Here is a 52,463-nt window from a genome sequence, read left to right as displayed (position 1 = left end):
GCCCGACCCCGCCCGCCCCCGGCTTCCCGTCCGTACCTCCGACCCCCGCTCCGGAGCCGCCTCGCGAGAGGAGGGCCCGCCCCCCGGCGGGCGGCCCCGCCCGCCCGACCCCGCTGAACGCTCGCAACGATATCCGCACCGACCCCCAGTACCGACCCCGAGGAGGGCACCCGCGTGGCCCAGATTGTTAACGCTCACAACACCGGTCCGGACGCCGTGGTCGTCGGGGTGGACTTCGGCACCCTCTCCGGCCGCGCCGTCGTCGTCCGCGTGGCCGACGGGGCCGAACTGGGCACCGCCGTCCACGAGTACGAGCACGGCGTCATCTCCAGCACCCTGCCCGGCGGCACCGAGGCCCTCGCGCCCGAGACCGCGCTCCAGTCGCCCGAGGACTACCGGCAGGTCCTGCGCACCGCCGTCCCCGAGGCCATCGCCGCCGCCGGCGTCGACCCGGCCGACATCATCGGCATCGGCACCGACTTCACCGCCTGCACCGTCATGCCCGTCACCCGCGAGGGCACCCCGCTCAACGAACTCCCCGGACTCGCCGACCGCCCGCACGCCTGGCCCAAGCTCTGGAAGCACCACGCGGCCCAGCGCGAGGCCGACGACATCAACGCCCTGGCCGCCTCCCGCGGCGAGGCGTGGCTGCCCCGCTACGGCGGAAAGATCTCCTCCGAGTGGCAGTTCGCCAAGGGCCTGCAGGTCCTGCGTGAGGACCCCGAGACCTACCACCGCGCCGACCGGTGGATCGAGGCCGCCGACTGGATCGTGTGGGAGCTGTGCGGACAGGAGACCCGCAACGTCTGCACCGCGGGGTACAAGGGCATCCACCAGGACGGCGCCTGGCCGAGCCCGGACTTCCTGGGCGCCCTCGACCCCGCCTTCGCCTCCTTCGCCCAGGACAAGCTCGACCACCCCCTCTCCCAGCTCGGCGAGCGCGCCGGCCGCGTCACCGCCCGCGCCGCCGCCTGGACCGGCGTCCCCGAGGGCGTGCCGGTGGCCGTCGGCAACGTCGACGCCCACGTCACCGCCGCCACCGCCCAGACCACCGGGACCGGCCGGATGCTCGCCATCATGGGCACCAGCACCTGCCACGTCATGAACTCCGACGTCCTGGCCGAGGTGCCCGGCATGTGCGGGCTCGCCCTCGGCGGCATCGCCCCCGGCATGTGGGGCTACGAGGCCGGGCAGAGCGGCGTCGGCGACATCTTCGCCTGGTTCGCCGACTCCTACGTCCCCCCGGAATACCACGACCGCGCCCGCGAACGCGGCCTGTCCGTCCACGACCTGCTCTCGGACATGGCCGCCGAGGCGCCCGTCGGCTCCCACGGCCTGGTCGCCCTGGACTGGCACAGCGGCAACCGGTCGGTCCTGGTCGACCACGACCTGTCCGGCGTCCTGGTCGGCCTCACCCTGGCCACCCGGCCCGAGGAGGTCTACCGCGCCCTGGTCGAGGCCACCGCCTTCGGCACCCGCACCATCGTCGAGGCCTTCGAGGCCGCCGGAGTCCCCGTCCACGACTTCACCGTCGGCGGCGGCATGGTCCGCAACCCCTTCGTCCTGCAGGTCTACGCCGACGTGCTCGACCGGCCGATCCGGCTCGTGGCCTCCGAACAGAGCTGTGCCGTGGGCGCCGCCATCCACGCGGCGGTCGCGGCCGGGGCCCACCCCGACATCCACGCCGCCTCCGCGGCCATGGGCGGCGTCCGCGAGGACACCGTCGACCCCGACCCCGCGCGCGCCGCCGCCTACGACGACCTCTTCGCCCTCTACACCGAACTGCACGACCACTTCGGCCGCGGGGGGAGCGCGAGCCTGCACCGGCTGCGCGCCCTCCGCAACGCCGCCCGGAAGGGAACACGATGACCACCGACGCCCTGCGCGAGCAGGTGTGCGCCCTGCACGCCGAACTCCTGCGCTGGAACCTGGTGACCTGGACCAGCGGCAACATCTCCGCCCGCGTCCCCGACGCGGACCTGATGGTGATCAAGCCCAGCGGTGTGTCCTACGAGGACCTCACCCCCGAGGACATGGTGGTGTGCGACCTCGACGGCACGGTCGTCGAGGGCCGCCACAAGCCCTCCAGCGACACCGCCGCGCACGCCTACGTCTACCGGGCGCGCCCCGACGTGGGAGGTGTGGTGCACACGCACAGCCCCTACGCCACCGCCTGGGCGGCCCGCGGCGAACCCGTCCCGTGCGCCATCACCGCGATGGCCGACGAGTTCGGCGGCGACATCCCGGTCGGCCCGTTCGCCCTCATCGGCGGCGACGACATCGGCAAGGGCCTGGTCGCCACCCTCGACGGCCAGCGCTCCCCGGCCGTGCTCATGCGCGGCCACGGCGTGTTCACCATCGGCGACACGGCCCGCGCCGCCGTCAAGGCCGCCGTGATGTGCGAGGACGTCGCCCGCACCGTGCACATCGCCCGTGCGAACGGCCCCGTCGAGCGCCTGCCCCAGGAACACATCGACGCCCTCTACGACCGCTACCAGAACGTCTACGGCCAGTAAGGACACCTCCGTGCCCCACCCGTCACCCGCCAACGCCCCGGAGCCGCCCCGCGAGGAGGAGGGCTCCCGCCTCCGCCCGGAGGACTCCGGCCGCGGCCCCTCCTTCCCGACCTCCCCGGCCCACGAGCCCATCAGGAACCGGCGGCCCCGCATCGGCCTGCTCGGCATCATGCAGCCCCTCTACGACGACATGATCCCCGGCATCACCGAGCGCCAGGCCGACTACGCCGCCCGGGTCGCCGCCTCGCTGTCGGAGACCGCCGAGTGGACGGTCAGCCCGCCCGTGCGCGGCCGCGCCGACGCCGAGCGGGCCGTGCGCGAGTTCGAGGCCGCCGGCCTCGACGGCGTCATGGTCGTCATGCTCACCTACGGGCCCTCCCTGCGCGTCACCCGGCTGTTCAGCCAGATGCGGCTGCCGGTCGCGCTGGCCAACATCCAGCCCGACCCCGCGGTCAGTCCCTCCTGGGACATGGCCGACATGACCTACAACCAGGGCATCCACGGCGCCCAGGACACCGCCAACGCCATGGTGCGCGCGGGCCTGCCCTTCGAGGTCATCACGGGGGAGTGGCAGAGCGCCGAGTTCACCGCCCGCGTCGACCGCTGGGCGCGCGCCGCACGCGCCGTCACCGCCCTGCGCTCGCTCAGGGTCGGCGTGTTCGGCTACCCCATGAACGGCATGGGCGACGCGCGCGTGGACGAGACCGCGTTCCTGCGCAAGCTCGGACCCGAGATCGAGATCATCGCCCCGGGCGCCCTGCACCGCACCATGGCCGAGCTGCCCGCCGAGGCCGTCGCCGAGCTCATGGAGTGGGAGGACGGGGCCTTCGAGGTGGACGAGCGCCTGTCCAAGGAGGAGCGCGAGGACCACGCGCGCATGCAGCTGGGCATCGAGCGGCTGCTGGAGGCAACCGGCTGCGGTGCCTACTCCACGCACTTCGACGCCATCGGCGAGGACGGCCGCTTCGCCCGCCTGCCCATGGCCGCCGCCTCCACCCTCATGGCCAAGGGCTACGGGTTCGCGGGCGAGGGCGACGTGCTGGCCGCCTCGATCGTCTACGCCGGGCACCAGCTCGCCGGGGACGGCCACTTCACCGAGATGTACGCGATGGACTTCCCCACCGACTCCATCCTCATGAGCCACATGGGGGAGGGCAACTGGAGGGTGGCCCGCGACGACGAACCGATCCGCCTGATCAAGCGCCCGCTGGGCATCGGCGGCCTGGACGACCCGCCCACGATCGTCTTCCGGTACCGGCCGGGCCCGGCCACGCTGGCGTCGCTGGTGGCGCTCGGCGGCGAGCGCTTCCGCCTGGTCGTGGCCGAGGGCGAGGTGGTCGACACCCCCGCGCTGCCCGACCTGGAGATGCCCTACGGTCAGTTCCAGCCGGCCACGGGCGTCCGGACCTGCATGGACGCCTGGCTGCGGGCCGGCGGCACCCACCACATGGTCATGAACACCGGTGCCCGGGCCGAGGACTGGCGCGTCCTGTGCGAACTCGCCGGCATCGAGTACGTCCAGGTCTGATCCCGCACCGGTCACGAGGCGCCCCGGACGGGGCGCACCCCGAGATCCCCCACCGCGGAGGGCCCGGTCGACCGGGCCCTCCGGCCCCCCGGCGCAAGGAGAGACCATGCGCAGAGCATCAGGAGCAGTACACGCACCACCCCCGGCCCCGGCCGGGCCGGGCCGCCGGGCCTTCGTCACCGGCGCCCTGGCCACCGCGGGCCTGGCGGCGGCCGGCTGTGCCCCGCCCGACACCCTCATCAGCGGCGACACCCGGCTGCGGCAGTGGAACCTGTTCGCGGGCGGCGACGGCAACCGGATGATCGAGATGCACGACGCCTACCAGGCCGAGCACCCCGGGATCGACTTCCGCGCCACCACCTTCACTTGGGGCGCCCCCTTCTACACCAAGGTCGCCATGGGCGCCGCGGGCGGCCGGGGCGCCGACATCGCCACCGTGCACGTCTCGCGCCTGGAGAGCCTGGCACCCGGCCGCCTGCTCGACCCGATCGACCCCGCGCTGCTCGCCGAGTTCGGCATCGACGACACCGTCGTGCTGCCCAACATCTGGGAGAAGTGCTTCTTCGACGGGCAGCTGTACGCCATCCCCATCGACACCCACGTGCTGATCCAGTACATCAACCTCGACGTGTGCCGGCAGGCGGGCGTGCTGGACGCCGACGACCGCCTCGTCGAGGTCTCCGGGGTGGACGGCTACTTCGACCTGCTCCGCGAGATCCAGGGCGTGACCGGCGGCTACGGGCTCTCCATGGACACCTGGAACCCCTGGTCCAACTTCTGGGCGCTCTACCGCCAGCAGGACGGCGAACTCGTCCTCGGCGGGGACGACTTCGAGATGGACGAGGACAAGGCCCTGGCCGCCATGGACGTGATGTACCGCCTCTCCGAGGAGGGCCTGGCCCCGCGCCACTCCAGGGACGCCGACACGGCCGCCAACATCGCCAACGGGCACGCCGGACTGATGATCCACGGCAACTGGGAGATCCCCACGCTGGAGGCCGCCGGCATCGAGTTCTCCGCCGCCCAGTTCCCCGCCGTGTTCGGCAACCACCGCACGCGCGGCGACTCGCACTGCTACGTCTTCCCGCACCAGCGCGACCGCGACCCCGAACGCACCCGGGCCGCCGCCGAGTACGCCGCGTGGATGCTGCACAACAGCCTGACCTGGGCCGGCGGCGGACACATCCCCGCCTACCAGCCCGTGGTGGAGAGCGCCGAGTACGACGCGCTGCACCCCCAGTCCGAGTACCGCGAGGCCGCGGAGAACGTCCAGTTCGAGCCCGAGGCCTGGTTCAGCGGCTCCGCCGGGCGGCTCCAAGAGGAGGCCGCCGGCGCCCTGACCACCCTCCACCAGGGCACCCAGACCCCGGAGGAGTCGCTCGACCAGCTCAAGGGCACCATCCGTGGCCTTCTGTCCGTCCCGTCGCCGGTGTAGGGAGCCCACCATGACCCAGAACACCCGGGCTCCCGCGCCCCGCCCCGCGCCCGGACCCGCCACCACGGCACCGCCCGGCCTCGTCGACGTGCGCCGCCGTCCGACCGACTGGACCGGTCTGTGGTTCGTCCTGCCGTTCCTGGCGTTCTACGCCCTCTTCCTGCTGTGGCCCGCCGTCGTCGGCTTCGGCTACAGCTTCACCGACCGCAGCCTCGCCGGCGGAGACGTCTCCTTCGTTGGACTGGACAACTGGTCGGAGACCCTGACCGACCCGGCCATGTACGACTCGCTGTGGAACACGCTGTGGTTCACGGTCCTGAGCGTGCCCCTCATGGTGCTGCTCGCGCTCGGCCTGGCCCTGCTCACCGACCACGCGCGCCGACTCGGCTGGTTCCTGAGGCTGTCGTTCTTCGCCCCCTTCGTGCTGCCGGTCACCGTGATGACCCTCATCTGGGGCTGGATGTACAACCCGAGCCTGGGCCTGTTCAACGGCATGCTCGGCCGGTTCGGCATCGAGGGGCCCGAATGGCTCTTTTCCGAGGACACCGCGATGTTCTCCGTGGTCATCGCCACGGCGTGGTGGCAGGTCGGCTTCAACTACCTGCTCTACCTGGCCGCCATGCAGTCCATCCCCAAGGACGTCTACGAGGCCGCCGCGATCGACGGTGCCGGCGCCTGGCAGCGCAACGGCCGGATCACCCTGCCGCTGCTGGCCCGCACCACGGCGCTCATCGCCGTCCTGCAGCTGATCGGCTCGCTGCGCGTGTTCGAGCAGATCTACCTGATGACCAGCGGCGGCCCCAACTTCGCCACCCGTACCGTCATCCAGTACATCTACGACTCCGGCTTCGTCGGGCTGCGCATCGGCCTGGCCTCGTCGATGGCCTACGTCTTCATGGTCCTGATCATCGCCGCCTCCATCGCCCAGTTCCGCCTCTTCTCCCGGAAGGAGGGCTGACGATGGCCACCTCGACGCCCCCCGCACCGCGCACCGCCCCGGGCCCCGCGGCGACGGCCTCCCGGCCCGCGGCCCCGCGCCGCCGCCGGTGGTCGGTCGGCTCGGTCGCCCTCTACACCGTCGCCACCCTGGCCGCCCTGCTCTGGTTCGTCCCGCTGCTGTGGGCCTTCGCCACCTCGGTCAAGACCGAGGGCGACACGACCGTCATGCCGCCGACGTGGCTGACGGAGAACCCGACGTTCGAGGCCTACCAGCTCGTCCTCGGCCGCGGCGACATCCTCCGCTGGACGGTGAACTCGCTCATCACCACCGTCATCGTCACCGTGCTCACGCTCATCCTGTGCGTGCTGGCCGCCTACGGGTTCTCCCGGTTCGACTTCCGCGGACGGCCCGGCCTGTTCGCGCTCGTCGTCGGCGGCATCCTCATCCCGCCGCAGACCCTGATCGTCCCGCAGTTCGTGCTGATGACCCAGCTGGGGCTGGTGGACACCTACTGGGGCGTCGCACTGCCCCAGGTCGTCGCCCCGGTGTTCGTGTTCATCCTCAAGCGCTTCTTCGACGCCATCCCGCGCGACTACGAGGACGCCGCCCGCCTCGACGGCGCCGGACCGCTGCGCGTGCTGTGGAGCGTCATCCTGCCGCTGTCGCGGCCCATCCTCACCGCCGTCGGCATCTTCACCTTCATCGGCGCGTGGAACAACTTCCTGTGGCCCTTCATCGTGACCAACGACCCGGAGATGATGACCCTGCCGGTGGGCCTGGGCACCGCCGTGGGCCAGTACGGCATCCAGTACGCGCAGGTCATGGCCTCCGCCGTGCTCGGCGCCATCCCCCTGCTCGTCGTCTTCCTGCTCTTCCAGAAGCACATCGTCACCGGTGTCGCCGGAGCGGGCATCAAGGGCTGACCCGCGCCCCCGCACACCTCAGGAGACCTCCCATGAGACGCCCGCCCACCACGGCCGCCACGGCCCCGACCGCCCCGACCACCTGTTCCGAGGAGTCCACATGATCAACGCCTCCCTGAGCGTCGACGCCGCGACCCCCGTGGCCCCCGTCCACCGCCGTACGTTCGGTTCCTTCGTCGAGCACATGGGGCGCTGCGTCCACACCGGGATCTACGAGCCCGGACACCCCACCGCCGACGCCGACGGCCTGCGCCGGGACGTCGCCGCCCTGGTCCGCGAACTCGGTGTGACGACCGTGCGCTACCCCGGCGGCAACTTCGTCTCCGGCTACCGCTGGGAGGACGGCGTCGGCCCCAAGGACCGGCGCCCGGTCCGACGCGACCTGGCCTGGCACAGCCTGGAGACCAACCAGTTCGGCCTCGACGAGTTCATGACCTGGTGCCGCCGCCAGGACATCGAGCCGATGATGGCGGTCAACCTGGGGACCCGCGGACTCCAGGAGGCCCTCGACCTGCTGGAGTACGCCAACCACCCCGGCGGCACCCGCCTGTCCGACCTGCGCGCGGCCCACGGCCACCCCGACCCCCACGACATCCGCATGTGGTGCCTGGGCAACGAGATGGACGGCCCCTGGCAGATCGGCCACCTGGACGCCCGCTCCTACGGGCGCAAGGCCGCCCAGGTCGCCCGCGCCATGAAGATGGCCGACCGCGACCTGGAACTGGTCGTGTGCGGCAGCTCCGGGTCGGCCATGCCCACCTTCGGCGCGTGGGAGGCCACTGTCCTGGAGGAGACCTACGACGCCGTCGAGTACATCTCCCTGCACGCCTACTACGAGGAGCACGACGGCGACCTCGCCAGCTTCCTCGGCGCGGTCACCGACATGGACCACTTCATCGACTCGGTGGTCTCCACCGCCGACGCCGTCGGCGCGAAGCTGCGCGACCGCAAGCGCATCCAGCTCTCCTTCGACGAGTGGAACGTCTGGTACCTCAGCCGCCACCAGGCGCTCGCCGAGGTCCAGCCCACCGACGACTGGCAGGTGGCGCCCCGCGTCATCGAGGACCGGTACAACGTCGCCGACGCCGTCGTGGTCGGCAACATGCTCATCAGCCTCCTGCGCCACAGCGACCGCGTCACCGCCGCCAGCCAGGCCCAGCTCGCCAACGTCATCGCGCCGATCATGACCGAACCCGGCGGCCCCGCCTGGCGGCAGACCATCTTCCACCCCTTCGCCCTCACCGCGGCCTCCGCCGCCGGCCACGTCCTGCGCGCCGACCTGGACGCCCCTGTGCAGGACACCGCCAAGTACGGCGGGGTGGAGGTGGTCGACAGCGCCGTCACCCACGACGAGGAGACCGGCCGCACCGCCGTGTTCGTCGTCAACCGCTCCGTGGACCAGCCGGTCGCCCTCACCGTCGACCTGCGCGGCCTCACGCCGACCGCGGTGGCCGACGCGCTCACCCTCGCCGACGACGACGCCCACGCCGCCAACACCATGGACGACCCCGACCGGGTCGTGCCCCAGCCCAACAAGTCGGCCCGACTGGACGGCGGACGCCTCACCGTGACCCTGCCGCCCGTCTCCTGGACCGTCGTCACCCTGTCCTCCCGGACGCGGTGACCCCCGCTCCGCCCCCTCCACACGAACAAGTGAGGTCCCACATGCGCACGCACACCAGAGCAGGAGCCGTCGCCGCCGCCTTCGTCGGCGCGGCCCTGCTGCTCACCGCCTGCGGCGGCGTCGGCGACGCCGCCCAACCCGAGGGCGAGGCCGGCACCGTCGGCATCTCCATGCCCACCCAGTCCTCGGAGCGGTGGATCAACGACGGCGCCAACATGGTCGAGGAGTTCGAGGCACGCGGTTTCGGCACCGACCTGCAGTACGCCGAGGACGTCGTGGAGGACCAGGTCGCCCAGATCGAGAACATGATCACCCGGGGCGCCGACATCCTCGTCATCGCGGCCGTCGACGGCCAGGCCCTCGGCGACGTGCTCGACATGGCGGACGCCTCCGACATCCCGGTGATCGCCTACGACCGCCTGATCATGGGCACCGACCACGTCGACTACTACGCGACCTTCGACAACTTCGAGGTCGGCGTCCTCCAGGGCCAGTACATCGTCGACGCCCTCGACCTGGAGAACGAGGAGGGCCCGTTCAACATCGAGCTGTTCGGCGGGTCGCCCGACGACAACAACGCCTACTTCTTCAACGACGGCGCGATGTCGGTCCTGCAGCCCTACATCGACGACGGCGTCCTGGAGGTGCGCAGCGGCCAGACCTCCATGGAGCAGATCTCCACCCAGCGCTGGGACGGCGCGCTCGCCCAGGCCCGCATGGACAACCTGCTCAGCGCCAACTACTCCGACGACGACGTGCACGCCGTGCTCTCGCCCTTCGACGGCATCAGCCTGGGCGTCATCGAGTCCCTGCGCGCGGTCGGCTACGGCAGCGAGGAGCGGCCCCTGCCCGTGATCACCGGCCAGGACGCCGACGTGTCCTCGGTCAAGTCGATCATCGCCGGCGAGCAGACCCAGACGATCTTCAAGGACACCCGCGCGCTGGCCGCCCAGACCGTCGACATGGCCGAGGCCGTGCTGGCCGACGAGGAGGTCCCCGTCAACGACACCGAGACCTACGACAACGAGGTCAAGGTCGTGCCCGCCTTCCTGCTCGAGCCCGTCAACGTGGACATCGACAACTACCACGAGGTCCTGGTCGAGAGCGGCTACTACGAGGAGTCCGACCTCGAATGAGTACCGCGCACGAGTGGCCCGCCGCGCACGGCGGGCCGCTCCTGCGGATGCGCGACATCCGCAAGGAGTTCCCCGGTGTACGCGCCCTGGACGGGGTGTCGCTGAGCGTGGGCCACGGCCGCGTCCACGCCCTCATGGGCGAGAACGGCGCCGGCAAGTCCACGCTGATGAAGGTCCTCTCCGGCGTGCACCCGGCCGGTTCCTACACCGGCGAGGTGTTCGTCGACGGCGAGCCCTGCGCGTTCTCCGGGGTCGCCGACAGCGAGCGGGCCGGGATCGCCATCATCCACCAGGAACTGGCGCTCATCCCGCAGCTGTCGATCAGTGAGAACGTGTTCCTCGGCCACGAGCGGGCCCGCTTCGGCATCGTGGACTGGGGCGCCACCCACGCCCGCGCGCGGGAGGTGCTGAACCGGGTGGGACTGGACGTGAACCCGGCCACGCCCGTCTCGGCGCTGAGCGTGGGCGCCCGCCAGCTCGTCGAGATCGCCAAGGCCCTGGCCAAACGCGTACGGCTGCTCATCCTGGACGAGCCCACCTCGGCGCTCAACGAGGTGGAGAGCGCCCGCCTGCTCGACCTGCTGCTGGACCTGAGGGCCGAGGGGGTGACGTGCATCCTCATCTCGCACAAGCTCGGCGAGGTCGTCAGCGTGTCCGACGAGATCACCGTGCTGCGCGACGGGCGCACCATCGAGACCATGTCCGTGGAGCGCGACGCCGACGGGACCCCCTCGGTGGACGAGGACCGCATCATCCGCGGCATGGTGGGCCGCGACCTGGACCACCGGCACCCGGAGCGGATCGGCGACGTCGGACCCGTGCGGTTCGAGGTCCGGGACTGGACCGTCGACCACCCCGCCCAGCCGGGGCGGCGCGTGGTCGACGGGATCGACCTGGAGGTGCGCGCGGGCGAGGTCGTGGGCATGGCGGGCCTCATGGGCGCCGGCCGCACCGAGTTCGCGATGAACCTCTTCGGCCGCTCCTACGGCCGCCACGTACGCGGGCGCCTGTACAAGGACGGTGTCGAACTGGACACCTCCAGCACCGCCGCGGCCATCCGGGGCGGCATCGCCTACGTCCCCGAGGACCGCAAGAACCTCGGCCTGGTCCTGGACGACGACATCCGCCACAACACCACCCTGGCCGGACTGGGGCGGGTGTCCTCGCGCGGGGTCATCGACCCGGGGCGCGAGGCGGTCGAGGCCGCGCGGATGAGCGAGCGGATGCGCGTCCGCAGCCACGGCACGACCCAGAGGGTCCGCACGCTCAGCGGCGGCAACCAGCAGAAGGTCGTCCTCGGCAAGTGGATGTTCACCGAACCCGAACTCCTCATCCTCGACGAGCCCACCCGGGGCATCGACGTGGGCGCCAAGTACGAGATCTACCTGATCGTGCGCAGGCTCGCCGCCGAGGGCGCCTGCGTCCTGCTGATCTCCTCGGAACTGCCCGAGATCCTCGGCATGAGCGACCGGATCTACACGATGTGCGAGGGACGCATCACCGGTGAGGTCCCCGGCGAGGGGGCCGACCAGGAGACCCTGATGAGACTGATGACGCGAACCGGGGGCCACCCGTGAACCGACCGACAAGGACGTCCCGCCTGACCCGCCTCGGCGCGGACCTGCTGCGCGGCAACGCCCGCCAGTACGGCATGGCGATCGCCCTCGTGGCGATCATCGTGCTCTTCCAGGTCCTCACCGGAGGCCTGCTCCTCACCCCGCTCAACGTCACCAACCTGATCATGCAGAACTCCTACATCCTGATCCTGGCGATCGGGATGATGCTGGTGATCATCACCGGGCACATCGACCTGTCCGTGGGATCGGTCGTGGCCTTCACCGGCGCGGTGTCGGCGGTCATGCTCACCTCCTGGGGGCTGCCCACGATCGTCGTGGTGCCGCTGGCGCTGCTGCTGGGCGCTCTGATCGGCGCCTGGCAGGGGTTCTGGATCGCCTACGTGCGCGTGCCCGCGTTCATCGTCACGCTCGCGGGCATGCTCATCTTCCGCGGCGCGACCCTGGCCGTGCTGGGCGGGGAGTCCGTCTCCCCGCTGCCGGTCGCCCTGCGCCGGATCGCCACCGGGTACCTGCCGGGGCCGGAATCGCTCGGACTCCACGCCGTGACCCTGGTCCTGGGCGCGCTCGGCGCCGGGGCGCTCGTGTGGATCCAGTGGAACGGCCGCGCCAGTGCGATCAGGTACGGCCTGCCGACGCCCCCCGCCGGGGTGACCGCGGCCTCCTCGGCCGCCACCGTCGTGGTGATCATGGCCTTCACCTACGTCCTGGCCCAGTACCAGGGGCTGCCCATCGTGGGCGTGCTGCTGGTGCTGCTCATCGCCGGGTACTCGTTCGTGATGCGCTCCACGACGATGGGGCGGCGCGTGTACGCGGTCGGCGGCAGCGAGCAGGCCGCCGCGCTGTCGGGCATCGGCACGCGGCGCACCACGTTCTGGGTGTTCGTCAACATGGGCGTGCTCTCGGCACTGGCGGGACTGGTGTTCACCGCGCGCCTGAACGCGGCGACCCCGGGCGCCGGGACGATGTTCGAGCTGGACGCCATCGCGGCGGCCTTCATCGGCGGCGCCTCCGCCAGCGGCGGTGTGGGCACGGTCATCGGCGCCGTCATCGGCGCACTGGTCATGGGCGTGCTCAACAACGGCATGTCGTTGATCGGCCTGGGCGTGGACTGGCAACAGCTCATCAAGGGCCTGGTGCTCCTGCTGGCCGTGGCCTTCGACATCTACAACAAGCGCCGCGTCTCGACGGCCCGCCCCGCGGCGGCCGAGACGCCGGCGCCGGAGGCGGCGGAGCGGTCGGCCGAGGAGGAGCGGACGCCCTCCCGGTGACCGCGCCCCGGCGGGGAGGCGCCCCCGCCGGGGCCGCACACGGCACCCGCCCCACGGGCGCGCCGGGCCCCAGGGCCCGGCGCGCCCGTGGCCGCGCTGTCGGTACGGAGAGCCCCGGTTCCACCCCTGGCCCGGCCCCCGTCCGTCGGGGCACGACCTCCCCGCCGGGGCCCGCGGCCATCGGTGGCGCTAGCTGGTCACTGGTAGCCGCGGATCTCGCGGAAGACGGCGTCCAGGCTCTGCTCGCGGGCGTCGAAGACGCGGCCGCCGGTCAGCTCGGCGAGCCCGGTCATCTCCGGTGCGTCGGACTCGCCGAACAGCACGGTGAACACCGGGGCGCCCGCCACGGGCTCCTCCAGACCCGCGTGGAAGTCGGCGAAGCCGTCGGCGTCCATGCCCTCGTTGACCTCGCCGTCGGTCATGAGCACGACGGAGGTGAAGAAGTCCTCGGCCTCGTCCGCTCCGTCCAGGAAGCCGTAGGCGTCGGCCAGGGCGTCGTAGCCCGCGGTGCCGCCCTCGGCGGCCAGGCCGTCGATGCGCCCGGACAGGTCGTCGCGGACGGCGGACTCCGCGTCGCCCAGGACGAACGTCGTCGGTTCCTCCGGCTGGGAACTGAACGGCAGCAGCGTCACCTCGTCGCGCTCGTGGAAGGACTGCGACAGGGCCGCCAGCGACTGGTCGTCCACGCCGGTCAGGGCGCTCAGCGACGTGCGCAGCGACTCGATGCGCTCGCCCTCCATGGAGCCCGACACGTCGAGCACGAACACCGTCCGGGTGGGCCGGCGCAGGTCGGCGAAGTATCGCCCCACCAGCTCGTCGACCACGTCCTGGTGGGTGGGGAAGGGCAGCTCGACCAGGTCGGGGACGTCCCCGGCGGCGTCCACGCCCGGGGTCGCGGGGCGGCGCCAGGTCCGCTCGGTGATCTGCCGCTGGGTGTCCTCCGAGGTCAGGTCGGCCACGAGGCGGTCGTAGGCGTCGGCCGCCTCCTGAGAGGGATCGGCGAGCAGGGTCAGGGGGTAGTCCGAGGTCACGACCCCGTCGGCGGGGCGCACGATGTGCAGCGGCTCGGGCAGGTCACCGGACTCGTTCAGCGACAGCAGCACGGACTCGTAGTTGATCAGCCCCGGCACCGCGTCGCCCTCCGCCGCCCGGCGCGCGTAGGTGTCGGACAGCCAGCCGGACGAGCCGGAGGTGAGCGCGTGGCCCGCGAAGAACTCCTCCAGCTCCGGGGCGACCTCCTCCACGTCCCCGACCTCCAGGGCCGCGCCGGTGTCGGCGAGCGCGGAGGCGACCCCGATCAGCGCGGAGAACCCCGAGTTCGAGGCGCCCGGGTTGGTCATGCCGTACCGGAACTCGTTCTCCGAGACCGCCCGGGCGATGTCGGCCCAGGTCACCTCGGCGTCACCGGTCCATCCGCGTGCCTCGGCGGTGGACTCGGCCACGCCCACCACGACGGGCGAGAGCATGACGGGGTGCTCCTCGGCCAGCACCCGCTGGTCGTCCTCCAGCAGCAGGCCGAGGTAGCGGTTGGAGCCGAACCAGATCGCGTCCACGTCGTCGACGCGGCCGGCGGCCACCCTGGCCATGCCGTCGAGGGTCCCGACGTACTCCATCTCCACCGCCACGCCGGTGCGCTCGGTGACCTCCTCCAGCAGGGGTTCGAGGTCGGCGACCTCGCTGCCCGCCAGGATCCGCAGGGTGGTGTCGGCGCCGCCGCCCCCGTCGGGCGTGCAGCCGCTCAGCAGCAGACCGGCCGCGGCGGCCGCCGCCGCGGCCGTGCGCAGGGGGGCGGTCATGGCATCCTCCGGTCGTCGAGGGGGCCGCCCGGGCCGCCGGGTCCCGGCTGGCGGTCCGCGGCGGGCGCGGGCTGTCCGCTGTCGCTGTACTCCTGCTCGATCCGCCCGATCAGCGCCTCCACGGTCCGGTAGGCGGGCTCGTGCACGACGTCGCCGACCTGCTCGCGGATGGGCAGCGCGTGCTCGCTCACCAGCGCCTCGAAGCGCTCGGTGTCCTCGGTGCGGAAGCCGTAGTCGGCGGCGAGCGCCTGCAACCCCTCGTCCTCGGTGAGCAGACGGCCGACCTCGGAGCCCTGCTCGGTGACGGGCAGGATCGTGTGGGTGGAGAACACAGTGGGGGAGGGGTACATGACCACGGCGTCCTCCGGGAGCGCGGGCCCGTGCACCGCCGCCGCGATGTACTGGAACTCGTAGGCCCACACCAGCGGCGTGTGGCCGGGGCCCAGGTCGCGGTAGTGCTCGAAGGGCTGCTGGGAGGAGTCCGGCGGCTGGCCCTGCGCCAGGAAGAGCCGCGAGAGCGTCGCGGCCATGTCGTCGTCCACGGACGTGCCCTGGACGATCTCCTCGTCGTTGAGCAGGTAGGACAGCACCACCAGGTGCATGGCCGCGGAGTTGGACGTGCGCGGGTCGGTGGTGCGGATGAGCAGTTCGTTGCGGTTGCTGCCGCTGACCGAGTCGCCGGGCAGGTCCCGCCAGCGCGTGCGCTCCTCGGTGAGGTCGAGATAGGCCTGCATGTCGAACGACCACGTGCCGTCGGACTCCTGGGCGGCCACGCCCGCCTCCGCCAGGGCCTCGGCGATGGGCTCGTAGCTCAGCAGCACCATGGGGGTGGAGAAGGGCCGGTACTCCTCCTCGACCCCGTTCACCTCCTTGAAGTGCTCGGTGGAGGGCGTGCTGCCCGGCGAACCGAAGTCCTCCCCCTCCTCGATCGCCTCGGCGATGGCGCGCGAGCCGAGGGGGCGCACGGTCACCTCGTAGCCGAGTTCGGCCAGGCGGGACCGGACCCGCTCGTCCTCGAAGAAGGGCACCTTCTCCGAGCCGACCACGCCCCGGACCCGTGTCAGGGAGCCGTCCGCGCGACCGATGGCCCACAGGGCCGCGGCGACGAGGACGAGCAGTGCGACGGCGGCGGCCGCGACCAGGAGCGGCCATGGAGGCCTGCGGCGCGCGGGCGCGGGCGGGTGCGGGGGCGGATAGGCCATGGGGAGGGGCCCTCCTCCGTGAGGGGACGACGGGGGACGCTGCGCGGGGCCTCCGATCGTGTCGGACGCCACGGGCACGGAGCCGTCGCGCCGGTGGACTCCCGGTGGCTCCCGGGGCAACGGCACGTGACCTCGGCCCCGAGCACGGGTGAAGGTGAGGACGGCGGCTCAGCGCTCGTCCTTGGCCCGGGCGGAGGACGCCCTGCGTGACGGGCCCGGTGTCCACCGTCGCGACCGCTGGTTCGAACGTCGCCGGGGCGAACTACGCTGGAACGCGTGGCAGGACGGATCAAAGACGAAGACATCGCCCTGGTGCGCGAGCGCACCCCCATCGCGGACGTGATCGGCGAGTACCTCCAGCTGCGCAACGCCGGCGGCGGCTCGCTGAAGGGCCTGTGCCCCTTCCACGACGAGAAGTCCCCCTCCTTCAACGTCACCCCCTCCAAGAACCTGTTCTACTGCTTTGGCTGCGGAGAGGGCGGGGACGCGATCTCCTTCCTCCAGCGCATCGACAACCTCAGCTTCGCCGAGGCCGTGGAGTCGCTCGCCAAGCAGAGCGGCATCACCCTGCGCTACGAGGAGGGCGGTCGCAGCACCCGGCGCGGCGACGAGGGCCAGCGCCAGCGGCTGCTGGAGGCGCACCGCGCCGCCGCGGAGTTCTACGCCGAACGGCTGCTGTCCCCCGAGGCGGTCACCGCGCGGCGCTTCCTCACCGACCGCGGCTTCAACCGGGAGAACGCCGAGCAGTTCGGGCTGGGCTTCGCGCCCGCCGGCTGGGAGAACCTCACCACGCACCTGCGCAACAAGGGCTTCACCGACCAGGAGCTCATCACCGGGGGCCTGGCCAGCCAGGGGCGGCGCGGAGCCTACGACCGCTTCCGCAACCGGCTGCTCTGGCCGGTGCGCGAGGTCACGGGCGAGGTGGTCGGCTTCGGCGCCCGCAAGCTCGCGTCCGAGGAGGACGGGCCGAAGTACCTCAACTCCCCAGAGAGCCCCATCTTCCACAAGGGACGGCTGCTCTACGGGCTCGACCTCGCCAAGCGGGAGATCTCCCGCCACAACGAGGCGGTCATCGTCGAGGGCTACACCGACGTGATGGCCTGCCACCTGTCCGGCGTGCCCACGGCCGTGGCCACGTGCGGGACCTCCTTCGGCGAGGACCACGTCAAGATCCTGCGCCGGATGCTCCAGGGCCGCTCCAACCACGGCGGCCGCGTGGTGTTCACCTTCGACGGCGACGCCGCCGGGCAGAAGGCCGCCGTCCGCGCCTTCGCCGAGGAGCACGGCTTCGCCTCCGAGACCTTCGTCTCCGTGCAGCCCGACGGGCTCGACCCCTGCGACCTGCGCATCCAGCAGGGCCCGCAGGCCGTCGCCGACCTGGTCCACCAGGCCGCGCCGCTGTACGAGTTCATGATCCGCAAGGTCATGGAGGAGTACGATCTCACCACCGCCGAGGGCCGGATCGCCGCTCTGGACGCCGCCGCGCCCGTCGTGGCCAGCATCCGCAACGAGGGCGTGCGCCTGGCCTACGGCAAGAACCTGGACCGGTGGCTCGGCCTGATGGACGAGGCCTTCGTCCTGCGCCGCGTGCGCCAGCACATGGGCCGGGCGGGGGGCCGGAGTCCCGAGCGCGCCGGAGCCCGCGGGGCAGGCCGGGCGCAGGCCCGGGGCGGGGCCCCGGCCGGCCCCCCGGTCACACCGGACGCCCGCGAGGCGCCCTACGACCTGCGCGACCCCTCCGTGCAGCGGGAGCGCCAGGCCCTGAAGATCGCCGTGCAGTACCCGGGGCTGGCCGTCGGGTTCGACCAGTTCTCCGACGAGGACTTCACCGTCCCCCAGCACAAGGCCGTCCTCGGCCTCATCCGCGGCCTGGGCGGGGTGGCCGCCGCGCACGACCCCGGCCGCTGGGCCATCGACCTGCGTGAAGCGGCGCCCACCGACGCCCAGCGCGATTTCCTCACGCGATTGGCGGTCGAGGAGATCGAGTTCTATGGAGAACTCGACGAACATTACGCCGCACAAATGCTGGGCACAATCAGGACTCATTCCATCAATCGGCGGATGGCAAACCTCAAATCGGCGCTGTCCCGACTCGATCCACGGACTCAGGCCGAGGAACAGGAGCGCGTCGCCACCGAACTCATGGTGCTCCAGCAGCAAAAACGCGCCCTCCAGGAGGAGGCCTCGGGTTGAGTGTGGCACCGGGGTGACAATAATAGATCTCCCCCTTTCGGTACCCTTGTGGGCACAATGGTGGGGTGGCTCCCATGGTTGTGACCAAAGAAATTCCGCTTGCTCGTCAGGTGGCCCGACTTCTCCCTGATCCGGGACGGGGAACGGTCAGTCGGGTCGAGGTCGCCTCCGCGCTGGAACGGTTGGACGCGCCCGCCGACGACCTCGAACGGACGGTCGACCAGCTCGCCGGGATGGGGGTGGAGGTCGCCGACCCCGGCGCCGAGGCGGACGGGGCCGGGCCGCCGCCCGACCCCATGGGAGGCGGGGCCGGGCCCGGGGGAGCGAGCGGCCGCTCGGGTTCGGACCTGGTCCGGCTCTACCTGCGGGAGATCGGCCGGGTGCCTCTGCTGACGGCCGAGCAGGAGGTGGAGCTCGCCAAGGCGATCGAGGCGGGCCTGTACGCCCAGCGCCGCGAGCCCACGGCCGAGTGCGGCGCCGAGGAGCTCACCGCCCTGGTCGAAGAAGGCACCCGCGCCAAGAGACGCCTGATCGAGTCCAACCTGCGCCTGGTCGTGTCCATCGCCAAGCGGTACATGGGCCGGGGGCTGCTCTTCCTGGACCTGATCCAGGAGGGCAACCTGGGGCTGATCCGGGCGGTGGAGAAGTTCGACTACACGCGCGGCTTCAAGTTCTCCACCTACGCCACGTGGTGGATCCGCCAGGCCATCACCCGGGCCATCGCCGACCAGGCGCGGACGATCCGCATCCCGGTGCACATGGTCGAGACCATCAACAAGCTCGTGCGCGTCCAGCACCAGCTCCACCAGCAGCTCGGCCGGGAACCGTCGACGGAGGAGATCTCGACGGCGGCGGGCTTCGGCGACCGGCGCGTCCTGGAGATCCAGCGCATCGCCCGCGAGCCGGTGTCGCTCCAGGCGCCCATCGGCGAGGAGGAGTCCGACTTCGGCGACTTCATCGAGGACTCCGACGCCGTGGTGCCGGTCGAGGCCGCCGCGTTCAGCCTCCTGCAGGAGCACCTGCGCGACCTGCTCGGCGACCTCTCCGACCGCGAACAGCGCATCATCCGGCTGCGCTTCGGCATGGCCGACGGCCACCCCCGCACGCTGGAGGAGGTCGGCCGGGAGTTCGGGGTGACGCGTGAGCGGATCCGGCAGATCGAGGCCAAGACGCTGGCCAAGCTGCGCCACCCGTCGAGGGCCGGGACGCTGCGCGACTACCTCAAGGGCTGAGCCCGGCCCCGGCCCGGCCGTCGCGCGGGCCCCTCCCCGCCATCCGGCGTCCCCACGGTGCCGTACCAACGTCCGGGAGGGCGGACCGGTTCCCGACGCCCCGGGGACGGCCTGATGTGGCCGACCTGGGCCGAACCGCCGACGTTCGTCCCGTGCGCCCCCTACCGTCATAGGTGTGAACGCCTCCGCATCGACCAGAACGCTCGGCCGCGTCGGGCGGCGTCCGCTGATCCTCATCGGCGCGGCGGCGGTCGTCGGCGTCCTGATCCTGGGAGTCCTGGTGGCCGTGGGCGGGCAGAGGATGGAACGCATCGGCTACTACGCCGACTGGAACGCGGCCAACCGCGGGTTCACGATCGCGGAGCTCCAGGAGAACGGCTCCGCCGAGCGCCTCACCCGGCTGATGTGGGCCTTCGGCTCCGTCAGCCCCGACGGGCTCTGCCACATCCCCGAGGACAACCACGACCAGCCCTGGGAGCTCTACCAGCGCCGCTACGCCGCCGACGAGAGCGTGAGCGGGGAGGCCGACCCCTACTCCCAGCCCCTCGCCGGCGGGCTCAACCAGCTGCGCCAGCTCCGCGAACGGCACCCGGACCTGGGGGCGAGCCTGTCCCTGGGCGGCTGGAACTGGTCCACGCACTTCTCCGAGGCGGCCCGGACCCAGGAGTCGCGCGAGGCGTTCGTGTCCTCCTGCGTCGACCTGTGGCTGCGCGGCGACCTGCCGGTGCTGGAGGACGAGCCCCAGGGCGGCCGGGGAGTGGCGGCGGGGGTGTTCGACGGGATCGACCTGGACTGGGAGTGGCCCGCGGGCGGCGGCCACCCCGACAACACCGAGCACCCCGACGATCCGGCCAACTTCACGCTGCTGGTCGCCGAGTTCCGCCGACAGCTCGACGCGCTGGCGCAGGAGACCGGCCAGGAGTACACCCTGTCGGTGTCGCTGCCCGGCGGGGAGGGGTCCGCCGGAGCCTACGACGGCGCGGTGTTCGACCACGTCGACTTCGCGACCGTGCAGGGCTACGACTTCTCCGGGCCGTGGACGGACCGGACCGCGCACCACTCCAACCTGTACGCGCCGGAGTCCGACCCCGAGGCGAACAGCGCGGACGCCGCGGTCCGGCGCTACCTGGACCAGGGCGCCCCGGCGGACAAGCTCGTGCTGGGCCTGCCCGCCTTCGCGCGCGGCTGGCAGGGGGTGGAGCCGGCCGACGCCGGGCGCGGACAGCCCGCCGAGGGGCCCGCGGACGACGACTACGACGGGCCGACGAAGGCGTTCTCGGACGCGGAGGAGCTGGCGGGCGAGCGCCACCTGGACGAGGACGCGGGAGCGTACTGGGTCTACGACGGCGACGAGTGGTGGACCTACGACAACGCCGAGGTGGTCGGGCTCAAGGGCGCCTACGCCGCCGAGCGCGGCCTGGGCGGGCTGATGGTCTGGAGCCTGGACATGGACCCCGGGGGCGAGTTCGTCCGCGCCATGGACGAGTCCCTGAGCGGCTGAACCACGCCCGCCGGTCCGACCGCTCATCGCCCACTCAGTTACTTGTCCGGCTGTTCCCCTCCCGTCCGGACGTCCGCTGTCCGCCGTCCGCCACGGGTCCGGCCGCCCATCCGCCGCGGGTCCGACCGGCCACGGGTCCGGCCGCCCATCCGCCGCGGATCCGACCGGCCACCCACCCGTCCGGCCGTCCGTCTTCCGCGGGTCCGACCGGCCACCCACCCGTCCGGCCGTCCGCTGACCGCCACCCGCCACCGGTTCGGCCGGATTCCGGGCGCGTGACGGTTGCCACGCCGGGACCCCGCGCGCCACGCTGTGGTGCATGGCCGACCCGCACAGCGACACCGCATCCGCCCGCCTGCGACACGACCTGGAGAGCGCCGTCCAGGGCACGGTCGCCTTCGACGCCGGCACACGCGCCCTCTACACCTCCGACGCCTCCAACTACCGGCGCGTCCCGCTCGCGGTGGTCGTGCCCAGAACCGTCGAGGACTGCGTCGCGGCCGTGCGCGTGTGCGCCGACCACGGCGTCTCCGTGGTGCCCCGCGGCGGAGGGACCTCCATCGCCGGGAACGCCATCGGCACCGGCGTCGTCATCGACACCTCGCGCCACCTGCGGGCCATCGAGCACATCGACCCCGTCGCCCGGACCGCGACCGTGCAGCCCGGCGTCGTGCTGGACGACCTGCGCGAGGCCACCGCCGAGCACGGCCTCACCTTCGCCCCGGACCCCTCCACGCACAGCCGCTGCACGATCGGCGGGATGGTCGGCAACAACGCCTGCGGCTCCCACTCGGTCGCCTGGGGCACCACCGCCGACAACATCGTCTCCCTGGACGTCCTGCTCAGCGACGGCACCCGGATGACCGTGGGCTCGGGGCCCGCGGAGGCCGAGGGGCGCGCGGGGGAGATCCAGGCGGCCCTGGACCGGCTCGTCGACACCTACCGCGCGGAACTGCGCACCGCGATGCCCGACTTCCGCCGCCGGGTCTCGGGCTACAACCTGGACCGGCTGCTGCCGGAGAAGGGCCGCCACGTCGCCGCGGCCCTGGTGGGCAGCGAGGGCACGTGCGTGTTCGTGCTCGGGGCCACGGTACGGCTGGTGGAGTCCCCGCCCGCGCGCGCCCTGGCCGTGCTCGGCTACCCGGACGCGCCCGCGGCAGCCGACGCCGTGCCCTCCCTGCTCACCCACCGGCCGCTGACGGTCGAGGGCATCAACCACCGCATGGTCGCCGCCCTGGACGAGCACGGCGGCCCCCGCGTGCCGCTGCCGGACGGCGGCGCCTGGCTGCTCGTGGAGATCGCGGGCGAGGACCCCGAGGACGCGTCCGGGGCCGCCGAGACGATGCTGGCCGACCTGTCCGCCCCCCCGAGCGGCGCCGCCGTGGTCGTCGACGCGGCCCACCAGAAGGCCCTGTGGCGGATCCGTGAGGAGGGCGCGGGGCTCACCCAGCGCACGCCCACCGGCCGGGAGGCCTGGTCCGGCTGGGAGGACGCCGCCGTGCCCCCGGACCGCCTCGGCGACTACCTGCGCGACTTCGAGGCTCTCATGGAGCGCCACGGCCGCTTCGGGGTCGTCTACGGGCACTTCGGCGACGGCTGCCTGCACGTGCGCATCGACTTCGAGCTCACCGAGGAGCGGGGGCGGCGGGAGTACCGGGCGTTCATGGAGGAGGCCGCCGACCTGGTGGTCCGGTACGGCGGCTCGCTCTCGGGCGAGCACGGCGACGGGCAGGCCCGCTCGGAACTGCTCTCGCGCATGTACCCCGAACGGCTCGTCCGGGCCTTCGGCGAGTTCAAGCGCCTGTGGGATCCCGCCGGGCTGATGAACCCCGGCGTCATCGTCGACCCGCTGCCGCTGGACGCCGACGTACGGGTCGGCCTGCCGCTGGTGGCGGGCGCGACCCTGGCCTACCGCACGGACGACGGGGACTTCGGCAAGGCGCTGCGGCGGTGCTCGGGGATCGGCAAGTGCCGGCGCCAGAGCGGCCCGGGGGTGATGTGCCCCAGCTACCAGGTCACCCGGGAGGAGAAGCACTCCACCCGGGGCCGGGCGCACCTGCTGTTCGAGATGGCCGGCGGTGAGGTCATCACCGACGGCTGGCGGTCGGAGGAGGTCCGCGAGAGCCTGGACCTGTGCCTGTCGTGCAAGGGCTGCCTGAGCGACTGCCCCGCGGACGTGGACATGGCCTCCTACAAGGCCGAGTTCCTGCACCAGCACTACCGGGGACGGGTGCGCCCCGCGGCGCACTACTCGATGGGCTGGCTGCCGCTGTGGGCCCGCCTGGCGGGCGTGGCCCCGGCGGAGGCCAACCGGGCGGCCGCGCTGCCCGGCGTGTCCCGGATCGCCAAGCGGATGGCGGGTGTGGCCGTGGAGCGGGACCTGCCCGCGTTCGCGCGCACGACCTTCACCCGCGCCTACCGTCGGCGCGGCCCGCGCCCGGGCGGGCGGCGCGTGGTCCTGTGGCCCGACACCTTCGGCAACTTCCTGCACCCCCAGGTGCCCGCGGCGGCCGTGCGGGTCCTGGAGGACGCGGGCTTCACGGTCGTGCTGCCGCGCGGCCAGGTCTGCTGCGGGCTCACGTGGGTCTCGACCGGCCAGTTGGACGTGGCGCGCCGGGTGATGCGCCGGGCGGTGCGCGCGCTGTCGCCGCTGGTCGAGGAGGGTCTGCAGGTGGTGGGCCTGGAACCGAGCTGTACCGCGGCGCTGCGCCACGACCTGGTCGAGCTGCTGCCCGGCCCGGAGAGCGAGCGGGTGGCCGGTGCCGTGCACACGCTGTCCGGCTTCCTGAACGAGTTCGCGCCGGAGTGGGAGCCGCCCCGGGTGGCGGCCTCGGCGCTGGCCCAGGTGCACTGCCACCAGCACGCGGTGATCGGCTTCGAGGACGACCGCAGGCTCATCGCACGCGCCGGGATCGACGGCGAGGTGCTGGACTCGGGCTGCTGCGGGCTGGCGGGCGACTTCGGGTTCACGGAGGGGCACTACGAGGTGTCCACCGCGATCGGCGAGCAGGAGCTGCTTCCCCGGGTGCGGGCGGCCGCGCCGGACACCCTGGTCCTGGCCGACGGCTACAGCTGCCGCACGCAGATCGAACAGGGGACGGACCGCCGGGCGCTGCACCTGGCCGAGGTGCTCGCCGGAGCCCTCACCACGGGGACGGAGTCCGACAGCCGAAGCGCCCCGGCCCGAAGCGAGGACCGCGCCGGGCGGTAGCGACAGGGGAGGACCCGGCGTGAAGCGCCCTGGGCGTTCCTCCAGGGGTCGAAGGTCAGCGGTTCCGCTTGCGGGACCACTCGGGGGTTGGTCGGGTCGAAGCGGGGGACGAGCGGAGGCCCGAGGAAGGTACGGGTGAGGGGCGTGAAGCGCCCCTCAGCGCCCCGAACCTCTCAGACGCCCATCTGGTCGTGCAGGACCGCCAGGGCGTCGGTGACGGCGTCCGCGAGGGCGGGGTCGTTCGGGTCGACGCCCTCGCCCAGGTGGACCCGCCAGTCCGCCTCCGTGCCCCCCGGCTCCCGGCGCGCCACCAGGCGGAAGCCCGTGGCGGAGTCCGCGCGCGGGAAGGGCACGAACTGGTTGACCAGGATCGTCGCGGTGACGCGCTCGGCGACGGTCTCGGCCAGCCGCCGGTAGTCGAGGGGGCGCAGCGCGACGCTGTGCTCGCCCGCGCCCTCCTCCAGGAAGGTGAAGGTGTCGGTGCTCCACCGGGCCTGGTCGATGTCCTGCCACAGCACCCGGCGTCCGTCGGGAAGGTAGAGCGCCTGGGAACCGGCGACCAGCTCGCCCTCGCCGACGACGGGCGCGTGCGCCAGGACGCGTTCGCCCCGCCCGAGGCGGGAGCGAACGCCCTCCGGCACTCCGGAGCCGAACACTAGCGGTCGCCGGCCCCGTGGGGCGTGGCTTCCCGGTTCATGGTGCGCAGCTCCTCGTCGGTGGGCCGCGCCAGGAAGTCGCGCACCGACGTGATGGGCATCTTGTCGACGGCCTTGTCGTAGACCGTCCGTCCGGCGTTGCCGACCTGGGCCCCCACGAGCCCGGCGACCTCCTGGACGACGGGGCTGTCGGCCACCCTGCGGGCGGTGCGGGACATCTGTTCATAGCGTGCCCGGCCCGCCTTGGCACCCAGGACGTACCCGATGGCGAGCCCGGCGACGAACGTGATCCGATAGCGCATGGTCCCTCTTCAGGCCTTGGAGACGATGTCTCGACGTTACCCCGTCGGGGCGTCGGCCACACGGGCCGACACTGTCACGAGGACTCGTCAAGGGCGCTAGTCTATTGGTGTCGCCGCGGCTCACAGGGCCGCGGACGAGCGCCATCCCGCGTAGCTCAATCGGCAGAGCAGCCGGCTGTTAACCGGCAGGTTACTGGTTCGAGTCCAGTCGCGGGAGCGGAGCGGGGCCGGAAAAGGCGTCGCGAGCACCCCGCGAGGGGCGCTAGTCTATGGGTGCCGTCGCGGCTCACGGAGCCGCGGAGGAGCGCGATCCCGCGTAGCTCAATCGGCAGAGCAGCCGGCTGTTAACCGGCAGGTTACTGGTTCGAGTCCAGTCGCGGGAGCAGAGCAGGGCCCCTTCCTTCGGGAAGGGGCCCTTTCGCGTGTGTGGAGCCGGGCCTGCCCGCGACACCGGGCGAGAACCACGTCGCGCGCGTCCGCACCCAGCCGGGGTCTCCTCGCGCTCGCGTGTGGCCTTCTGGCATGCGTGGCGGACGGAGTGAGTACCGCTCCGGGACGCACCACAGACGGGGGCGCATGGGTGCGTTTCGGGTTGGTCGTCCCTGCGGCCCTACGGGCGGCCTCGGCGGTACCGGCCGGGGCCTTCGGGAGACCGGGGCGCCGTCGCCGTCCGCGGGGTGCCGGGCGGGGCTGCGCGAGGAGGCACGGTGGCTGCGTGCTGCGTGAGGGACGCTGGAGCCGGAGAACGGGTTCGGCGGGCCGCCAGGCGCTGCACGCCGCGCGAGGGGGCACGGGGCTGCGTGGGGGACGCGACGTCCGGGTCCGAGCACGGGCGGCGGGGTGCCAGGCGCTGCGCGAAGGGGGCGCGTGGGACGCTGGAGCCGGGGCGAGAGGGCGCTGGGCGGCGGGCATGGAGAGGCCCCCGCCCGCTGCCGGGCCGATGGCTCAGACGCGGGTGCGGGGGATGCCGTCAGAGTCGGCCCACGCCGCCGATGATGAGCCGGCGGTTGCGCTGCGGCATCTGGTAGCAGCCGGGGACGGGCGGTGCGACCGGCAGCGTCCGCCACCGCTGGGCCTGGAGCACGCCGGGAGGCACGGACCGCCAGCCCGCGAAGCACGCCTGGATCTCCTTCTCCGTACGCCAGCGCCCGGAACCGAGGTGCTCGGTGAAGAGCTGTTCCAGTACGGCCGCGCGCTGGGCGTCCTTGGGGAAGGTGGTCGCGTCGGGGCGGCAGTAGTGGCTCAGGACCAGATGACTTCCGGGGGCGAGGGAGTCACGCAGGGCGGCGATGTGCCCGGCCGGATCGTCGTCGTCCGACACGTGTGCCACCACACCGGTGAGCAGGAGCCCCACCGGCTGGTCGAGATCGATGAACCTGGCGGTCTCGGCGTCGGCCAGCACGCGGTCGGGGGTGGTCAGCCCGCCCTGGACCGCGGTGGTGGTCCGGCCGTCCCGGAGCAGGGCACGGTGGTGCGTGAGCACCATGGCGTCGTCCGAGGCGTAGACCACCCGGGCGCCCGGGTCGGTCCCCTGCGCGATCTCGTGGGGGTCGCCGGGCGCGGGCAGGCCGGCGCCGATCTGGATGAACTGCCGGATGCCCTGCTCCGCGGCCAGGAACCGGACCGCCCGCTGGAGGAAGGCGCGTTCACCGAGGACGACGTCCTGGAATCCCGGGGCGGCCTGTTCGGCGCGGGTGGCCAGGTCGCGGTCGACCTCGAAGTGGTCCTTCCCCTTGAGGTGGAAGGAGTGGAACCGCGCCAGGCTGGGCCGTGCCAGGTCGACGACGGGCGGTGGTTTGGCCCGGACGTGTTTGCCCCCCGCCTGCCTCAGGAAATCGGGGGAGGTGAATCGAGACATCGCCGTCCTCTATGTGAGGTGGGGAAGTGAGCCGACCACTGGATTGTATTCGTTGTTGACGGGCTTGTTAACCGAGTCACGGACACAGGTCGTAAAAACATCCGCCACTCTGCTCTTGTCGGTCTGGGCGATGCGTGTTACGCCGGACTTGGCCCGACCAGGGCGTATATACCCAATGTCCACTTTGTGAGGAATCTGGAGAGGTGCACGAAGGCACAAGCCCCTGTTCGCGCGGAAGAGGGGTTTGCCCAGGATGAGCGTGCGACCGGTGGGGCCGGTCGGCGGCCCTCCGCGGAGCCTGCGGCGCGGGTGTACGAAGCGGACACTGAGGGCCTGAATTAAGGCCGCACCTATTCCCGCGTGCAATTACGCGCCGACACCCACTGCCTGCGACAATCCGATGTCGTCGACGTGAAAGCGGGAGAAGGCGCCGGCCCCGGGGCGGCGGTCAATACGTCCTTCCGTTCGAGGGGGCGGGGCTAACCTTGGGAGCATGGACCGTCCGTACACCATCCTGAGCTGCGCGATGTCGATCGACGGCCGCATCGACGACGCCGGTCCCGACCGGTTGCGCCTGTCCAACGACGCCGACTTCGCCGAGATCGACGCTCTGCGCGCCGAGTGCGACGCGATCCTGGTCGGCGCTGGCACGCTGCGCGCCGACAACCCCCGTCTGCTCGTGAGGTCGCCGGAACTGCGGAGCCGCCGCCGGGCCGCGGGGCGGCCCGAGAACCTGCTCAAGTGCGTGGTCACCCGGTCCGGCGACATCGACCCCGGCGCCCGGTTCTTCACCACCGGTGACGTCGGAGCGGTCGTGCACACCGGGGGAGCGGGCCTGGACACCGCCCGCCGCGCGCTCGCGGGGCTCCCGGGGGGACTGCCGCCAGTGGAGGTCGCCGACGCCGGGGACCCGCCCACGGCCAAGGGCGTGCTCGCCGACCTCGCCGAACGGGGCGTGGGCCGCCTCCTCGTGGAGGGCGGGGGGCACATCCACACGATGTTCCTCACCGAGGGCCTGGTCGACGAGCTCCGCCTGGCCGTGGCCCCCTTCTTCGTGGGGGAGGAGGACGCGCCGCGCTTCGTCCTGCCCGGCCCCTTCGCCTTCACCCCGTCCTCGCCGCTGCGTCTGGCGCAGGCGCGCGCGCTCGGCGACGTCGCCGTCCTGCGCTATGTCGCCGACCCGGCCGGGGGACCCACGTGAGCCCCGCCGGGCCGCCGCCCGCCGAGGGGGACGGTGACACGTACTGGCTGCACCGCACCGTGGAGCTGTCCGGACTGAGCCCGGCCTCGGACACCGCGTTCTCGGTGGGCGCCGTGGTGGTGGCCGCGGACGGGACCGTGCTCGGCGAGGGCTACTCGCGCCGGGACGACCCCCACGACCACGCTGAGGAGGTGGCCCTGCGCGAGGTGGACCCCGACGACCCGCGGCTGGCGCGGGCCACCCTGTACTCGTCCCTGGAGCCGTGCAGCGCGCGCGCCTCACGGCCGCTGGCCTGCACCGGCCTCATCCTCACCACCCCCGTGCCCCGGGTGGTGTTCGCCTGGCGCGAGCCCGCGCTGTTCGTGGACTGCGACGGGGCCGAACGGCTGGCCGCGGCGGGCCGGACCGTGGTGGAGCGGCCCGACCTCGCGGCGGGGGTCCGGGCGGCCAACGCCCACCTGATCGGCTGACCGGGTTCTCTCGGGTCCTCCGCCTCGCTTCGGCCCTTGCCCGGGGCGCCGGGTGGCCCGTGTCCTTCGGCCGAGTGCGTGCCCTGCCCGTTCCTCGCCGCGGCTACGCCCACGGCCCGTGGAGCACCGGCGCGCCCCTCGCCGCATCCCTGGGGCCGAGGCAGGCAGCTCGCCACGCCCCTGGGGTCGGGGCAGGCAGGACGTCCTCCGGGTCCGGGAGGGCCCGCAGACGGGTCGGCGAGGAACGAGCGGAAACACCGGAAGGCGCGAAGGCCCCCGTCGTGAGGGGCGCCCGGGTCAGAGCCGGTTGACGTCCACCACGTGCACGACCGCGCGGCCCTCGGCGTCGGAGGCGGCCAGGTCCACCTCCGCGCTGATGCCCCAGTCGTGGTCGCCCGCGGGATCGGCGAAGATCTGCCGGATCCGCCACAGACCGGACTCCTCCTCGATGAGCAGCATCCGGGGGCCGCGGGCGTCCGGGCCGGTCCCGATCTCGTCGTGCTCGGCGTAGTAGGCCTCGACCGCCTCCGCCCACTCCTCGCCGGTCCACTCCCCGTCCTGGGAGAGCTTGCCGAGGTCGCCGTAGCGCCGCCGGGAGGCCAGCTCCACGCGGCGGAACATCTCGTTGCGCACCAGCACCTTGAAGGCGCGGGCGTTGGCGGTGACCGGCCGCACCCTCTCCTCGGCCGGCTCCTCGCCCTCGGGGGCCTCCTCCTCGGGGTTGGTGAGCTGCTCCCACTCGTCCAGCAGGCTGGAGTCCACCTGGCGGACCAGCTCGCCCAACCACTCGGTGAGGTCGCGCAGCTCCTCGGTCTTGGCGTCGTCGGGCACCGTCTGGTTCAGCGCCTTGTAGGCACTGGCGAGGTAGCGCAGGACGAGCCCTTCGGAGCGCGCCAGCTCGTAGTAGCCCACGTACTCGACGAAGGTCATCGCGCGCTCGTACATGTCACGCGCGACCGTCTTGGGCCGCAGCGGGTGGTCGCCGACCCACGGGTGACCGGTCCGGTAGACCTCGTAGGCGTGGTCGAGCATCTCCTCCAGCGGCTTGGGGTAGTCGATCTCCTCCAGCCGCTCCATGCGCTCGTCGTACTCGATCCCGTCCATCTTCATCTGCTGGACGGCCTCGCCGCGGGCCTTGTTGAGCTGGGCGCCGAGGATCTGCCGCGGGTCGTCCAGGGTGGACTCCACGACGGTGAGCGCGTCCAGGTGGTAGGTGGGGGACTCCTTGTCGAGGAGTTCCAGCGCGGCCAGCGCGAACGTGGACAGCGGCTGGTTGAGCGCGAAGTCCGCCTGCAGGTCGACGGTCAGCCGGGCGGTGCGCCCCTGGGCGTCGGGCTCCGGCAGCGTCTCGACGATGCCGCCGTCCAGCAGCGACCGGTAGATGGCGATCGCCTCGTGGATGTGGCGGCGCTGGGTCCGGCGGTCGTCGTGGTTCTCCGTGAGCAGGTGCTTCATGGCGGCGAAGCAGTTGCCGGGCCGCGAGATCACGCTCAGCAGCATCGCGTTGCTCACGCGGAAACGGGAGGTGAGCGGTTCGGGGTCGGCCTCGATGAGCTTGCGGAACGTCGCCTCGTCCCAGGCGACGAAGCCCTCCGGGGCCTTCTTGCGCACGACCTTGCGCCGCTTCTTGGTGTCGTCGCCCGCCTTGGCCAGGGCCTTCTCGTTCTCGATCACGTGCTCGGGTGCCTGGGCGACCACGTGGCCGACCGTGTCGAACCCGGCGCGGCCGGCCCGCCCGGCGATCTGGTGGAACTCGCGGGCGCGCAGGCGGCGCACGCGCACGCCGTCGTACTTGCTCAGCGCGGTGAACAGGACCGTGCGGATGGGCACGTTGACGCCCACGCCGAGCGTGTCGGTGCCGCAGATGACCTTGAGGAGTCCGGCCTGGGCGAGCCGTTCGACGAGGCGGCGGTACTTGGGCAGCATCCCGGCGTGGTGCACGCCGATGCCGTGGCGGACGTAGCGGGACAGGTTCCGGCCGAACTTGGTGGTGAAGCGGAAGTTGCCGATCTCGTCGGCGATCGCCGCCTTCTCCTCCTTGGTGCACATGTTGATGCTGGTCAGCGACTGTGCGCGCTCGATGGCCTGTGCCTGGGTGAAGTGCACGATGTACACGGGCGCCTGGCCGTCGCCGAGCAGTTCCTCCAGCGTCTCGTGGAGGGGGGTGACGCGGTAGTCGTAGTAGAGGGGGACCGGGCGCTCGGCGGAGGCGACCACGGCGGTGGAGCGGCCGGTGCGCTTCTCCAGGTCCTCCTCGAAGCGGGTGACGTCGCCCAGGGTCGCCGACATCAGCAGGAACTGGGCCTGGGGCATCTCCAGCAGGGGGACCTGCCAGGCCCAGCCGCGGTCGGGTTCGGCGTAGAAGTGGAACTCGTCCATGACGACGGTGTTGATGTCGGCGTGCCTGCCCTCGACCAGGGCGATCTGGGCCAGCACCTCGGCGGTGCAGCACACGATCGGCGCGTCGGAGTTCACGCTGGCGTCGCCGGTCATCATGCCGACGTTCTCGGTGCCGAAGATCTTGCAGAGGTCGAAGAACTTCTCCGAGACCAGGGCCTTGATGGGCGCGGTGTAGAACGCGCACTCGTCACGGGCCAGCGCGGCGAAGAGGGCGCCGGTGGCGACCATGCTCTTGCCGGAGCCGGTGGGGGTGTTGAGGATGACGTTGGACCCGGAGACGACCTCGATGAGCGCCTCCTCCTGGTGTGGGTACAGGGTGAGGCCCCGCTCCTCGCACCACGAGGCGAACGCCTCGAAGAGGGAATCGGGTTCGGGTTCGGCGGGAAGAACATCGATGAGACTCACGGTTCTATACTGCCCGCTCCCCGAACCCCGTCGGGACGTGCGCCCTCCGCACGGACGAAGGGGGCGCTCCCCGTGGGAAACGCCCCCGCACCGCGCCCCACCCGCTGTGCGGAGGGGACGGTCGCACTCAGACCAGGCCGAGCTCCTTGACGGTGTCGCGCTCCTCGACGAGCTCCTTGACGGAGGCGTCGATGCGGCCGCGCGAGAAGTCGTCGATCTCCAGACCCTGGACGATCTCCCACCTGCCGTTCCTGGACACGACGGGGAAGGAGGAGATGAGGCCCTCGGGCACGCCGTAGGAACCGTCGGAGGGGATGGCCGCGGAGGTCCAGTCGCCCTCGGGGGTGCCGTTGACCCAGTCGTGGACGTGGTCGATGGCGGCGTTGGCGGCCGAGGCGGCCGAGGAGGCGCCCCGGGCCTCGATGATCGCGGCGCCGCGCTTGGCGACGGTGGGGATGAAGTCGTTCTCCAGCCAGGCCTGGTCGCCGACGGCCTTGGCGGCGTTGGCGCCGCCGACCTCGGCGTGGAACAGGTCGGGGTACTGGGTGGCGGAGTGGTTGCCCCAGATCGTGAGCTTCTTGATGTCGTTGATCGACACGTCGAGCTTCTTGGCGAGCTGGGTGAGCGCGCGGTTGTGGTCCAGGCGCGTCATCGCGGTGAAGCGCTCGGCGGGCACGTCGGGAGCGTGGCTCTGCGCGATGAGGGCGTTGGTGTTGGCGGGGTTGCCGACCACCAGGACGCGGATGTCGTCGGCCGCGCCGGCGTTGATGGCCTCGCCCTGGGGCTTGAAGATGCCGCCGTTGGCCTGGAGGAGGTCACCGCGCTCCATGCCCTTGCCGCGGGGACGCGCGCCGACCAGCAGGCCCACGTTGGCGCCCTCGAACGCCTGACGGGCGTCGTCGAAGATGTCGATGCCCTGCAGCAGGGGGAAGGCGCAGTCGTCCAGCTCCATCGCCGTGCCCTCGGCGGCCTTGACGGCCTGCGGGATCTCCAGCAGACGCAGCTTCACCGGGGTGTCGGCGCCGAGCAGCTGGCCGGAGGCGATCCGGAACAGCAGGGCGTAGCCGATCTGGCCGGCGGCGCCGGTGACGGTGACGTTGACGGGTACTTGGGCCATGACGTGAACTCTCCTGACGACGATGTGCGACCCGCGATGTTACCAACGGGTAGAAGCGGCGTCCGTGCCGGGCGCTGGGGTCCACCGGGCGCGCGCCGCACCTCACCACCCTAGACCGACGCCGTACACGCCCCGTGACCCAGGTGCGGGCTACACGCCCCCGCGCCGCCGCGGAGGACGTCAGCCCCCGCCGAACGGCCGATTCACGGCGCGGTAACGCCGGACACACCCTGTTAGGATGACGTCTGCCGACGACGGCGGGCCGGTAGCTCAGTTGGTCAGAGCAGGGGACTCATAATCCCTGGGTCGCGGGTTCGAGTCCTGCCCGGCCTACCCCCTCTGAGCACAAAAAAAGGCCGCTGACCTGCGTGAACAGGCCAGCGGCTCTCTTGTTTCATGTCCGGCTGACTACGGCCGACACCGGCCGGATCCGGGTGCCTGCGCTGAATACGTGTTGAAGTTCTGCGGGATCAGAAGCCCTCGAAGCCGGCCGCCGCGCGGCGGCGTGCCTCCTGCTCCCGGCCCTCCAGACAGCGCGCGTAGACCCGTAGCAGGACGTCGACGCTGTGCCCCGCCCACTTCGCCACCTGGGGAGGGTCGATTCCCTCGTTCAGCCATGTGGAGACGCAGGCGCTGCGCAGGTCGTAGGGACGCCGGGCCAGGGGAGTGTCGAGCCGGTCCTTGCTCAGGGCCGCCCGTCGAGCCTTGCGCCAGGCCTTGGAGTAGGTGCTGGTCGCCAGTTGGTGGCCCCGCTCACCGAAGAACACCAACCCGCCGGGGCCCTGCTCCTCCTGCCGGCCGTGCTCCCACAGGATGCGGCTCAGCAGCGGCAGGCAGGGAACCGGCCGGGTCTCGCCCTCTGCCCGCCCCTTGGGCGGTCTGGTGTCCCTCTGACGGCCGCTGTCCGTCCACCGGCGCCCCACGTCCGGGGCGACCTCCCGCACCGTGATCTCGCCCCAGGCGTCCTCCGGCGCCACCCACTCACCCGTCTCCTCATCCCGGGTGAACGTAGGCAGCTTCACATCGGTCCAGAGAAGGTTCACGGCCTCCTCGGGTCGAAGGGCGGCGAAGTACATCACTGCGAAGAAGGGCCGGAGCAATGAGCCGCTCCGGTTCTCCGAAGCGACGGCATCCAGCAGTTTCCGGGCGAGTGCGGGGTCGGGCACCGACCGTTCGTCGATGAGGTTGTTGACCTTCGGCGGCGTCCATTTGATTGCGCCGGCGGGGTTGCGGTGGAAGCTCACCGGGTTCGCCGCCAGGTGGCGGCGTTCCACGGCGAAATCCAGGCAGTGCGACAAGATCCGTTTCGACTTCACCGCGGACTTGGCCCCGAGGCTTCCGCCTCCGTTCTCGGGCAGCTTGCTGGTCACCTCCGTCAGCACTCGCCGGGCCACGGTCGGATCACTCAACCGCTGGACAGGCAGAGTGTGCTCCTTCAGCCACGCCAGGGCCCTGGCGACCTCAGGCGGTCGCTCCCTGTCCCTGTGCACCTTGTTGAGAGCCCAGTTCCGCATGGCTGTGCGTATCAGGTCATCAGAGGGGCGTCCGGGCGGCGCGTCGTCGACCAGGGCGATCGTGGCCTTCGCCAGGTATTTGGCCCGATCGAGGCGGTGGCTTGCCGAAACGCCCCAGTGGGTGTCCACGTAGTCGCACACGAACGAGAACCAGGAGACCTTCGAAGCGTTGTCCTCTTCCGCGGTCTTCGGATCTTTCCACGCGGCGGGCCGCCCCGTGGTGAGGCTGAACGCCTCACCACGGTTGGTGGCGGCCACCAGTTCGGATCGGAAGGAGTCGGCCATGGCGGCGGTGCTGTGCGGTTCACGGAACGTCTTCACGCCCACCCGCCAGCGCACGGTGTGCGTGGTCTTCCGCTTGCCCTTGTAGACCTCGATCTTCTTCCAGATCCGAACGTCGTAGGTGACGGACTCCATCAGGAAACGTCCTCCAGGGCGGCCATGTACTGCTCGAAGACCGACCGGCGGATGCGGAGCTGGCCATTGGGCAGCTTGGCGCACTTGGGCGCCCGACCCTTGGCCCGCCAGTCGTTGAAGGTCGACCGGGCGATGCCGAGTTCCTCGCAGAACTCGTCGACGGTGAGCCAGCTCCGGGTTCGCTGCGCCGCCACGTGGAGAGCCTTGGTGCTCATTCGGGTGCGACCTCCAGGTAGACGCGGACGTGGCCGGAGTTGTGGCGGCTGGGGTAGGGCTTGGAGGGTTCGGCGGACGGGGGCGCGGTGGTGATGGCGTCCACGACCTGGTCGACGGTCTCGGGAGGTCCGATCACGCGGACCTTCGCCAGATCCAGGCGGCGTTTGCGTTTGTCGGTCATGCTGGGAGTGCCTCTCCTTCTCAGAGGGTTGGGTGCGGCTCTGGCGGGTGCTTGGCGGTGCGTGCCAGGGCCGTTTTTCGTGTGGCGCTCACGTCCGGTGCCTGGAGGCACAGGTCGTGCACACCCTGGGGTGGTCGGTGGTCTCGAATCGATGGAAGGCGGCGTCGCAGCGCACGCACGGGCCTTCCTCCACCGCGTTGGTGGTCGTCTTTTCAGAGAGTGGGGGGAAACCAGCCTCCGCAGGGTCCGTAGCCTCCGTGACCGCCTGTGGCCTGGGGTGATGGTGGGAGGCTGGTGCGGAGGCTGCGGAGGCTGGAATCTGCGCGTCCGACGGGTCAGGTGTGACTAGCTGGCCAAAAAAAGAGGCGTCCTGCCTGGTCACCGTGGTGTCCGGGGCAGGATCGGCGTCCGGAGCCTGCTGCGGAGCCTGCGGGGCTTGGCCGTCGAGGCTGTGGGCGGTGAAGGTGTAGAGCTGGCGTCGGTGCCGATCGCGCGAGCGTCCGGCTTCGATTACCGTGATGCCGATCGAGCGCAGCACCGGGGCGTCGCGCTTGAGCTGGCCGGAGGCGCGGGTGGCGTCCACCGGCCAGGAGCGGGGCCGCGGTTCCGGGGCGGGGATGAGGTCCAGGAGCTGGCTGATGGACCCTGTCCACTGCGTGTGCTCGTCCACGAAGTCGGCCACCGCGCTGGTGAACGGCTTGGCGTCGAGCAGGTCGGCGGTGGTGACCTGGGAGGCGGTCAGGTAGGTGTCCAGGGTGTTCCACCCCGTGATCGTGTCCAGGGCCGCGAGGATGCGCGCGAAGTCGGCCATGCGGGGCAGTTCGGCCAGGTGCGTGTCCGGCAGTGCGCCCAACACCGCGCAGAGCAGGTCAAACAGGGCGGCTCGAATGGCGGGCGCGTCGCGGTGGAAGGCGGCGGCGACCTCGCTGTGGGGTCGCCGCTGTTCCTTCTTGATCGGCAGGAACTCCACGGTCAGCATCCGCTCGGACAGGTCCGAGGCCAGGGCGCCGGTGTCGATCGAGGTGAGTGCGATCAGCCGCCGGAAGGCCAGCACGGACACGTCGTCGTCGCTGTAGAGGGCCCGGTCGACCAGACCGTCACCGGTCACGGCCTTGCACAGGGTGTCCGACAGCCACATGGGGATGACCGAGACATTGTCCAGGCACACCGCCCAGCTCGCGCTGGCCACGGTCGCCCACGTTTTGATGTCGCGGGGCAGGGACCTCAGCGCGGCGGGGGAGGGGTCCAGCAGGTTGATCAGCATCTCCAAGGCGGTGGACTTGCCGGTGCCCTGTTCGCCCTTGCCGCCCAGGATCGGGTGGGGCAGGTCGGGCATCATCCCGGCCACCAGCCACCCCACGATGAGGCGGAAGGAGGGCTCGTCCACGTTGATCAGGTCCCGTAGGGCGGCCAGGCCGTGGGCGGTCTGCCCGGCCGGTCCGGGCTCGGTCATGGGGCTGGTCAGCTTGGTGCGACGGAACAGCACAGGGCTGCGCTCGGCGATGTGCCAGCCGTCGGGGCCGGCGATGACGCACCTCCCGTCGGGGGTGCCCAGGTCGATGACGATCTGGTCGCCGGTTTCCGTTCGGTGGGTGGCCAGCCGCAGGTGGATGGGCTGGGGCTGTTGGTCCATGGCGCGTCCTTCCAGGACGGAGATGGCGTCGGTCAGAGCGGACTGTGAGGCGACCGCGTGGTGCTCGGCGTAGTACTGGCGGGCGAGCTGCACACGCAGCCCGTCCTTGCGCAGGAGCGGGAACGCGGTGGAAGAGCCCTTGCGGACGGCGTAGGTGCGTCCGTCATCTCCGGCCACGACGTCGACGTGCCGGTCAGCCAGTTCGATCAGCAGGGTGGCCTGGCTCGGCTTCTTGTCTTTGTCGTCGCGGGAGTTCATCTAGGCGGCCCTCCGGGGCGGTCGGTGGCGGGTGGTGGGGCGGCGGGGCTCGCGTAGGCCCTTGGCCAGGCCGGAGCGGATCGTGGCGGCGATCTCGCGGGGCGGATTGGCATCGCCCGCGGCGTTGGCCTCCAGGGCGGCGTTGTACAGCGCGTCCTGGATCCAGGCGGTCTCCAGCAGGCCTTCGCGGGCGAGCTGTCCGAGGCTGGCCGCGGCGATGTAGAGGTTCTCGTTGCGCGTGCCGGGCTGAGCGCCTCGAACCCTGGCTAGCTCTCCGGTCACCGCAGCCTTGACGTATGCGGCCCTGCGGCGGTTGTTGCGGGCGACGTCGGCGAACACGTCGCTCGCGGGCCCCGGCGACGGGACAGGCGCGGCGGCGGGCCGATCCGGGGAGACGGGCCTGCGCAGCAGGCTCCATATCCATTCCGGCAGCGGTGCGGGTACGTCGCGGTTCAGGTGCTCGTAGCGTCCCGATCCGTCCGGGGCGGTCACCGGGCAGCCGGGGCCGACCACATATCCGCCGTGGGCGCGGGTGTCGATCAACCAGCCCAGGGCCCCACTGGTGTTGCCCAGTCGGGGGCCGGCGGGGTGGGTGAAGTACAGGTGCAGGCCGCCCCGGCGGGTGCGCACGGTGAAGGTGCCGGTGGGCAAGGCCTGTCCGGCGCGTTCGGCCAGCACGGCCAGGACGTCAGCCCCATCGGTGATCCCAGGCAGCGCCCACTTCGACGGCGGGGCCTGTCCGGGCTTGGGCACGTCCAGGTCGACCACCACGAGCCCGGCCGGGCCGGTGGCGATGCCGTAGTTCGCGGTCGGCCACTGTCGCCACCAGGCGCGGATGCGGTCGGGGTCGGTGGTCGCGGCCCGCTCCCAGGCCTTGACGAGTGGAGGCTTCTTCGAGTTCGGGGTGAGCGGGAAGACGGGCCAGCCGCGCCGGGCGGCGGCCAGGGCGTAGTCGACCGGTGAGAACGCGGTCATCTCTCTCCTCACAGGTGGGTGGTCTGCAATGGAGAAGGGGCCGGAACGGCCAGCTTGTGACGTTCCGACCCCTTCTTTTCGCTCAGGGGGTGAGCTCAGGCCGTGGGCGGGAACGTCACGGCGCCGCATCGGGGTGGACGTCGGCCAGGTCCATCGCGGCGGTGATGATCCCGCTCAAGACGCCGGTGATCCGGTTGCTGGTGTTCTCCAGGGCTTCGTCGCTGGTCTCAGGGGTGGTGGCGCGCTCGGTGAGAACGTCGGCCCACATCGCCACCTCCGGGCAGTTCAGGACGGCGGCCAGAGTGCAGTCGGTCTCGCGTTCGGCCGTGAACAGGGCGCGGGTGAAGTCGTTGACGTCGTCGGCCAGGGCCCCGCCGCTGTCGGTGGCGGGGATGTTCTCCTTGCGCAGGGTCGGCTCCCACAGGGCGCGCACCCGGGCCCGCCGATGGATGAGGGCCAGGGCCTGGCGGCTCTTGGCCACCGCCGCCTCCATCTGGTCCAGGCGGTACTCCAAGCGGTTCATCTCGGTGAGGGTGTCGCTGTACAGATCCCAGTCCTCGCCCATCTCGTGGTGGACGATGTCGCGGATCGGGACGCTGAACGCCCCGGCGGCCTCGATCAGGTCTTCCTGGTCGGTCTCGGCGTAGACCGGGACGGGGGTGGTGTCGGGTGCGGGCATCGCGGGTCCTCCGTGTTCGTGGTCTGTACAAGGGGGAAGGGGCCGGTCCGCCACGTCGTGACGGTCCGGCCCCTTCGGGTCCGATGGGGGTGTGCGCTCAGGGCCTGGGTGCGAGGGGCCAGGACCCGTCCACGACCGCTTCGGGGTCCTTGCGCCGCAGGTAGTCCTGGAAGCCGGCGGCCTGTTCGGCCTTCCAACCGATCTGCGCTGTGTGCAGGTCGTCAATGTTCATCGCGGCCAGCTCGCTGTGGACCGCTCCGAGCTTCCAGGCCAGCCGTGCGGCGGCCAGAGCGTCGGCAGCGGCCCCATGGGCCTGGTCGGCATCGAGCCGGACCCCGTGGTGGGCGCACACGTCCACGAGCTTGCGCGAGCCGCGCCGGTAGGTGTCGACCCGCTTGTCCAGGACGAGGGGGTCGATGACACGCAGCAGCCCGGAGAAGGACACCCCGGTCTGGTGGCGCTGGAGTTCGGAGGCGAGCAGACCGAGGTCGTAGGGGGCGTTGTAGATGACCACGGGGAAGCCGTCCACGGCCGCCTTCTCCAGGGCTTCACCGATCTCCGGTACGGCCTCGCAGGCAGGCCGGCCGTGTTCGCGGGCGTGTTCGGTGGTGATGCCGTGGATGTCGGTGGCGGCCTGGGGGATCTCGATGCCGGGGTCGACGAGCCAGGTCGTGACGTCCTTGGTCCGGTTGGCGGGGTCGATGCGCCACAGGGCGGCTGTGACGATGCGGTCGTTGCCCAGGTCCAGGCCGGTGGACTCGATGTCGAACGCGGCCATGGGTTGCAGGTGCCAGGTCATACGGGCCCTTCTGCTCGGAGGTTGATGTCTACGTGCCCGCTCGGGGCGTTGCTTCCCGGGGCGGGCAGGTGGTGTCGGTCAGGCTGTTGAGGGCTCGGTGTTCAGTCCTCCCGGAGCCAGTCGGGGAGCTTCCGAGGCGCCAGGGTCACCTTCACCCTGGTCTCGGCTTGGGCGGCGGTGACCACGGCCGTAGCGACGGCGGCGGCGTTGGTCGCGTCCAAACCCACCAGGGCGTCTCGCAGATCCACCGGCTCGCCCGTTCCGAGAGAGACGGCGATGCGCAGGATGGCGACCATGGAGGAGGACGCGGGCAGCTCGTCGACCAGGGCCCAGAACGCCTCGTCCCAGTTGATGGTGGTGATCGGGCGGGCGGGATCGAGCAGCTCTTCGACCGGCGTCTCCATCACGCATCGGTTGAGGAAATCCGGTCGCGCCAGCCAGGATTCGTGGGTGATGAGCAGTTCAACGGCGGCGCGGTCGGCGGAGAGCCCGTCAGCCCAGTTGCGCAGACCTTCGATCAGACGGCTGTCCATTACGGGCGCCCTCCCAGCCAGTACTCGCCCGGCGCGGTGGTGTACGCGGCCTCGGCCACCGCCAGATCGGACTCGGTCAGCCACGGCAGGTGCCCGGCCTCGAACAGCAGCTTCAGCCACACGGCTTCCAAGGAGTCGTCGGGCTGGTCCGCCGCCGCACCCCCGGACCGGTAGTGGGCCAGAGTGGCCCGGGCCATGGTCCGTACTTGGTCCGGGGTGTACCAGTCGGCGCCCTTGGTCTCGCCCGGCGCGGCCACGACCTCTCCTTCGGCGGTGGCGATTCCCAGGTGCCAGTAGTGGCCTGCCAGCGGCTGGTGGGGGAGTGAGGAGCACAAGTTGGGCAGGTGGCCCTCCCACACCAGGGAGGATCCGATCACGGTCAGCCCGACCTCTTCGTTGACCTCAGCGACCAGGGCTTCAGCGGCAGAGGCGTGCTGGTCGTAGACGTGCCCGGCGACCGGTGCGGTCCCGCGCGGCCACCAGCCGCGGGTGATCATCAGCAGCCGGTCGGCGTGGTCGGCGATGATGACGCCCACGCTGGAACCGCAGCATCGCTTCTTGGTGGTATTCGGCGTGGTCATACTGGGTGTGCTCCTTGACGGGAGTGGTGCGGCCCGCCCCTGGTCCCTGGAAAGACGGGGCGGGCCGCGCGTGTGGTGCGGACCGGGCGGTCCCCCCGACCACCAGCCCTGAGGAGGTCTGGTGGTCAGAGCGAGCGCCCGGGACGGCTCATGGGGTGGGGCCGAACAGCGGGACGTGGGCGGCGGCGATCTTCCGTTCGCGGCGGATGATGTGGCCGTGCTCGGGGCACATCACCCGGTCGCGGGGCCCGCGCACCCACGGGGTGCCGTCGTCGTCGGTCAGGTAGCCCTCGGGGACCCGGTCCAGGTCGGGGCTCTCGATCAGGAGCGGGGCGTCGTATTCGGCGTCCATCACCAGACGGATGCACCCGGGGGCGTCGCAGTAGATCCGGTACAAGGTGGTCGGCTCGAACATCAGATCCCTCCAGGGGGTCATGCGGACGCGGATCCCAAGCGGATCGGCATGACCAGGTACTGATAGCCGTCGCCGTCGGCGTCGGGGGTGAGCAGGACCGGGCGGTCCGCCTCGCTCATGGCCATCTGCACGCGCTCGCTGCGGGCGTTGGCCAGGGCCGTGAGCAGGAAGGGTGCGTTGAACGCCACCTGCAGGCCCTCGCCGTCGACCTTGGCGGGCACCTCCTCGCTGCCCGCGTCGCCCTCGTCGCCGGCGCGTACCACCAGGCCCTCGTCGTTGATGGCGATCCGGATCGGGGTGTCGGCGGCCGCGAACAAACGGACCCGGTCGACCGCGCCGGCCAGCTCGGCGGCCTCCACGCTCACCCTCAGCCGCGCGTCCTGGCGGGCCCGCTCCAGGAACGGGGTGGTGGCCGGGAAATCGCCGTCGAGCAGGCGCGTGGACAGCCGCCGGACGTCGTCCGACAGGCTGAGCTGGTCCAGGCGGCCGGTGTCGTCAGTGGCGGTGGCGATGCTGACCGTGCCGGTCATGGCCTTGGCGGCCTGGGACAGGGTGGCGGCCGGGACCAGCAGCACGGGCTCGTCGCCGTCCTCCTGGTCCAAGACGGGCTCCCAGGCCACGCTCTGGCGGGTGACCCGGTACCGGTCGGAGGCGCACACCACGATGCCGCCCTCGGCCAGGGTGGTGTGCACGCCGGTGAGTGAGACCAGGGTGGGGTCGGTGGAGGCGGCCACGGCCACCTGGGTGATGGCGGCGGACAGGTCGGCGGCCTCGGTGCGGCCCACGACGGGGGGCGGCTCGGGCGGGGTGGGGTAGTCCTCGGCGGGCAGGGTGAGCAGCGTCGCGCGGGTGGGCCCGCAGGAGATGCGGGCCCGGTCGGGGGCGATGGTGATCGTGACCATCTGCAGGGGCGGGAGCTTGGCGAGCAGGCCCGCCAGCAGCCGCCCGGGCAGGACCGCGACGCCCTCTCCCTCGGTGTCGGCGTCGACGTCGGCGCTGGCCCACACCTTGTAGTCGGTGGCGGTGACGCGCACCCGGTCGGCGGTGATGTCCAGCCGGAGTCCGGCCAGGACGGGGATCGCGGGTCGGGCGGGCAGCAGGCGGGCGGCCCACCCGACCTGGTCGGAGAGTACGGCGGCGGTAGCGGTGATCGTGATCGTCGGCATGGGGGTCTCCTCGGTGGTGTGCGGGCGGGGTCAGCGGCGGGCGGCGATGCGGTCGGTCAGGAGCCGGTGGGCGTCCTGCAGCGACATCCATGCGGGCGCCGCCTGGCCGGTCGGGTCCCAGGACCATTCCGTCCACGGCCGTGTGCTGCTCTGGTCGAGGTCGCGGATCTCCAGGAACGTGACCAGGCCGTCTTCCGTGCGGCTGTGGGGCGGGCGCTGGGTGAGCGCCCAGGGCGCGCCGGCGTCGATCGCGGCCCGCCACAGCCGGGCGGCCTCCTCGGGAAGCGCCAGGTTGGGGGCGTGGGCCAGGGTCGTGATGGTCCATCCGTCGGCGCGGGCGCGCTCGATGTGGGCGGTGGGCAGGTGATCGGCGTGGACGGTGCCCTCGTGGGGGTGGGCGGGCCGGGTGGCGCGGATCATCGGTGTCTCCTCGGTGGTAGACAGGACGGCGAAGGGCACCCGCCGTCTAAGCCGCGGCGGGTGCCCTTCGTGGTGTGTGTGGTTCTCAGGCGGCTCGGGTGGCGCGCATCCGCCTGCGGCGTACTCGGATCCGCTCGTCGGCGGTCAGGCCGCCCCAGATACCGACCTGGCTGGTCGGCGGGTGATCCAAGGCGAAGTCCAGGCAGTCGGTACGGACCGGGCAGCGCCCGCACACGGAGACCGCGGCCTCGATGGCCTCCTGGTCGGACTCGTCGGGGTGCCAGTCGGCGGGGGTGCCCACGCGGGCGCACAGGGCCTGGGCGGCCCAGGCCGGCGGGGCGGGGGCCGCGTCGATGCCGCGGCGACGGGCACGGAAGCGCGGAACGCCCATCAGCTCCCACCTCCGGTCAGCAGAGCGGCCACGGCCGCGTCGATGTCGACGTGCTCGGTGCCCTCGGGCACCAGCTGGTAGGTCTCCTGCAGGAAGTCGGTCAGCTCGACCCGGCGGGCCAGGAAGTGCCCCCATCGGCCGGTGATGCCGTCGAGCAGCTCGATGACGCACAGGGCCGGCAGGGGCGTCCACACCCGCACGCGCACGTCGCCGTCCCCGGCCCACGAGGCGCTCCCTTGGGCGAGCAGGTCGCGGGCCACCTCCCACACCAGCACGGCGTCGGGGTCGCCGGCATCCAGGACGAAGCGCAGCTCCGCCGCGAAGGGGCGGGTGGGGTCGTAGGCCAGGACGAGGTCGTGCACGGCTTGGGCGCCGCCGTCGCCGGTCGACATCCACTGGGCAGGTCGGGTGATGGTGTCGGAGGTGGTCACTGGTCGTCCTCTCGCCGGATGTGGGCGGTGCGCCGCAGACCGATGCCGGTCAGGTGCTGGCGCGCCGACTGGCGGTCCGGGTCGGTGAGCGCGCCCTGGTCGTACAGGGCCCGCCGCCACTCGGGGCGTTGGGCCACCTCAGCCGCGCTGATGCGCCGCTTGGTGAACGTTCGGATCACGGTGTTCTCCTCGCAGTGGGTGACTCCGCCCCGGGGACGGGGCGGGATGTCTCGGTGTCTCGGTTCGGGGCCGGAACCCGGGTTTCCCGGGCGCCAGCGGGGTTTGTCTCGCCTTAGAAACGGTTGATTCTTCGTATCGGGACACGAAGCGGGTGAGACATCGGCGAGGACGTCTCACCCGCTTGTTCGGTGACGGTGTGTGCTCAGGCGGCGAGCTGCCAGCCCTTGCGCTTGGGCAGCGGCTCGATGACCTCGGCCTCGGCCAGGTCCTCCATGGCCCGCGACACGGTGGCCCGAGAGCACTGCTCGGCCTCCATCACCTGCTGCTCGATCTCGCCCCGGCGCAACGACCCGTGCTCGATGAGCACCTGGAGCACGCATTTGGCGGCTCCGGACCAGCGGGCCAGCAGCTCCTCGTGGGGGTCGCGGTTGGCGGCCGCGAGGATCCCGAGACCGAGGTCGGTGTCGGTGAGCAGTGCCGGGTCGATGTCGGGGATCTCGAACAGCGTCGGTCCGGTGATGTTGGGCAGCGCCATCTCGGTGTCCCCGGCCTCGCGAGTGGTCGGCACCCGCCCGGCCTCATAGGCCCGCAGCCGCTCCTCGGCGTTGGCGACCTGCTGCTCAGCGATCTCGTAGCGGCGGCTGTAGAGGCCGTTGGTCCCGGCGTCGAAGGCGCCCGCCGCGAGCGGGTCCAGCTCGGTGGGGGCGTGTTCGAGCGCGGCGTCCATCTGCGCGGCGGTGGTCTCGCTGGGAGCCCACGCCGCCTTGAAGGGTGCCTCGCGGCCGCTGTCCACCAGCCCGACGCCGGTGATCTTGGGCAGCGTGGACGGATCGAGCGGGATGTCGGCGATCATCGTCGACTGGTTCCGCGAGACCCGCAGCGCCACGGTGTTGCCGGCGGTCGCGCTGGAGCGGACCGCGTCGTCGCCGCCGAAGGTCTGCAGCCCGTAGATCTGCGAGGCGTAGACGGCCTGGACACCGGCGGCGCGGCCCTCGCGGCCGACCCGCCCCCACTTCTCGGCGTTCTGTGCGTTGATGACGACGTGGCACTCGTCCACGATCACCACGATCCCCGGCCGCTCCCGGCTCGGGGTGAACCCGGAGACCTTCAACCTGGCGCTGTTCTCCAGGCCGCGGGCCTCGATCACCTCGATGAGCCCGTCCAAAATGGCGTCCCACGTGCCGGGGTCCTTGCCCACCGACCAGTGCGCCCGGTCGAAGATCCGCGGCGAGCTGCCGCCGTTCTTCGGGTCCAGGTAGATGACGATCGTGTTCTGCGTCTGCCAGATGCCCAGCGCCAGGGCGTCGATCAGCCCGGACTTGCCGGAGCCGGTGGACCCGGCCACGAACCCGCCCCAGATGCTGTCGCTGGTGTAGAGCCGCCAGAGGGCTTCGCCGTCGCCGTCGGCGTAGGGGCCTATCCGGATCGAGACGTCGTCGCCGTCCACGACCAGGCGGTCGCCCTCCAGCGGGACCTTCTGGGTGAGCATCCCGACGGTGACGACCTTGACATCCAGGATCGAGCTGTCGGGCTTGGGGTCGTCCTCGGTCGGCTCGACCTGCTCGATGAGGATGTCGGCCTCCGAGACCCCCAGGGCGGTGGCGATGTAGCCCTGCGCCGCGCGCACCGAGGTGATGGTCTGGCGCCCGGGGACCAAGTGCAGGCGCCCGCGCACCCCGTAGGACTCGTCCACCAGGTGCGTGAGCTTGGTGCCGGGCAGCGCCCCGGAGCCGTTGGCCACGCGGGTGCGCCACTTGCGGGCCACCACGTGCTCCCCCGGCGGCGGGGGCGGTGCGACCGCCTCGTCCACGGCCGCCAGGACCCGGGGCACCCGGTGGTGGGCCCAGAACCGCGACCCCAGGGCGAGCAGCGCCAGGAGGCCGACCAGGCCCGACCACCACCAGGCGGTGAGCGTGGACGGCTGGATGAGGATGACGGCCAGCAGCCACACCCCGGCCGCGGCCGCGCACACCCGGGCGTGCGCCGGGTCGACCTCGGCCCACTCCGAGGCGAGCTTCGTCGCGCGGTGCTTGCGGGCCTTGACGGTGCGCAGGATCCGCAGCGCCGCCCACGTGCCGGCGCCGGTGGCCAGAGCGAGCACCAGGGCGTGCGTGCCCGAGACCGCGGCCGCGCGGGCGGCGACGACCCCGGCGGCCAGCACGAGGCCGCCGACCTTCCACGGGTAGAACTGCGCCGCCATGTGGACCCGCAGCGAGTGCTCGCCCGGCTTGAAGGCGGCCTTCCATCCGGCCGCGATGATGGCGCCCACGCCCTCACTCTTGAAGGTGCGCGGCTCCTGGTGCGCGGGCTGCTGCCTGAGGGCGGCCAGCACCTCGGGCGGCAGGGCGGGCGCGACCGGGGCGGCCGTGGGCGGGGTCTTCTTCGACTTCTTGGCCACGACGGGCTCCTTCCAGATCAGTTACTGTGCGTGCCCGCACCCGAGGCGGGGGCGGGATGTCTCGTTGCCTCACCCCCGCCGCAGAGCCCTGGATCAGGGCCTGAGGCGAGGGTTTGCCTCACCGAAAATCGGTAGATAGTTCGCAGTCGGGGACAAACGTCATGAGACATCGTGAGAGAACGTCTCACCGATGCCTCATCACGTTCGGTCACCGAAAACGGGCATGAAGGGGGCCGCCCCCGCACGCGGGAGCGGCCCGTGGAACGGCGTCCGGCGTCAGCGGCTACCGGCCACCGAGCTGGTAGCCCTTGTCAGCGGCCTGGCCGCGGCTGGCCTCATAGGCCTCCTGCACGTGCCGGTTGACCTCTTCGAGCTTGGCCCGGGCCCGGATGGCCTGAGCGATGTAGGCGCTGCCCAGGTCCCGCAGCGTCGCGAGCTCGGAGGTGACCTCGGTGCCCATGTCGGCGGCCCGCATCTGGCCTTCGACGATCTCCAGCATCTGGTTGCCCTGCTTGACCAGGGAGCCGATGCCGGTGATGGTCTGGGCGTGGGCATCCAGGCCGGAGGCGTCGCTGTAGCGCAGCGAGGAGTTGCCGTTGGTCGCCAGGGTGTTGCCGTTGCCGATCTGCGTGCTCATGGAGTTCCTCTCGGTGTGACGGTCAAGGGGCCGGACCGGCGTGGTCCGGACCCGGGGATCGGGGACGGGTCAGTGGGAGGCGGTGCGGGTGGCGCGCTCGTGCGCGATCAGGGCCGCGATCGCGCCGTCGACCTCTTCGGAGGTCATCCGCCCGATCGCCTCGGTGTCGGGGGCATATCCCGCCGACGCGAGCATGGTCATCAGCACCAGCCGCCGGTGCGGCAGCGGCGCCTTCTCGGTCTGCTCATCGGGGTTCAGGAGAACGACGTCGCTGCCCGGGGCCGGGCGGTCGGCCTCCTCCTCGTACACCTCTTCGGTGGTGGTGCGCCGCCAGCGGCGGCGCTCGGGGCGCGGCCGCGGCTCCTCGGTGCCGGGCGGGGTGAACTCGTCGGTCTCGTCGATGATCTCGGCGTCGACGATCCCGTCGGCGTCTTCGTCGCCGACGTCGGGGACGTGCCGCTCAGCCCACTCCCGGATCACCCGCGCTCGCTCAGCGCGCCTGCGCTGACGTGCGGCCTTGCGCTCGGGCTTGGTCTGGTGCCGGTGCGCCCGCCAGTGGTCGACGTCCTCGCACGCATCCAGGTACCAGTGCCGGGCCACCATCTTCAGGCCGCCCCGGTTGTCGGGGTCGGCGGCCAGGCGGCGGCGCTCAGAGGCGGCCTGCTCCTTGAGGCGGGCCATCCGGTAGGCGTGCGAGGGCGGCGTCTTGCCGGTGGCCATGGCCACCGTGTCCACGGCCGCGTTCTTGACCACGAACGCGGCGATGGCGGCCAGGATCAGCATCTCCATGACCTCACCACCCCAGCAGCGGGCCGAAGATGCCGGTCCCGGCGTCGGCCAGGGAGGTGACGACGGAACCGCCGACCCCGCCCACGGCCCCGCCGGCGGCCAGGAGTACGACCGGCAGGCAGATCGCCGCCCACTGGCCGCCCTCGTCCAGCTTCTTGTTGCGCCAGACGTCGATACCGACCATGACCACGAAGAACACCGCGACCGCGGCGAGCACCGACCCAGCGGAGATGGACTCGGGGAGCAGCCCCAGGATGAAGCCCAGGACCCACAGGATCAGCGTGGACGCCCACCCTCCCAGGAAGGAGAAGGCGAACAGGGCCCCGCCGAAGACGGCGAAGAACCCGGAGATGAGCCAGTGCGCCTTCGTGCGCACGAACCAGAACAGGGCCAGGCACAGGATCGCGCCGACGGTGAACATGTGAAGACTCCTTTCGAACGAGTTTTGTGCAGGTCAGAGCATGAGAGCGGCGGACACGGCGATCAGCGCGGCCACGACCCAGGCGGTGGCGTGGCGGGCCGGGGACCGCAGGACCCAGGTGAGGAAGTGCAGCACCGTGATCACCCCGATCGCGGGAGCGGCGTAGCCGCGGGCCAGCGCCCGCCACAGCCCCTCTTCGGGCAGGTGCGAGCCGTCCATCACGAACGCCCACTCCTCACGCAGGCTCGGCTGGCGCTCGCGCCACACGTCCGGCGGCCGGAACGTGACGCCCAACCACTTGATGGCGCGTTCGGCCTCAGCGGCGCTGGGGCTCTCCACAGCGACCAAGGCGGTCTCCTCACTGGTCTCAGTCGGGGTGTCGGTGCTGGTCGGGGCGTCCTTCGGGGCCGTGGGCTCTGCGGCCTGGTCCCGCTCGGGAGCGGGCGCCGGCGCCCGCGCGGCGGACTGGTCCGTGCCGGCCGCGGGCGCCTTCGGCGCCGCCTTGGGCGGGGCCTGGGAGCCCAGGACCGCATGGGCCAGCGCGTCGGGCAGCCCGGCCGGGGCAGCGGCTGCGTCCCGGTCCGGGCCCGGGACGGGGCCGGATGGCACCGCCGACAAACGCGGGGCGTCCTGGGGACGGCGGCCGCGCGCCGGGGCGCGGCCAGCGGTGGTGTTCAGCGGGACCATCGGCCCCTCCCATCTGTGCGTAGGTGTGCAGGTCAGGCCGCCACCGCAGGGGCGGCGGCACATCCGGTCCCGGGCGGGCAGACGCCGCCCAGGGACGTGGGCAGGCAGTAGGGGTGGATCTCGCCGCAGTCGCGGCAGGTGTGTCGGGCCAGCAGGGCCCGGGCCAGGGCCTGTTCGCGGGCCGGGGTCATCGGGCGCACCGGCCGGGCCAGGTGCACGTGGTAGAGCCAGGCCAGCCGGTAGCCGTCGCGGGCTCCGCCGCAGCGCGACCGCGATCGCCAGGCGAGCTGTGCGACCGGCTCCTGGCCGCCGGGCCTCAGCCCGAGCCGCCGGAGCTGCTTTTTCGTCGCCAGTCCGCGGGGTGCGAGGTTCCTCGGGTAGGTCGGGGTGCCGTACTTGGTGCCGTCGGGGTCGTAGAAACGGCTAGCCACAGGGGGTCCTTCCAGGGGAGGGGCCGCCGCCCGGGCAAGAGGGCGGCGGCCCGTGAACGTGGTGGCCCCGCACGGGCGGGGCACGGCTTCGGATCGTTGGGCTGATCGGAACCTCCTTCGTGGCTGAGGGGTGTGCTCGAACAGCACCGTGGCCGGTTCGCGCGGCGCCAGCTCACCCACGGCAAATGGGGCGGCACTGGTTCGCGCGGCGCCGGAGCGGTGCGCACACCCACCCGACCGAGGGGCCGGGAGGGCGTGCGCACCCGCCGGAGCGAGTGGTGGGCACCCCTGGGCACCCGCAGATCAGCGGGGGTGCCCAGGGGTGCCCAGTAGGTGGGGCGATCAGGACTTCATCTCGGGGGGCAGGTGGCGGTTGACCGTACGGCGGCTGACACCGGCCTCGGTGGCCACGGCCGACACCGACGGCGCGCTGCCGTCCGCCGCCAGGCGCTCGTAGGCGGCCAGGACCGCACGACGGTTGCGCTCGCCCTCGCTGAGCGGAGCCTCACCGGGGGTGGGCACCCTGGGCACGTGCTCCTCAGCGGGGTGGACACCCCGCGCCGGGGGCGTCTGCGAGAACCCGAACCCCGCTACCGGTGCCGTGCCGGGCGGCAGATCGTCAAGGCCGGACGGGTCGTCGGGCACCCGGGGGCCGGCGGAGATCTCGGTCGCGGTGTAGACCGGGGCGGCCAACTGGATCTGCTGAGCCAGCTCAGCGCGCTTGACGTGGATCTGCGCGGTGGCCTCGTCCGTGGCCATCTGCGTCTCGGCCCGGCGGCGGATCTCGGCCAGGCGCTCCTCCTGCGCGGCTTTCGCCTGGGCCTCGGCCAACGCCAGGGCCTTGGCCGCCTTGGCCTCGGTGTAGGCGCGCTGGCGCTCCAGCTCGGCCAGCTCGGCCTCCTGGTCCTCGGTCAGGCCCGTGGACAGGCGCCGGTTCTTGCGCTCGGCCTCGGCCCGCTCCTTGGCGGCCTGCTCGGCCGCGTGGGCTGCGGCTGCGGCGGCTGCGGCCTCACCGGAGGCCTTCGCCGACAGCGCCAGGTGCCACAGCGCCTTGGATATCAGCGGCACGGCCGCCATCAGCGCCAGCGCCGGAGAGATCGGCCAGGAGTGGATCGCGATCGCGGCCGCGGCCACACCGGCGATGAGCCAGGACGCGGCCTGGGCGCCCCGAGCGATCGAGGGCGCCACCCACGCGATCGCCACCGCGGCGACCAGCGCCACGTCCAAGGCGATGCCGGCGGCCATGGCGACCGGCCACGGGGCAGGGATCATGTCCGCCACCGACCAGGCCGTCCACGCCAGCGAGAGCACGGACGGGATGGAGGCGGCGATCAGCAGGGGCCGCGTGCGCGGCCCGGACGGGATCGGGTGAGTGGTGGTCATCGGTCAGCCCTCCTCGGGGCGCGTCGGGTTCGGGCGGGTTCGGGCAGGGTGTGTTCGGCGAACAGAGTCCTGGGGCCGCCAGTGAGGGCGATCAGGAGCACCGGGACCGCGACGACCAGGACGATCGCGGCGGCGATGATCAGTCCGATCACTGCCACCACCCCGCCAGGGCGGCTCGCAGGGAGCTGATCATCTGCCGGGTCAGGCAGGCCAGCCCGCGCTGGCACGCGGTGCAGTTGCTGATGTGGAACTGGAGGTCGGTCATCGCGTGCTCCCGCAGGTCGGGGAGGCGCACTCGTAGCAGGCTCGGAAGGTGTTCCACTGCATCTCCATGCCGCAGTGGATGTAGACCACGCTCGAAGCCCAAGTCAGCAGGGCGCTCACGCGGCCCACACCTCCTCCTCGCCGTAGTCGCCGGCGGCGGGCCAGAGCCCGGAGCCGTCAACGGACACGAGCACCGGGATCTGGTCGACGTCGCGCACCAGCGGCCAGGCGGTGAGGGTGCCGGCCAGGAGTTCGCGGACCTCGATCGCGGCGGCCGGGTCGTCCCAGCCGTCCTCGGCCAGGGCGTCGGCGACATCCCAGGAGGGGTGGTCGTAGGGGTCGGTGGTTGCCTGCTCGGCCGTGTCGGCGTCCCAGAACCGCGGGCTGTGCTCGCGGATCGCCAGAAGGTCTTCGATCGTGTCGAGCGGGTCGCGGTAGGTAGGCTCGTCCTCGTACATCTGATCTCTCCTTGCAGGTGGGTGGATGTGCAGGAGCCCGCTCGGGGTGCGATCCCGGGCGGGCTCATCTCATGGGGTAGGTCTCAGGGGGTTCAGGCCGCGTTGGCGCGACGCTCGCGGTCCTCGTCCATCGCGGCGCTGATCTCCTCGCGGGTCAGGCCGTAGCGGTCCTGCAGCAGCGCCTCCTTGTCCGGGCCACAGCCGTAGGGGTCGGGGCCGGGCAGGTGCAGCGGCGTGCTGTCCAGGTAGTAGGAGCCGCCCCTGTAGGTCAGCTCCCCTGCGAACAGGTTGAGCGGCATCGCGAGGATGGCCTGGGCGGCGGCCGCCCGGGTGGCCTGCTCGGCCTCGTACTCCTGCGCGGAGGGGTGCCACGAGATCGCCGGCACCCGCCACAGGGTCCGCCAGGCCGCGCGGGCCCGGCGCCGGGCGGGCTCGCTGTCGGCGTGCCTGCGCTCGGCCAGCTCCTTCTCCAGGACCGTGACCGGGTCACGGAGGACCTCGGCCTCCCCGGCCGCGTCCCACCGTGCGGATACGGCCTCGTCTCGCTCAGCTCGCAGCCGCATGCCCTCACCGGTCAGGCGGTACATCTCCCGTTGGTCCTCGCGCACCTCGCTCTCCCGGGCGCGGATCTGCTCGATGCAGGAGCGGTGCACCCAGTTCATCGGACGGCCTCCGTCTCCAGGCGGGCGGCCATCAGCCGGTCGCGCTCGGTCTGGAGAGCGGCGATCTGTGCTTCCAGGAGCACGAGGTGGTCCACACCGCCGACCATCACGGTGTTGGAGGCGACCTTGGTCACGGTGTAGCCGCTGCTCCGCAGCGCCGCGGCGACGACGGAGGTGCCGTCGGTGGACAGGGCGACCAGCAGGCCGGCGGGCGTGGGGCTGCTACTCCAGATCTCCCGGCCGAGGGCCTTGATGATCGAGTAGACGGTGTCCTCGTTGGGGGGTGTCAGCATGGTGTGAGTCCTTTCCGCGGTGGTGGTGCTGGCGCGAGGCCGGGTGGACCCTGCGGTCCCTGCCTCAGCCCCGGGCGGCCGCCTGTTGGCGGTCGGTGGGGCTGGACAGGCACCCGCAGGGGGTGCGTGTGATGCGCGGCCATTCCGTACCGCCGGCCTCTGCCGGGCGGCGCACCCTTGTCGGGGTGCCGTGACCACGTCTTCCCATCGCCGCCCCTTGTCTGCTCGGGGTGGGGTCAGGGCTTGCGCACTATGTGCCTCAAGGGCTTGTGAAAGCTCATGTGCTTCGGGCTTCCACGCGCCTCACCTGGGGTGAAGCGGAGTCCGCTACCGAACACTAGGGAATATTTCCCTGGGCCAAATCGTTGGACTGTTTGGCCTAGTCCAAATAGAAGCATGTGAGGTAGCAAGGCGTCAAGCGTTTGCTACGTTTGGACTAGGCCAAAGATCAGCTCGGGCAGGGGAGACAGGTATGACGCTTCGTGAGCCGCCTCTATACGCGCAGGTGGCAGAGCTGCTGCGTGAGAAGATCAGGTCGGGTGACCTGGCACCTGGGGAGTTGGTCCCGACGGAGCGGGATCTGGCTCGCGATCAGCAGATCAGTCGAGGTACTGCAGTACGGGCCTTGGAGCAGCTCGTCACCGAAGGGTTGATCACCCCTGGGAGCACCCGAGCGGGCCGTCGAGTCCGGGATCTAAGGATCCTGCCGATCCATGCCAGCAGGAGTGAGCAGATCGATCACCGGAAGGCTGCGGGGGTC

General features: G+C 71.9%; 51 protein-coding genes and 3 tRNA genes (1 of these 54 only partly in view). 20 read left to right on the top strand and 34 right to left on the bottom strand.

Features of this window, described 5'->3' with window-relative positions; translation table 11 throughout:
- Positions 1-216 precede the first annotated feature (216 nt).
- The 10 genes from araB (at position 217) to mmsB (ending at position 12,947) form a co-directional block, all read left to right on the top strand.
- A complete protein-coding gene (gene araB / locus ADL05_RS08270) occupies positions 217-1,869 on the top strand; it encodes a ribulokinase (RefSeq protein ID WP_053616282.1) in 1,653 nt (550 codons plus the stop codon).
- Entirely contained in the window at positions 1,866-2,516 is a 651-nt protein-coding gene (locus tag ADL05_RS08265; RefSeq protein ID WP_053616281.1) for an L-ribulose-5-phosphate 4-epimerase, read from the top strand. The genes araB and ADL05_RS08265 overlap by 4 nt, the downstream gene beginning before the upstream one ends.
- A gap of 130 nt (positions 2,517-2,646) precedes the next feature.
- On the top strand, positions 2,647-4,044 hold the full coding sequence (locus tag ADL05_RS08260) for an L-fucose/L-arabinose isomerase family protein (RefSeq protein ID WP_053616291.1): 1,398 nt from the start codon (positions 2,647-2,649) through the stop codon (positions 4,042-4,044).
- Positions 4,045-4,150: 106 nt separating this feature from the next.
- Positions 4,151-5,479: an extracellular solute-binding protein gene (locus ADL05_RS08255; RefSeq protein ID WP_053616280.1), complete on the top strand. Its 1,329-nt coding sequence runs from the start codon at positions 4,151-4,153 to the stop codon at positions 5,477-5,479.
- 10 nt (positions 5,480-5,489) lie between these two features.
- A complete protein-coding gene (locus ADL05_RS08250) occupies positions 5,490-6,437 on the top strand; it encodes a carbohydrate ABC transporter permease (RefSeq protein WP_053616279.1) in 948 nt (315 codons plus the stop codon).
- Positions 6,438-6,439: 2 nt separating this feature from the next.
- On the top strand, positions 6,440-7,342 hold the full coding sequence (locus tag ADL05_RS08245) for a carbohydrate ABC transporter permease (protein WP_053616278.1): 903 nt from the start codon (positions 6,440-6,442) through the stop codon (positions 7,340-7,342).
- Between the two features lie 100 nt (positions 7,343-7,442).
- Positions 7,443-8,966, top strand: coding sequence for an alpha-N-arabinofuranosidase (locus ADL05_RS08240; protein ID WP_053616277.1), 1,524 nt, complete (start codon positions 7,443-7,445; stop codon positions 8,964-8,966).
- Positions 8,967-9,007: 41 nt separating this feature from the next.
- Positions 9,008-10,102 (top strand): multiple monosaccharide ABC transporter substrate-binding protein, encoded by a 1,095-nt coding sequence (chvE, locus tag ADL05_RS08235; protein ID WP_053616276.1) that lies wholly within the window; start codon positions 9,008-9,010, stop codon positions 10,100-10,102.
- Positions 10,099-11,679, top strand: a complete 1,581-nt coding sequence (locus ADL05_RS08230) for a sugar ABC transporter ATP-binding protein (protein WP_053616275.1) — start codon at positions 10,099-10,101, stop codon at positions 11,677-11,679. The genes chvE and ADL05_RS08230 overlap by 4 nt, the downstream gene beginning before the upstream one ends.
- Positions 11,676-12,947 (top strand): multiple monosaccharide ABC transporter permease, encoded by a 1,272-nt coding sequence (gene mmsB / locus ADL05_RS08225; protein ID WP_053616274.1) that lies wholly within the window; start codon positions 11,676-11,678, stop codon positions 12,945-12,947. The genes ADL05_RS08230 and mmsB overlap by 4 nt, the downstream gene beginning before the upstream one ends.
- A gap of 197 nt (positions 12,948-13,144) precedes the next feature.
- Here the strand turns inward: mmsB and ADL05_RS08220 are convergent, their stop codons facing one another.
- On the bottom strand, positions 13,145-14,743 hold the full coding sequence (locus ADL05_RS08220; protein WP_053616273.1) for a VWA domain-containing protein: 1,599 nt from the start codon (positions 14,741-14,743) through the stop codon (positions 13,145-13,147).
- The gene (locus tag ADL05_RS08215) at positions 14,740-15,945 is read right to left on the bottom strand and encodes a hypothetical protein (protein ID WP_053616272.1); all 1,206 of its coding nucleotides are present in this window, start codon (positions 15,943-15,945) and stop codon (positions 14,740-14,742) included. Before ADL05_RS08215 ends, ADL05_RS08220 begins: the two co-directional genes overlap by 4 nt.
- Positions 15,946-16,221: 276 nt before the next feature.
- Here ADL05_RS08215 and dnaG point away from each other — a divergent pair, with 276 nt between their 5' ends.
- The 4 genes from dnaG (at position 16,222) to ADL05_RS08195 (ending at position 24,082) form a co-directional block, all read left to right on the top strand.
- A complete protein-coding gene (dnaG, locus tag ADL05_RS08210) occupies positions 16,222-18,138 on the top strand; it encodes a DNA primase (protein WP_053616271.1) in 1,917 nt (638 codons plus the stop codon).
- 110 nt (positions 18,139-18,248) lie between these two features.
- Positions 18,249-19,370: an RNA polymerase sigma factor RpoD gene (gene rpoD / locus ADL05_RS08205; RefSeq protein WP_053616270.1), complete on the top strand. Its 1,122-nt coding sequence runs from the start codon at positions 18,249-18,251 to the stop codon at positions 19,368-19,370.
- 175 nt (positions 19,371-19,545) lie between these two features.
- The gene (locus tag ADL05_RS08200) at positions 19,546-20,871 is read left to right on the top strand and encodes a glycoside hydrolase family 18 protein (RefSeq protein WP_053616269.1); all 1,326 of its coding nucleotides are present in this window, start codon (positions 19,546-19,548) and stop codon (positions 20,869-20,871) included.
- 319 nt (positions 20,872-21,190) lie between these two features.
- A complete protein-coding gene (locus tag ADL05_RS08195; protein WP_053616268.1) occupies positions 21,191-24,082 on the top strand; it encodes an FAD-binding and (Fe-S)-binding domain-containing protein in 2,892 nt (963 codons plus the stop codon).
- A gap of 173 nt (positions 24,083-24,255) precedes the next feature.
- Here ADL05_RS08195 and ADL05_RS08190 read toward each other — a convergent pair whose 3' ends face one another.
- On the bottom strand, positions 24,256-24,723 hold the full coding sequence (locus ADL05_RS08190; RefSeq protein WP_231640660.1) for a hypothetical protein: 468 nt from the start codon (positions 24,721-24,723) through the stop codon (positions 24,256-24,258).
- A 14-nt stretch (positions 24,724-24,737) separates the two neighbouring features.
- Positions 24,738-25,040: a hypothetical protein gene (locus ADL05_RS08185; protein ID WP_053616266.1), complete on the bottom strand. Its 303-nt coding sequence runs from the start codon at positions 25,038-25,040 to the stop codon at positions 24,738-24,740.
- 144 nt (positions 25,041-25,184) lie between these two features.
- Between ADL05_RS08185 and ADL05_RS08180 the strand changes: the two genes are divergently transcribed.
- Together ADL05_RS08180 and ADL05_RS08175 are read left to right on the top strand one after the other, a co-directional pair.
- A tRNA-Asn gene (locus ADL05_RS08180) sits at positions 25,185-25,257 on the top strand.
- A 93-nt stretch (positions 25,258-25,350) separates the two neighbouring features.
- A tRNA-Asn gene (locus tag ADL05_RS08175) sits at positions 25,351-25,423 on the top strand.
- Between the two features lie 587 nt (positions 25,424-26,010).
- On the opposite strand, the gene ADL05_RS08170 is transcribed toward ADL05_RS08175, so the two are convergent.
- Entirely contained in the window at positions 26,011-26,898 is an 888-nt protein-coding gene (locus tag ADL05_RS08170) for an SAM-dependent methyltransferase (RefSeq protein ID WP_053616265.1), read from the bottom strand.
- Positions 26,899-27,391: 493 nt separating this feature from the next.
- Between ADL05_RS08170 and ADL05_RS08165 the strand changes: the two genes are divergently transcribed.
- Both ADL05_RS08165 and ADL05_RS08160 read left to right on the top strand, forming a co-directional pair.
- Entirely contained in the window at positions 27,392-28,099 is a 708-nt protein-coding gene (locus tag ADL05_RS08165) for a dihydrofolate reductase family protein (protein ID WP_053616264.1), read from the top strand.
- A complete protein-coding gene (locus ADL05_RS08160; protein ID WP_053616263.1) occupies positions 28,096-28,569 on the top strand; it encodes a deaminase in 474 nt (157 codons plus the stop codon). Before ADL05_RS08165 ends, ADL05_RS08160 begins: the two co-directional genes overlap by 4 nt.
- 297 nt (positions 28,570-28,866) lie before the next feature.
- On the opposite strand, the gene ADL05_RS08155 is transcribed toward ADL05_RS08160, so the two are convergent.
- A complete protein-coding gene (locus tag ADL05_RS08155; RefSeq protein ID WP_053616262.1) occupies positions 28,867-31,374 on the bottom strand; it encodes an RNA helicase in 2,508 nt (835 codons plus the stop codon).
- Positions 31,375-31,501: 127 nt separating this feature from the next.
- Complete coding sequence (locus ADL05_RS08150) at positions 31,502-32,491, bottom strand: malate dehydrogenase (RefSeq protein ID WP_053616261.1); 990 nt, start codon at positions 32,489-32,491, stop codon at positions 31,502-31,504.
- A 259-nt stretch (positions 32,492-32,750) separates the two neighbouring features.
- Here ADL05_RS08150 and ADL05_RS08145 point away from each other — a divergent pair.
- Positions 32,751-32,824, top strand: a tRNA-Ile gene (locus ADL05_RS08145).
- Positions 32,825-32,961: 137 nt separating this feature from the next.
- Here the strand turns inward: ADL05_RS08145 and xerC are convergent.
- The 27 genes from xerC to ADL05_RS08020 all read right to left on the bottom strand — a co-directional run bounded on the left by xerC (position 32,962) and on the right by ADL05_RS08020 (position 51,703).
- Positions 32,962-34,422 (bottom strand): tyrosine recombinase XerC, encoded by a 1,461-nt coding sequence (gene xerC / locus ADL05_RS08140; protein WP_053616260.1) that lies wholly within the window; start codon positions 34,420-34,422, stop codon positions 32,962-32,964.
- Entirely contained in the window at positions 34,422-34,637 is a 216-nt protein-coding gene (locus ADL05_RS08135; RefSeq protein ID WP_053616259.1) for an AlpA family transcriptional regulator, read from the bottom strand. Before ADL05_RS08135 ends, xerC begins: the two co-directional genes overlap by 1 nt.
- The gene (locus ADL05_RS08130; RefSeq protein ID WP_053616258.1) at positions 34,634-34,819 is read right to left on the bottom strand and encodes a hypothetical protein; all 186 of its coding nucleotides are present in this window, start codon (positions 34,817-34,819) and stop codon (positions 34,634-34,636) included. Before ADL05_RS08130 ends, ADL05_RS08135 begins: the two co-directional genes overlap by 4 nt.
- A gap of 88 nt (positions 34,820-34,907) precedes the next feature.
- Positions 34,908-36,710 carry a hypothetical protein gene (locus ADL05_RS08125; protein WP_053616257.1) on the bottom strand — a complete coding sequence of 601 codons (1,803 nt, stop codon included), beginning with the start codon at positions 36,708-36,710 and terminating at the stop codon, positions 34,908-34,910.
- Positions 36,711-37,685 (bottom strand): bifunctional DNA primase/polymerase, encoded by a 975-nt coding sequence (locus ADL05_RS08120; RefSeq protein ID WP_053616256.1) that lies wholly within the window; start codon positions 37,683-37,685, stop codon positions 36,711-36,713.
- A gap of 115 nt (positions 37,686-37,800) precedes the next feature.
- Complete coding sequence (locus ADL05_RS08115; RefSeq protein WP_053616255.1) at positions 37,801-38,364, bottom strand: hypothetical protein; 564 nt, start codon at positions 38,362-38,364, stop codon at positions 37,801-37,803.
- Positions 38,365-38,461: 97 nt separating this feature from the next.
- Entirely contained in the window at positions 38,462-39,163 is a 702-nt protein-coding gene (locus ADL05_RS08110; RefSeq protein WP_082376197.1) for an exonuclease domain-containing protein, read from the bottom strand.
- A 101-nt stretch (positions 39,164-39,264) separates the two neighbouring features.
- On the bottom strand, positions 39,265-39,696 hold the full coding sequence (locus ADL05_RS08105; protein ID WP_053616254.1) for a hypothetical protein: 432 nt from the start codon (positions 39,694-39,696) through the stop codon (positions 39,265-39,267).
- Entirely contained in the window at positions 39,696-40,277 is a 582-nt protein-coding gene (locus tag ADL05_RS08100; protein WP_053616253.1) for an NUDIX hydrolase, read from the bottom strand. Before ADL05_RS08100 ends, ADL05_RS08105 begins: the two co-directional genes overlap by 1 nt.
- A 148-nt stretch (positions 40,278-40,425) precedes the next feature.
- Positions 40,426-40,692, bottom strand: a complete 267-nt coding sequence (locus tag ADL05_RS08095; protein WP_053616252.1) for a hypothetical protein — start codon at positions 40,690-40,692, stop codon at positions 40,426-40,428.
- A 17-nt stretch (positions 40,693-40,709) separates the two neighbouring features.
- The gene (gene dnaN, locus ADL05_RS08090; RefSeq protein ID WP_053616251.1) at positions 40,710-41,858 is read right to left on the bottom strand and encodes a DNA polymerase III subunit beta; all 1,149 of its coding nucleotides are present in this window, start codon (positions 41,856-41,858) and stop codon (positions 40,710-40,712) included.
- A 30-nt stretch (positions 41,859-41,888) separates the two neighbouring features.
- Entirely contained in the window at positions 41,889-42,278 is a 390-nt protein-coding gene (locus ADL05_RS08085; protein ID WP_156365764.1) for a hypothetical protein, read from the bottom strand.
- An 85-nt stretch (positions 42,279-42,363) separates the two neighbouring features.
- Positions 42,364-42,669, bottom strand: a complete 306-nt coding sequence (locus tag ADL05_RS08080; RefSeq protein ID WP_053616249.1) for a WhiB family transcriptional regulator — start codon at positions 42,667-42,669, stop codon at positions 42,364-42,366.
- A complete protein-coding gene (locus tag ADL05_RS08075) occupies positions 42,669-43,100 on the bottom strand; it encodes an SsgA family sporulation/cell division regulator (RefSeq protein ID WP_053616248.1) in 432 nt (143 codons plus the stop codon). The genes ADL05_RS08080 and ADL05_RS08075 overlap by 1 nt, the downstream gene beginning before the upstream one ends.
- On the bottom strand, positions 43,097-43,279 hold the full coding sequence (locus ADL05_RS08070; RefSeq protein WP_053616247.1) for a hypothetical protein: 183 nt from the start codon (positions 43,277-43,279) through the stop codon (positions 43,097-43,099). Before ADL05_RS08070 ends, ADL05_RS08075 begins: the two co-directional genes overlap by 4 nt.
- Positions 43,280-43,482: 203 nt before the next feature.
- On the bottom strand, positions 43,483-45,678 hold the full coding sequence (locus ADL05_RS08065; protein ID WP_053616246.1) for a hypothetical protein: 2,196 nt from the start codon (positions 45,676-45,678) through the stop codon (positions 43,483-43,485).
- A 283-nt stretch (positions 45,679-45,961) separates the two neighbouring features.
- Complete coding sequence (locus tag ADL05_RS08060) at positions 45,962-46,315, bottom strand: hypothetical protein (RefSeq protein ID WP_053616245.1); 354 nt, start codon at positions 46,313-46,315, stop codon at positions 45,962-45,964.
- A gap of 69 nt (positions 46,316-46,384) precedes the next feature.
- Complete coding sequence (locus ADL05_RS08055; RefSeq protein WP_053616244.1) at positions 46,385-47,104, bottom strand: hypothetical protein; 720 nt, start codon at positions 47,102-47,104, stop codon at positions 46,385-46,387.
- 4 nt (positions 47,105-47,108) lie between these two features.
- The gene (locus ADL05_RS08050) at positions 47,109-47,525 is read right to left on the bottom strand and encodes a hypothetical protein (RefSeq protein ID WP_053616243.1); all 417 of its coding nucleotides are present in this window, start codon (positions 47,523-47,525) and stop codon (positions 47,109-47,111) included.
- Between the two features lie 33 nt (positions 47,526-47,558).
- Entirely contained in the window at positions 47,559-48,212 is a 654-nt protein-coding gene (locus ADL05_RS08045; protein WP_053616242.1) for a hypothetical protein, read from the bottom strand.
- A 32-nt stretch (positions 48,213-48,244) separates the two neighbouring features.
- The gene (locus ADL05_RS08040) at positions 48,245-48,643 is read right to left on the bottom strand and encodes an RRQRL motif-containing zinc-binding protein (RefSeq protein ID WP_197285725.1); all 399 of its coding nucleotides are present in this window, start codon (positions 48,641-48,643) and stop codon (positions 48,245-48,247) included.
- A 342-nt stretch (positions 48,644-48,985) separates the two neighbouring features.
- On the bottom strand, positions 48,986-50,026 hold the full coding sequence (locus tag ADL05_RS08035; RefSeq protein ID WP_053616241.1) for a hypothetical protein: 1,041 nt from the start codon (positions 50,024-50,026) through the stop codon (positions 48,986-48,988).
- Complete coding sequence (locus ADL05_RS31035; protein ID WP_197285724.1) at positions 50,023-50,178, bottom strand: hypothetical protein; 156 nt, start codon at positions 50,176-50,178, stop codon at positions 50,023-50,025. The genes ADL05_RS08035 and ADL05_RS31035 overlap by 4 nt, the downstream gene beginning before the upstream one ends.
- Positions 50,175-50,348: a hypothetical protein gene (locus ADL05_RS30395; protein ID WP_156365763.1), complete on the bottom strand. Its 174-nt coding sequence runs from the start codon at positions 50,346-50,348 to the stop codon at positions 50,175-50,177. Before ADL05_RS30395 ends, ADL05_RS31035 begins: the two co-directional genes overlap by 4 nt.
- Before the next feature lie 58 nt (positions 50,349-50,406).
- Complete coding sequence (locus ADL05_RS08030) at positions 50,407-50,748, bottom strand: hypothetical protein (RefSeq protein ID WP_053616240.1); 342 nt, start codon at positions 50,746-50,748, stop codon at positions 50,407-50,409.
- A gap of 92 nt (positions 50,749-50,840) precedes the next feature.
- On the bottom strand, positions 50,841-51,410 hold the full coding sequence (locus ADL05_RS08025) for a hypothetical protein (protein WP_053616239.1): 570 nt from the start codon (positions 51,408-51,410) through the stop codon (positions 50,841-50,843).
- The gene (locus tag ADL05_RS08020; protein WP_053616238.1) at positions 51,407-51,703 is read right to left on the bottom strand and encodes a hypothetical protein; all 297 of its coding nucleotides are present in this window, start codon (positions 51,701-51,703) and stop codon (positions 51,407-51,409) included. Before ADL05_RS08020 ends, ADL05_RS08025 begins: the two co-directional genes overlap by 4 nt.
- Before the next feature lie 472 nt (positions 51,704-52,175).
- Between ADL05_RS08020 and ADL05_RS08015 the strand changes: the two genes are divergently transcribed.
- Positions 52,176-52,463, top strand: the start of a protein-coding gene (locus tag ADL05_RS08015) for a GntR family transcriptional regulator (protein WP_053616237.1). Its footprint extends 471 nt past the window's final position; 288 of the gene's 759 nt are visible here — the first part of the coding sequence; it begins with the start codon at positions 52,176-52,178; its stop codon lies beyond the right edge, outside the window.

The organism is Nocardiopsis sp. NRRL B-16309, assembly GCF_001279585.1.
In the GTDB taxonomy this organism is placed as follows: Bacteria; Actinomycetota; Actinomycetes; order Streptosporangiales; family Streptosporangiaceae; genus Nocardiopsis.
This window is presented reverse-complemented; position numbering and strand designations above follow the sequence as displayed.

Bases quoted from the DNA above. Each gene is read 5' to 3' on its own strand.
- ADL05_RS08165 (WP_053616264.1), top strand. From the start codon at position 27,392: ATGGACCGTCCGTACACCATCCTGAGCTGCGCGATGTCGATCGACGGC.
- ADL05_RS08245 (WP_053616278.1), top strand. From the start codon at position 6,440: ATGGCCACCTCGACGCCCCCCGCACCGCGCACCGCCCCGGGCCCCGCG.
- ADL05_RS08055 (WP_053616244.1), bottom strand. From the start codon at position 47,104: ATGGAGATGCTGATCCTGGCCGCCATCGCCGCGTTCGTGGTCAAGAAC.
- ADL05_RS08085 (WP_156365764.1), bottom strand. From the start codon at position 42,278: ATGATCCGCGCCACCCGGCCCGCCCACCCCCACGAGGGCACCGTCCAC.
- ADL05_RS08120 (WP_053616256.1), bottom strand. From the start codon at position 37,685: ATGACCGCGTTCTCACCGGTCGACTACGCCCTGGCCGCCGCCCGGCGC.
- ADL05_RS08185 (WP_053616266.1), bottom strand. From the start codon at position 25,040: ATGCGCTATCGGATCACGTTCGTCGCCGGGCTCGCCATCGGGTACGTC.
- ADL05_RS08220 (WP_053616273.1), bottom strand. From the start codon at position 14,743: ATGACCGCCCCCCTGCGCACGGCCGCGGCGGCGGCCGCCGCGGCCGGT.
- ADL05_RS08150 (WP_053616261.1), bottom strand. From the start codon at position 32,491: ATGGCCCAAGTACCCGTCAACGTCACCGTCACCGGCGCCGCCGGCCAG.
- chvE (WP_053616276.1), top strand. From the start codon at position 9,008: ATGCGCACGCACACCAGAGCAGGAGCCGTCGCCGCCGCCTTCGTCGGC.
- ADL05_RS08095 (WP_053616252.1), bottom strand. From the start codon at position 40,692: ATGTTCGAGCCGACCACCTTGTACCGGATCTACTGCGACGCCCCCGGG.
- ADL05_RS08035 (WP_053616241.1), bottom strand. From the start codon at position 50,026: ATGACCACCACTCACCCGATCCCGTCCGGGCCGCGCACGCGGCCCCTG.
- ADL05_RS08045 (WP_053616242.1), bottom strand. From the start codon at position 48,212: ATGGTCCCGCTGAACACCACCGCTGGCCGCGCCCCGGCGCGCGGCCGC.
- ADL05_RS08020 (WP_053616238.1), bottom strand. From the start codon at position 51,703: ATGCTGACACCCCCCAACGAGGACACCGTCTACTCGATCATCAAGGCC.
- ADL05_RS08025 (WP_053616239.1), bottom strand. From the start codon at position 51,410: ATGAACTGGGTGCACCGCTCCTGCATCGAGCAGATCCGCGCCCGGGAG.
- ADL05_RS08060 (WP_053616245.1), bottom strand. From the start codon at position 46,315: ATGAGCACGCAGATCGGCAACGGCAACACCCTGGCGACCAACGGCAAC.
- dnaN (WP_053616251.1), bottom strand. From the start codon at position 41,858: ATGCCGACGATCACGATCACCGCTACCGCCGCCGTACTCTCCGACCAG.
- ADL05_RS08105 (WP_053616254.1), bottom strand. From the start codon at position 39,696: ATGGACAGCCGTCTGATCGAAGGTCTGCGCAACTGGGCTGACGGGCTC.
- xerC (WP_053616260.1), bottom strand. From the start codon at position 34,422: ATGGAGTCCGTCACCTACGACGTTCGGATCTGGAAGAAGATCGAGGTC.
- ADL05_RS08230 (WP_053616275.1), top strand. From the start codon at position 10,099: ATGAGTACCGCGCACGAGTGGCCCGCCGCGCACGGCGGGCCGCTCCTG.
- ADL05_RS08215 (WP_053616272.1), bottom strand. From the start codon at position 15,945: ATGGCCTATCCGCCCCCGCACCCGCCCGCGCCCGCGCGCCGCAGGCCT.
- ADL05_RS08195 (WP_053616268.1), top strand. From the start codon at position 21,191: ATGGCCGACCCGCACAGCGACACCGCATCCGCCCGCCTGCGACACGAC.
- ADL05_RS08250 (WP_053616279.1), top strand. From the start codon at position 5,490: ATGACCCAGAACACCCGGGCTCCCGCGCCCCGCCCCGCGCCCGGACCC.
- ADL05_RS08135 (WP_053616259.1), bottom strand. From the start codon at position 34,637: ATGAGCACCAAGGCTCTCCACGTGGCGGCGCAGCGAACCCGGAGCTGG.
- ADL05_RS08255 (WP_053616280.1), top strand. From the start codon at position 4,151: ATGCGCAGAGCATCAGGAGCAGTACACGCACCACCCCCGGCCCCGGCC.
- ADL05_RS08110 (WP_082376197.1), bottom strand. From the start codon at position 39,163: ATGACCTGGCACCTGCAACCCATGGCCGCGTTCGACATCGAGTCCACC.
- ADL05_RS08115 (WP_053616255.1), bottom strand. From the start codon at position 38,364: ATGCCCGCACCCGACACCACCCCCGTCCCGGTCTACGCCGAGACCGAC.
- ADL05_RS08265 (WP_053616281.1), top strand. From the start codon at position 1,866: ATGACCACCGACGCCCTGCGCGAGCAGGTGTGCGCCCTGCACGCCGAA.
- ADL05_RS08170 (WP_053616265.1), bottom strand. From the start codon at position 26,898: ATGTCTCGATTCACCTCCCCCGATTTCCTGAGGCAGGCGGGGGGCAAA.
- ADL05_RS08125 (WP_053616257.1), bottom strand. From the start codon at position 36,710: ATGAACTCCCGCGACGACAAAGACAAGAAGCCGAGCCAGGCCACCCTG.
- ADL05_RS08240 (WP_053616277.1), top strand. From the start codon at position 7,443: ATGATCAACGCCTCCCTGAGCGTCGACGCCGCGACCCCCGTGGCCCCC.
- ADL05_RS08130 (WP_053616258.1), bottom strand. From the start codon at position 34,819: ATGACCGACAAACGCAAACGCCGCCTGGATCTGGCGAAGGTCCGCGTG.
- ADL05_RS08030 (WP_053616240.1), bottom strand. From the start codon at position 50,748: ATGTACGAGGACGAGCCTACCTACCGCGACCCGCTCGACACGATCGAA.
- ADL05_RS08050 (WP_053616243.1), bottom strand. From the start codon at position 47,525: ATGTTCACCGTCGGCGCGATCCTGTGCCTGGCCCTGTTCTGGTTCGTG.
- ADL05_RS08100 (WP_053616253.1), bottom strand. From the start codon at position 40,277: ATGACCACGCCGAATACCACCAAGAAGCGATGCTGCGGTTCCAGCGTG.
- ADL05_RS08080 (WP_053616249.1), bottom strand. From the start codon at position 42,669: ATGGGCGTTCCGCGCTTCCGTGCCCGTCGCCGCGGCATCGACGCGGCC.